Here is a 57,671-nt window from a genome sequence, read left to right on the forward strand (position 1 = left end):
GCCTGCTTCGCAGGGAAATTTTTCAAAATTGAAAACAAAATTTTTCATTTTTATTTTCTTTCTCGCCTGACACAAGCCGAAGGGATATAAATCTCTGTTTAATTTTGAATCAAATTTTGAAGAATTTGACTTTCCCTGTCGGCCGTCGAGCTAAACCTTCCCGCCGCAGGCGGCCCCAAATCGTAATTAACCAAATTAACCGAATAATACTATGAAGAAACTAGAAACTTGGAAGTTTGTATTGCAAACTGTTATCGCCATACTTACGGCGATCGCTACTAGCCTCGGCGTGGCAAGTTGTATGAATTGACCCCTCCCTTCAAGGGGAGGGGCAGGGGTGGGGTCTGTATCTCGATTGGCAGTTAGAACAACACTGACCCCACCCCCGACCCCTCCCCTACATGGGAGGGGAGAAAACAACACAACCCAACATTCCCTCCCCGACCCTCCCGAGGGAGGTATAGCCTGCTTCGCAGGGAAGGTATAGCTCGACGGCCGACAGGGAAAGTCAAATTTTTCAAAATTGAAAACAAAATTTTTCATTTTAATTTCTTTCTCGCCTAACACAAGCCGAAGGGATATAAATCTCTGTTTAATTTTGAATCAAATTTTGAAGAATTTCCCGCCGACAGGCGGCCTCAATCGTGGAAGTTTTAGCCTTCCCGCCGACAGGCGGCCCCATTCGTGGAAGTAGGCGACTCGAAGAATAGTGGCACTTTTCCATCCTTAAAGTGCCACTATTCGTAGCGAAAAGCGCCACTATTTCATGGCGAAACAACGCGAAAAAAAGTTGGGAACAAGGGCGAAAAAAGTTTGGAAAATATTTGCAAAATCGAAATAAATTTCGTACCTTTGTAACGTAAAACAATAGTCATTTAACCATTAAAAACACACAACATTTATGCGATTCAAAAAGTATCAAAACAAGGTAAAAAACTCAAGAATGTTTGGCAAGTGGTACGGACGTGCCGTTGTCAGCGAAGTAGTGACCACCGACCAGCTCGCCGACGAGATTCAGCGCAACGCCTCGGTCAAGAAATCTGACGTGAAAGCCGTGCTCTGCGAACTGAGCGAGGTGATGAACCAAAAGTTGATTCAGGGTGGTCGCGTGGTGCTCGACGGCATTGGTGCCTTCAAGATAGCCATCTCCACCACGGGAGCCGACACCGAAAAGGAGTTCACCGCCAACAACATCAAGAGCATCCGCATTGCCTTTCAGCCCGAGACCCGCGTGGTGGACAACCATCGCATCAAGTCCATGCTCAACGGTATCCGCATTCGCGAGCAGGACAAGTATGGCAGCGAGGCGGAGGAGGAGGAGAATGAGGACTAACCCCTCCCCGACCCTCCCGAGGGAGGGGGTTAAGTCTCCCCTCGGGGAGATTTAGAGGGGGTTTTAATTATTTAACACTATGAAGAAACTGGAAACTTGGAAGTTTGTATTGCAAACTGTTATCGCCATACTTACGGCGATTGCCACTAGCCTCGGCGTGGCAAGTTGTATGAACTAAAAAAAAGAAGGAGATAAGTTCTGAAACTTATCTCCTTTTGCTTTGTACACCCGCAGGGACGCAAACCTATACTGATTGATTGCTAATTGCATTGCAAAAGTAATCTATTTTTTGATACCACCAAACATTGAACCCTTTTTTTGCGCCTGATTTGAAAAATTTATACTAAAAAATGTTTTAGTTGTGTACGTATTACAAGAATAATTAATATTTTTGCAAAATGAAAAATGAATAAACTAACGTAACCAACATGAACAAGAAAACCATTATTACTCTCCTGATACCTTTTGTTGCAATATCGGGACAAGCACAGACATTCACTCCCGTGGTGGAAGACAGCATTGACTTCGTCGTCACAGGCACGACGACAAGCAATAATGACATTGTGTCCACTTTCTCATGTGTTCCGCGTGGGAAAAGTGTGGATTACCCCATCAAAAACGGACGGTTCACGGTTACTGGCCGCCTGCCACGCAATACTTTCTTCCAGATAGGTGACTATAAAGGAAATGACCTCCGATTCATAGCGGACGAGGTGCCCACCGAAATCAACCTTGTCACGGGTGAGGTAAAGGGTAGTGAGTTGCAACAACGCTTCATCCGCTGCCAGATGCGCGAGCGGGAAATAGACAAGGTGGTCATACCCTGGTGGGAGGGGTTCAGCGAGGAAGAGCAATCAAGGATAAGGGACATGAGAGCGGGCAAACTGCAGATGATGACTGCAAAGGACAGCGCAAATGTGGCCAAATTTAACACTCACATAACTGAACTTGAGACCACAAACCTTAAAAACATTCGCGAGAACCTTGGTAATATTATTCCTGCATATTATCTCTACACGGGTATGGGTAGTCTGACGGATGAACAAATGAATGAGTTCATGCGCGAGGACGCCCCATACGCCCATCATCCAGCTATGGAGCGTCCGTGGAAGCAATATTATTCAATAAAAAAACAACGTGCTATTACCGCAAAACGCTTTATCGACTTCGAGGCCGAGGCTCCCGATGGCACCAAGCATCGTCTTTCGGAATACGCAGGACATGGTCAGTATGTCTTGATTGACTTCTGGGCTTCATGGTGTGGTCCTTGCATCGGTTCCATGCCATTCATGAAGCAGGTCTATAATGACTATAAAGACCGTGGACTTCATATCGTAGGCGTTTCGTGCGACAAAGATCGCAACGCATGGCTAAAGGCCATCGACAAGCATCAACTGCCTTGGACGGCCCTGCTCAGTCCTGCCGGCAAAGGCGATGCTCTTGATCTTTATGGGGTATATGGTATACCTACCGTCATTCTCATTGCCCCCGACGGCACGATTATCGCCATCGACATGGAAAGCAAAGAACTAAAAACAAAGCTCGAAGAGATATTCAACGATAATAATTGAAATGTCGAATAAGTAGATAAAAGCTTCACCTTACACTCACATCATCACCGTGTTTTCGAAACAAACTGACTAGCGATGTGGCTCAATGGGGGTGTGCCATCGGTCACGCGCTCCAGAATCATCCAGTCGGTGCGATAGTCTATATGCTCTTCTACAGCGATGCGATCTTTAGAAAGCCATTTCACTTGGCGGGTCATGTTGCCGCACTTATAAGACTTCTTTCCGTTGTAATAGATTTTGTCAACAACTCCACCATTTTGGATTAGCATCGTCAGGTACTTGGGCGCAAAGACGAAAAAGCTGTTGAAATACTTACTCTTATCGTATTGTTCATGCAACTTGAGAAGTTCTCTCTTCACATCACGCAGTTCGTCCACATAGCCGATAAAGCGCCAGGTACCTGTCAGGGGATTGCTTGCATCCACATCTGAGGCGCCGGTAAGCGCATCGAAAAACGGCTTGCTCTTCTCTGTGTACTTCCCCGATTCGTACTTCTCTATGCACCAGTCGTTATTGGGGAAATGGATATGGTGGGTATAGGTGCTCCACCATTTCAGTTTGAACTGCTTGTCGTTGCTGTCGTAGATAAGTGGACTCTTATCAGCTTCCGATGTTGGCTGCTCTCCTGTATAGTTGAGCACTCGATGGTCGTTGTTGGAGATGCTGAAGAATGCAGCTCGCTCCGATACCATGAGTGTCACACTGTCGGTGCAGATTTTGTACTGCTCGAATGGAGCTTTCACCTCGCCCATCTTACCTGTAAGAGTTGTCATCTTATAGATGCCACGCGGATTCTCCGTCTGTGCGTTTGCTACTATTGGCAGAGAAAGAAATGCTGCTGCCATCAGCATTTTCAATGATTTGTTCATCGCTTAATATTTATGGTTAATAGAAATGGCATAGGATGCCCATAAACATGTTGATTAGTTTTTGTGCAAATATACGAAAATATTTGTAATCAGATACCATTCTACCCACAAAAAGAAAGGAATAATATTGTTTAAAAACCTGGTTTATTATTCAATTCCACAAGTATTGTGCATTAAAACCATACCTTTTAATTCGTAAAAGAAAAAAGGCATTAAATACGACTTTTACACTGTTTTTTCGTAAATTTGCAGTCGAAGAATCAAGACGAGATGACTGCAAAAGAGATTATACAGTATATGGAGTCGCTGCACGACGAGGAGCAGCGGCAGGTGCTGATGCGCTTTTTCAAGACTGCACCTGGCGAATATGGCTACGGCGATGAGTTTCTGGGCATCAAGGTGCCGAAGACACGCGAGGTGGTTAAGGCGGCTGCAAAAGACACACCGCTCAGCGAGATTCCGGAATTACTGATGTGCCGGTGGCACGAGGTAAGACTCTGTGGACTGTTGATTCTTGTCTGGCATTTCGAACGACTGACAACCAAACGGCTCATTAACGATGCCGAGGCTATCAGAAAACGTGAGGAGATACTGACACTCTATTTGAAGTATGCCGAACAGGCAAACAATTGGGACTTGGTTGATATGTCAGCACCTAAAATACTGGGGTCATGGGTTGCCTGCCCCGCGCCTTCAAAGGAAGAAGAAAAGAAGAAGAAGGAAGTGCTCGACGAACTGGCCACAAGCACCAATCTTTGGAAGCAGCGCATGAGCATTGTCTGCACTTGGAAGACCTCACAGATGGGCGATGCTTCGTGGTGTCTGCGCTATGCAGAGATACACCTGCACCATCCGCACGATCTGATGCACAAGGCCGTCGGCTGGATGCTTCGCGAGATGGGCAAGAGAGTGTCTATGGACTTGTTGCGCGACTTCCTGCGGCAGCACGTCCACGAGATGTCACGAACCACACTGCGCTACGCCATCGAGAAAATGGACGACAAAGAACGAACATATTGGATGCAATCCTAAACATATGATATTATAAATAGAACTCAAAGATATGATGAGAATAGTAGTACTTGACGGATTTGCGGCAAACCCAGGCGATTTATCGTGGGAACCACTAGAGAAGATGGGATCGCTAACGATCTATGACCGCACAAAACCTGAAGAAACGGTGCCCAGGGCTGCAGATGCCGAGGTTGTACTGACCAACAAAGTTGTACTTGGCCGCAAAGAGATAGAACAATTGCCAAAACTACGTTACATCGGTGTGCTGGCCACGGGCTATAACGTGGTTGACACACAGGCTGCCCACGAACGTGGCATCATCGTGACCAACGTTCCTGCCTACAGCACAGAGAGTGTTGCCCAGATGGTATTTGCCCATCTGCTGACTGTGACCAACCGCACGGAGCATTATGCCCTTCAGAACCGCCAAGGCCGCTGGAGCCAGAATCCAGATTTCTGCTATTGGGACACACCACTGATGGAACTCGCAGGCAAGACCTTCGGCATCGTGGGACTTGGCAACATAGGCAGCAGAGTGGCACAGATAGCTCTGGCCTTCGGCATGCAGGTGAAAGCGCTCACCAGCAAAGCAGCTGATGCGCTGCCCGCAGGCATCCAGAAAGCAGATCACAACGAACTGCTCTCTTCGTCCGACGTACTTTCGCTGCATTGTCCACTGACTGCCGACAATCGTCACTTCATCAATGCCAAGACCTTAGCCCTGATGAAGCCAACGGCTATCGTCATCAACACGGGTCGTGGTCCCCTGGTCAATGACGCCGATGTAGCCGAGGCTCTCGAAACAGGACGCCTTGCCGCCTATTGTGCCGACGTACTCACCGACGAGCCACCCCATGCAGACAATCCCCTACTCTGTCAGCCCCATGCCTATCTGACGCCCCACATTGCCTGGGCCACTTGCGAAGCTCGCCTTCGTCTGCTAAACATCGCCATTCAGAATGTACGTTCATTCGTTGATGGTCAGCCGCAAAATGTGGTGTAAGAAATAACAATTTCATAAATTAGCACACCAAAAACTTGTGAGTTCGTTATTTTTTTACTACTTTTGCAGTCGATTTATAAGTTAACCCCTCGTTGGCATCTCGGGCAGATGCCGATTGTGCTGACAAAACGACGGCTCTCGGGTTAGGGCTGGCATAGTGCAAAGGGATATGTATAACACATTAAACATAATTAGTAATTATGGCAGAAATGAATTTTGGTGGCGTTATCGAAACTGTTGTCACCAGCAAGGAGTTCTCTTTGGAGAAAGCACGTGAAGTATTGAAGGATGAAGTAATCGCCGTTATCGGCTATGGTGTGCAGGGCCCCGGACAGGCATGCAACCTGCGCGACAATGGATTCAACGTCATCGTGGGCCAGCGTCAGGGAAAGACCTACGACAAGGCTGTGGCCGATGGATGGGTGCCCGGTAAGACGCTGTTCTCTATTGAAGAGGCCGCTGAGAAAGGTACCATTCTGTGTATGCTTCTGAGCGATGCTGGACAGATTCAGCAGTGGCCCACCATCAAGCAATATCTGAAGCCCGGCAAGACGCTTTACTACAGCCACGGCTTCGCCATTAACTGGAGCGATCGCACAGGCGTTGTGCCCCCAAAGGATGTTGATGTTATCATGGTAGCACCAAAGGGTTCGGGTACATCGCTGCGCACTATGTTCTGCGAGGGTCGTGGACTGAACTGCTCATATGCCGTTTATCAGGATGCATCAGGCAAGGCTAAGGAGAAAACACTGGCTTTCGGTATCGGTATCGGTGCAGGCTATCTGTTTGAAACCACATTCCAGCGCGAGGCTACATCTGACCTCACTGGCGAGCGCGGTTCGCTGATGGGTGCTATCCAGGGATTACTGCTGGCACAATATGAGGTATTGCGCGAGAATGGTCATACTCCTTCTGAAGCCTTCAACGAGACCGTTGAGGAACTGACACAGAGCCTTGGCCCCTTGTTTGGCGAAAGAGGTATGGACTGGATGTACGCAAACTGTTCTACAACAGCCCAGCGCGGTGCTTTGGATTGGGCTCCACGCTTCCACGATGCTATAAAGCCCGTGATGGAGTGGTTGTACTACTCGGTGAAGACTGGCAATGAAGCCCAGATTACCATTGACGCTAACTCGAAGCCCGACTATCGTGCAGGACTGGAGAAGGAATTGGAAGCTATGCGCAATCAGGAGATGTGGCGTGCAGGCGAGACCGTACGCAAGCTGCGTCCTGAGAATCAGGAAGTATAAACGCATTCTAGCAATAAACACAAGAGAGAGGATACGTGCGTATCCTCTCTCTTTTATTTCATATCTAACCTAATGTCTGAATCGAATATCTCGCAATTCGTGGCTGCCCATGAAGCGGCTCTTATCCACCAACCCCGTGACGCCCATGATGCGACCACGACAGGAATACTGCCATAAGGTATAGTCGCGCCCATCATCCAGCACAGGTTCTTCATCGGCATACATTGCCACCATCAACTGGTAGTCGTCTATCTTACCCTGCAGATGCTTGTTGTAGAAATTACGATAGGTATAGACCAAAGGTTTCTGATGATAGGCCTCTTCCATCAACGACAACATCTTGAGCAATGAGTCGCAGAATTCTTCTGACGACAGGCGACCATCGGTCTCTACATCAAGCATCGGTATAAGGTCTTGCTCGCCAGGCAGACACTGGGCTTTAAAGTTCTCAAGCTGCGTCTGCAAATCAGCAGCAGGACGGAAGAAATGGTAGGAACCCACCTTCAGCCCATGGCGATGAGCCAGGTCGATATTGCGCTCATAGAGAGGGGCCACATTCTCAGAACCTTCAGAAGCCTTTAGATAGACATAAGCCATCTTGCTGTGCTCACCAATAGTGTTCCAGAACACTTCGCCCTGATAATGACTCAGGTCGATGCCATGAATATGACTGCAAGTATCCTCGCAACAAAGAAGTGGATTTTCGTGTATCGTTGGTGGCACGACTCGACGTACTACTCTGCGTTTCCTGACTACTCGGTGAGTTCGAGCTCTCTTGCGATGACGGCGTACGGTGGCATCGGTGGGTAAGACCACCAGCAACGCAAGTAACATCGTAAAAAGAATTGTAATTCGCTGCTTTACCTTAATCATGATACAAAAATACTGCTTTTTTTCTTGAAATCCATAAGATATGTGCGAAAAATAATGTATTTTTGCATATGAGAAGAGAAAAGCAAAAATGAGAAAACACTTTTTCCGATATTTCATCTGTTTAATCACTATCTGTGCATTCGTCGCCTGCAGTCAGGATGAGGACGATGGCGACCCGTTTAAACCTAATCGGGAGTATCAGCGCACCGTCTTAGTTTATATGTCGGGCGAAAACAGACTCAGCACATTTATCAATGACGAACTGAAAGAAATGTATGAGGGTTCAAAGAAGCTCAACGATGGTCAGGCTTTGGTGGTGTATGTGGACAATGCCAGCACCAGAGAAACGCCTTTCCTGGCAAGAATCGCAAATGGAAAGCTGACAGACCGTTACGACTTTGATGCCGACTCGCTATCGTCTGATCCACACGTAATGCTCAACGTATTGAACTACGTGTCGCACCGCTATCCTGCCAACGAATATGGACTTGTGCTATGGGGACACGGCAGTGGATGGCTGAAAGAAGATTCAATAGCTTACAGCAGACGGGCATACGGCATAGACAACGGTAACAACGCTTATACAGACGTGGGACAATGGATCAACATACCTACTCTGGCAGAAATACTGCGACAGTGGGGCCATCCGTTGTGTTTCATCCTTAACGACTGCTGCTATGCGCAATGCATAGAAAGTGCCTACGAACTGAGAGACGTGGCCGACTATATCATCGGATCGCCAGCAGAAATTCCTGGTATTGGGGCACCATATGACCAGCTAACACCAACATTGTTTGGCACCACCACTAATTTCTACGAGGATATTGTGGATAGCTACTTCAATCAAACCATCAGCATCAGAGTCAACAAGACTGAATCTTACCAGGCACGTGTAGCACTATCTGTGATTAAATCTTCCGAACTGCTATCGCTGACCAATGCTACCAAACAGATTATTGGCAACCTTAATATGCAAAACAGCTACAACCTGAACGGCCTACTTTATTACGGAAAGTATGAATATCTGCCAGAGATGAGGATGATTGACACATTCTATGACATCAACGACTTCTTCCTTCACAAGGCCGATACGGAAGATTATAAAATTTGGAAAGAAGCATTCGATCGTGCTGTGGTCTATCGCGTTTACGACAAATGGCAAACGATCTATCTACCTACCAGCGTCTTCGAAATGCTCTCTGAAGAGAGATATGGCGGTGTTAGCATGTATGTGCCACAACAACTCACAAACACCAACTTCTACAACGTCTGTGCAGAATATATCAAAAACTATGAATGGTACTATGCTGCAGGTTTAAGTTCTTTAGACCTTCAAAAAGAATAGGTCAGAACGTAATCTGCAGAACATTCAAAGTGTATCGCCACAATCTGGTTTAACTTCATATCTTCGAGAAGCATCACCGCGTCGCTCTTCTCGCGCAAGCGCATATCGAAATACTGTAAGTGTGCCGAAGAATGAAGTTTGTAGAGCGTCTCTTTGGCCGACCATAATAGCAACATATCCTCGATTGAGGTAACCGGCTCGTCATCGCGTATAAACTTCTTGGCTATACGCCCCACCCTGTCAGACTGATACTCTATATCTACTGCTACCTCCTGTCTGTCAGAGAGAATGAGTGCAGCAAAACCACGCGTATGGCTGACACTGATATGCCACCCCGGCAATGTGGGTTTGCCACTTGGCTCATGTCCTATGCAAAGTGTATCATCGCCCGTCATTGCATGCAATAGCCGATGTACAGCATCACGCTCCCTTTCGCGAGCACTGCCATCGAAAGGTTCATCCATGCGCCAGAGCCCCAGACGGGTATGATCAGACAGTTGACGAATTTCAATCAGCGACATTGTCTTTGCTTACAATCACCTTTATCTTAGATATGCGATGACCATCAAGTTCTACAATCTCGAACTTGAAGTTCTTATAGTCTATACGCTCGTGTTCGCTGGGAATATCGCCCTTCAACTCTAGCATTAAGCCTGCTAGCGTGTCGGCATCTCCTTCTACCTCTTCAAACACATCATCATCAAGCTCTAATATGCGATAGAAATCGGTAAGGAGCGTTTTTCCTTCAAACACATAGGTGTTGGCATTTATACGTGTATAGCTCTTCTCCTCTTCATCGTATTCATCGTTAATTTCACCCACAATCTCCTCGAGCACGTCTTCCAACGTGATAAGACCACTGGTGCCACCAAACTCATCGACGACAATAGCGATGTGCACCTTGTTCTCTTGGAAATCGCGAAGCAAATCGTCAATCTTCTTTGTTTCTGGAACGAAATAAGGCGGACGAATCAGCGACTGCCAACGAAACGTAGATGGCTTGCCAAGATGAGGCAACAAGTCCTTGATATACAAGATGCCACGTATGTTATCGACAGAATCCTGATAAACGGGAATACGCGAATAGTTGTTTTCAACTATACACTTTATAACTTCAGGGAACGTAGAGCGGAAATTTAAATCCACAATGTCTTGACGACTAGTCATTACCTCTTTGGCAGTCTCGTCGCCAAAACGCACAATGCCTTCAAGCATGTTCTTCTCCTCCTTCAAGTCTTCCTTATCTGTAAGTTCTAATGCTTGTTCCAGATCATCGACACTCAAAACTCGATTTTCTTTCTGCACCACTTTTTCGGCCAGCACACCTGCACGAATCAAGATACTGGACAGAGGATAGAAGACCTTACGAAGCACCATAATAGAGGGCGCAAACATACGACACACAGCAAGGGCATGCTGCGAACAATATACCTTTGGCATAATCTCGCCAAAGAGCAACAAAAGGAAAGTCAGTAAAACGGTGATAACCAAGAATTCAAGCCACACAGCATTTCCGAAATGTACAACAGACGAAAAGAAGAAGTTACAAAGCATAATGATTGTAACATTCACCAAATTGTTGGTTATCAAAATAGTGGCTAGTGTGCGCTCTGAATCTTCGCGAAGAAAAACAATTTTCTTATCTTGCTTATTCTTTTCCTCGTCTAACTCGCTAAGATCTGTAGGAGAGAGCGAGAAAAAAGCAATCTCAGATCCCGAAGCGAATCCAGAGAAAAGCAATAAGACACAAGCTAAAAAGGCTGAGATAAAGGCTCCGAATCCAATCGGATTCAGATGTACTTCGGTTAGTATTTCTTGGAGATAGTCCATTTCTAATGATTAAAAAGGCAAAGGTTCGTCTTCGGTTCCAGCATCGGATGTTGTCTGTCCTTGCCCTACACCATTATTCGATGCAGCAGAAGAAGCAACAGAAGAAGAGGAACCAGCTGCAGAAGTAGTAGCACCATAAGTAGAAGAAGCTTGTTTAGGCGTCAACATTTCCATATTGTCTGCCCATATCTCGGTATAGAACTGTCGCTTGCCCTGTTTGTCATCGTAAGAGGCATAGTGAATACGACCTTCGATATAGAGTTTGTCGCCCTTATGAACATAGTGCTCTACGACCTCGGCCAACTTACGCCAAAGAATCACATTATGCCACTCTGTGCGTTCAGGCACCTGGGTTCCATTCTGCAACGTATAGCCACGTTCGGTGGTTGCCAATGTCAAACGTGCCACAGCCTGTCCCTGATCTACGTAGCGTACCTCAGGATCGCGGCCCACATTGCCTATCAACATCACCTTGTTCATACCTTTATTATTTATTTAATAATTAAAGCTCCTAAGAATTTGAATTTCCAATGGTTATTGGTTTCAAGAATTAAAAGTTCTATGAAACAATTATGTATTAGGCTTCAGTGTTAAGAGGCTTTGCCTTACCTAAGAAGCGGAAATGGAAATTCTTTCCTTTTACAGAAGGGAACTGGCTGCGATTGTCAACTCGCTCACGCAGGTAATCGACAATACGATTATAGCAGTCGATGCCAGACATAGCCTTCACCTGTGCAACGAAGTGAGTGTCGCGATACTGGAACTTACCCGTGCCAGGCACCATCAAAACACGCTTAAAGTCAATTTCACCTTCATACCATCCCTCAAGTTCCTCGTTCAACTTCATAATGACGGGCGAAACCTGACGAGCTGCTACAGGAGGCTCTGGCGTACGCACCGCACGCTTCTCCTTAAAGTCAGCCATTGACGCTGCCTCAGTCTTTATAATAATGAAATAAACACGGGGACGAATTTTATAACGCTTAGGATACAAGACATCACTATCGACATAATCACGGATATCGGCTTCAAGAACAGGATTCATTCCTATTTCATCGATACTTTTCAAAAAGTCGATAGCTTCGTCGACACTATAGACAAGTGTCTCTTTATCAAAATATCTTAAGTATAAATTCATGATTTGAAGATGTTTTCCTGTAATATTAAGAGGAGCGGAAAACGGGACTCGGACCCGCGACCCCAACCTTGGCAAGGTTGTGCTCTACCAACTGAGCTATTTCCGCATAATTTCAAAGAAGGGTTTAAAATGGTGAAGAGGAGGAGACTCGAACTCCCACGTCGCAATTGACACTACCCCCTCAAAGTAGCGCGTCTACCAATTCCGCCACCTCTCCAACATGATTCACATTTGAATAAAAAGAGTGCCCAGAACAGGACTCGAACCTGCACGCCTTGCGGCACACGCACCTGAAACGTGCGCGTCTACCAATTCCGCCACCTGGGCATTTACGATTAAGGCCTTCCCTAATCTCTCTTTTTGTTCAATATGTTGAGCGGAAAACGGGACTCGGACCCGCGACCCCAACCTTGGCAAGGTTGTGCTCTACCAACTGAGCTATTTCCGCCTGTTTATCGCACTAAATTCAGTGTGTTAGCATATCTCTCTCGATTGCGGTTGCAAAGGTACTGCTTTTTTTTGAACTGCCAAAACTTTTCCGTATTTTTTTTAAAAAAAAGTGCTAATCCATGCGATTTTTATAGTCTTCGTACCCAAATTGGCGCAAAATCTCGAGATTTCCGTCCATTTTTAGCATTCCGATGGCTGGATGACTGATGCCGTTGAACATGCATGTTTTTACGGTTGTGTAGTGGATCATATCCTCAAAAATCACTTCTTCGCCCACTTTTAATTCATGATTAAAGCACCAATTTCCCATAAAGTCACCACTCAAACAACTATTTCCTCCAAGTCGATAGATGTAACCAGATGTTGTCGAAGAACAAAATTCTGATGTTTTTGATGCAGACAAATGCATAGAATCATCACAAACGACGCTTTCTTCTGGATTGAGATGTTCTGCTCCACGCACGTCAGGATAATATGGCATCTCTAAACAGTCGGGCATATGACAGGTAAAGCTGACATCAAGAATAGCAGTACGGATACCCTTATCCTCTACCACATCTACGACATGACTCACCAAGGGGCCGGTTTGCCAAGCAAAGGCACTGCCAGGTTCCAGGATGATTTTCAGCCAGGGATAGCGCTCGTGCAAACCCTTTATTATATTAATAAGGTGTGGAACATCATAATCTTTGCGAGTCATCAGATGGCCACCGCCCAAGTTGAGCCACTTCAACTGGGGGAACCACTTGCTGAATTTCTCCTCGATATGCACCAACGTACGCTCAAGCACATCTGCCCCACTCTCGCAATGGCAATGACAATGAAAACCTTCGATATCACTAGGTAGCTGCTCGGGCAATTTATCGGCAGTCACGCCGAAACGTGTGCCAGGTGCACAAGGATTATAAAGCAGTGTGCCTACCTCGCTATATTCGGGGTTGACACGCAAACCGATGCTGGCTTTTCCTGCCACGCGTTTGTGATAACGTTCGTATTGTGACAATGAATTGAACGTGAGATGCGAAGAGCATCGCACGATAGGTTCTATTTCATCATCGGTATATGCTGGCGAGAAAGTGTGTGCTTTAGCACCAAACTCTTCGTATGCCAACAGAGCTTCGCTGAGCGAGCTAGCTGTAGTGCTATTGATATACTCACGGAAGATGGGGAACGTTTTCCAAAGTGCAAAAGCCTTAAAAGCGAGGATAATCTCAACGTCTGCCTCTTTTGCTACATGGGCAATGAGCTGCAGGTTGCGTCTCAGCTTTGCCTCCTCAATAATATAAATAGGTGTTGCCATTAAAACAATCAATATATTCTGGGTCCAAAGATGGTTGTGCCTATGCGAACCATCGTACTGCCGTGGGCTACGGCAATGTGATAATCGTCACTCATGCCCCACGAGCGCTCACAGAAAGCGTCGTCATCGGCAAAATACTGTGCCTTTACCTCGTTGAAGAAGCTGGCTGCAGTATCAAATTCACGTGCTATCTGCTCTTCATCATCTACGTTTGAGGCCATCATCATCAGGCCGCAAATCTGAACATGACTCATCTGTCGCCACTCGCCGTCGGCCAATAACTGGCGACAGGCATCGAGTGTTAAGCCATATTTAGTGGCTTCTTCTGCAATATGAAGTTCCAACAGGACCTTCACCACCCTATCAGACTTGGCTGCCTGCTTCTCAATCTCGCGAAGCAACTTCAGAGAATCCACAGCTTCAATCATCGAGATATAAGGCGCAATATATTTCACCTTATTAGTCTGTAGATGCCCGATGAAATGCCACTCAATGTCTTGAGGCAGTTCTTTTACTTTCTGTGCCAGCTCCTGCTCGTGGCTTTCGCCAAACACACGCTGTCCTTCTTCGTAGGCAGCGGTGATAAAATCTGCAGGATGAAACTTACTGATAGCCACCAGTCGCACACTTTTCGGTAGCGACTGGCGGACTTCATTCAGTTTTTCTTTTACCGGATACATAGCAATGAAACTATTGTTCAAACTCGGGTTTATCGTCTTTCTTGGTCTTTCCAGTGTGCTCATAGACGTCCATCAACTGCGTCTCAGTGATGCTGGAAATGGTGTAATCAATCATTGTACCACCCATCACCTCGTCGAGGTTCTTCACTGCACCGTTGAAGGTACCAGCCTGCACCAGATAGTTGACGGTAGATTTCTTCTCTTTCTCTGATTTCTCATCGATGGTGATAAACTGCAGTTTTGCCTTATACCACTTGTCGGCCATCTCCTGATCACTGAAGAATATCTCGCCATAAGGTGCCTTTTTGATATCGGTTACGGTGAATTCACCACTGATATATGATGACATCTCTTCGATGATACGTTCTTCTGCCTCGCTAAAGCTCAGTGCATCTACCACATAAGCCTCAGTAACTTTCTTTTGCATGCCGTCTTCCATAGTTTTCTCGTAGCGTATTTTGCACTCAAACCATGTAGCGGTTCTACTTCTCATTGCCATTTGTTTTTCAATATATAAAGTTAATGTTTATTTTTGAATTCCCTTCTTCGAGAGGGATTTCTGCTTTTCTCTTGTCAGACGATTGATGATATCATTGGCCAGCTGACCTGTGCGCTCAGGGCTCAATCCTGCCTCATCGCCCAGTTTGGTCTGCTGTTGTATCAGTTCTTCCATCAATTGCTTGCTGCCAGCCACGAAGACTTTCTCCTCAGCACCCATACGTTCATTGCTATAAACCTTAGAGAGGATGCGGTCGGCCTGACGTTCAAACTGTTTTTTAAAGATATCCTCGGCCTTAGCCTGATATTCATCGAGTCGTTTCTTCTCATCTTTTGTAAAAAGTGTATCACCATCCACATTGGCCGAGTCAGGATCTCCGGCAAGCTCTGCCTCTGGATCGAAGTTCTCATCGCCAAACCAGTCTTCATCATTATCTTGCTGAAAGGTCTGCTCTACGAAATCTATTTTCTCCGTTTGTGGCGTCACATCGAAATACACAACAACGCATAGCAATGTCACAGCCAGGGCTGCCAGCGACACCAATAATGATTGACGCATACTATTGCGCTTCTTTAAGTCGGTCGACATAGCTTCGACTGTAGCGTAGCGTGCTTTAGGATCTTCACTCACAGCTTTCTTCACCACAGCCTTCATCCCCATTGGCATATCACCATTCTCATAGATTTTCTGTAGCAACATGCCTAGCGAATACACATCACTACGGGCATCGCCACGACCTGTCTGCATCACCTCGGGAGCTACGAAATTCTCTATTCCCTGATAGATAGCGGCCAAATCGGTTGGCTTGAAAAGCGAACCGTGGCACAGCAACATCGGACGCGAACTTCCTTTTGCCAACAGGATATTCTTTGGAGCAAAGCACCAATAGAAGACGCCATCCTGATGCAGTCGGTTGGCTGCATCCATCAACTGCTGGGTGAAATCATCCATGAAACCTTTTCGAGCAACCACAGACGGATCGTCTCTTAAAACATGCTCCAAAGTTTGATATGAACCCGCCTCAAGCCCCAGCTCACAGCTGCCAGACACCGTTGAGGTGAACTCGTAATGCATCTGTTGCGCCATGTTCAGCCTCGAGGTGTACTGCTGATCTTCTTGCAAAGAAGCACAGAAAGAGCTATTATCTGCCAAGTCCTGCCTGATAGCCACAATGTTTTTATACTTGCCGTCTATCTGCTGTTTGCGCAATGTGCCGACAGGCAGTAGTTCTTTTCCTACAACCGACTTTTCTGATGCATTAAGCATTTCTTCGAAGTTCATACCTTTAAGTTTTTTGATTGCGCAAAAGTACACATAAAATCCGAGATAAGCAAATTTTATCTAATAATTTCCGATACGGTTTTATTCGTTTCGCAAGTCTTTATGTTTAAAGATTTAATTCAAGCACTTTTACAATGCAATACTGGCGCTTTTACGATGCAATACTGGCACTTTTACAATGCAATAGCTATTGTTTTACACCAGCATTCTCGTCATCTACCACCAACGGAGCATTATTTTGCTTATTCATAGCGTTTTACCTACAAAAGGCCATTCGCTGGTAGCCCACAACACACCAAACGCATTCGAAAACGAACTATTTCGCAAAAACTTGCTCATCAAAACGCAAAAAAACACTTGACGAATGAAGTTTTTTGGACTATTTTAGTATCTTTGCACTCTGAAACAGAAAAAATTCGATAAAAAATGCCTGAGATATCAGTACGCGGACTTGAAATGCCAGAATCGCCAATCAGAAAATTGGCTCCTTTGGCAGCTGCCGCAAAGAAAAGAGGTACACACGTATACCACCTAAATATTGGTCAGCCTGACCTGCCCACACCTCAAGTGGGACTTGATGCCCTGAAGACCATCGACCGTGAGATCCTGGAATACTCACCTTCGCAGGGATATCAGAGCTATCGTGAAAAGCTGGTAAACTATTACGCCAAATACAACATCAACGTTACTGCCGACGACATCATCATCACAAGTGGCGGTAGCGAGGCGGTACTCTTTGCGTTCATGTCGTGTCTGAATCCTGGCGATGAAATCATTGTTCCAGAGCCTGCTTATGCCAACTATATGGCTTTTGCCATCTCTGCTGGCGCAAAGATACGCACCATCGCAACCACTATTGAAGAGGGCTTCTCGCTGCCAAAGGTAGAGAAGTTTGAGGAGTTGATCAACGAACGCACACGCGCCATCATGATTTGCAACCCCAACAACCCTACTGGCTACCTTTACACTCGTCGCGAAATGAACCAGATTCGTGACTTGGTGAAGAAATACGACCTGTACCTCTTCTCCGACGAAGTTTATCGCGAGTACATCTACACTGGTTCGCCCTATATCTCAGCTTGCCATTTGGAAGGTATCGAACAGAACGTCATACTGATTGACTCTGTGTCTAAGCGCTATTCAGAGTGCGGAATCCGCATAGGCGCCCTCATCACCAAGAACAAAGACGTCAGAGCTGCCGTCATGAAATTCTGTCAGGCGCGCCTCTCACCTCCCCTCATCGGACAGATTGTGGCAGAGGCATCGCTGGATGCCCCCGAAGATTACTATCGTGATGTGTACGATGAGTACGTAGAACGCCGTAAGTGCCTGATAGACGGACTGAACCGCATACCTGGAGTTTATTCTCCAATACCCATGGGAGCCTTCTACACCGTAGCCAAACTGCCCGTGGACGACAGCGAGAAGTTCTGCCGTTGGTGCCTGAGCGAGTTTGAATACGAAGGCGCCACCGTGATGATGGCCCCAGCAGCAGGTTTCTACACCACACCTGGTGCCGGCATCAACCAGGTACGTATAGCCTACGTACTGAAGAAGGAAGACTTGACGAAGGCATTGGTTGTGCTACAAAAGGCATTGGAAGCCTATCCTGGCAGAGTGAATGAGTAATCTTCCACTATTTCTAGCGCGTCATATCTACGACGAGAAGGGCGACAAGAAAAAAGTTAGCCGCCCTGCTATTCGTATTGCCACCATTGGTGTAGCCATCGGTTTGGCAGTCATGATTGTGACCGTTAGCGTAGTGTTGGGATTCAAGCATACCATACGCGACAAAGTGGCTGGCTTTGGAAGCCATATTCAAATACAAAACATCTTTGCCTACACACAGGCAGGCAACTTCCCCATTTGCCTTGGAGACACTTTGACAACTGCATTCAAACAAGTCAAGGAGGTGCGCCATATCCAGCGCTACACCCACACACAAGGCATCCTGAAAACGGACAATGACTTCATGGGAGTCGTACTGAAAGGACTTGGTGCTGAATACGATACGCAGTTTCTGAAAGAAAGTATGATAGAGGGAGAACTGCCCCAATTCTGCGATTCCGCCTCGAAATACCCATTGGTAATATCGAAGACGATGGCCGACAAACTACAGTTGAGAGTTGGCGACCGACTGTTTGCCTACTTCATCAACAACGACGACATTAAGGCTCGTCGCTTCACCATCAAGGGTATCTACCAGACAAACATGAAGCGCTTTGATGACATCTTCTGCCTGACAGACATCTATGTCACCAACAAGCTGAATGGTTGGCGCACGGACCAATGCTCTGGAGCAGAACTTTTGATTAACGACTTTACGCAGCTGGAGCAAATCTATCCTCAAATTGCAGAGATTGCCAACAAGACTCACGACAAGGACGAGCAGACACTGGCTGCCCAAACCATTATGCAGGCCTATCCACAGGTGTTCTCTTGGTTAGGATTACTTGACATCAACGTATGGATTATCCTAGCTCTCATGACTGCAGTTGCCGGCTTCACCATGATCAGCGGCCTACTGATAATCATATTGGAGCGTACGCAGATGATAGGCATCCTAAAAGCACTGGGTGCACGCAACAACACCATCCGCCACACCTTCTTATGGTTTGCGGCCTTTATCATCGGCAAAGGATTGTTTTGGGGCAACATCATTGGCCTAGGTATCGTAATACTGCAAATGAAGACGGGCCTCGTTTCACTCGATCCACAGACCTACTACGTCAACGAAGCACCCATGGAAATCAACGTGCCCATCATCATTGCGCTCAACCTGAGCACACTGATTATCAGCGTTCTCGTACTGATAGCTCCCAGCTATCTTGTTTCCAGAATTCACCCAGCTCGCTCGATGAGATACGAATAAGAATTAAACTCGTTATTTCCTATTATTTGGTCGATTTAACACCTAAAGGAAATAAAAATAGCATAAATATAAAAATCTGCACAAAAAATTTGGGATTGTGCATGAAATGATGTATCTTTGCACAAAATTTTGAAAATTGTGCAATGAACAACTGTTCAAGTTTTAACAAATACTTACAAGAGACTATCGTCAAATACTGGGATCAAGACGCCTTAACTGATTATCAAGGAGCCACCCTACAGTTTCACGACGTAGCTCGAAAGATAGAAAAATTGCATATTGCATTTGAGAGTTGCAATATACAAAAAGGTGATAAAATAGCCATTTGCGGTCGCAACTCTGCTCACTGGGCAGTAGCTTTTCTGGCCACGCTGACCTATGGCGCAGTAGCAGTCCCCATACTACATGAGTTCAACGCTGAGCAGATTCACAACATCGTGAACCATTCTGGTTCGCGCGTGCTTTTCGTAGGTGACTTCGTGGCAAAGGAAATCAATCCCGACGAGATGCCCAACTTGGAAGGCATCGTCAACCTGCCCGATTTCTCACTTATGCTCTCGCGCTCTGAGAAGCTGACCTACGCACGCGAACATCTGAACATGATGTTTGGTAGTAAGTATCCACGCGCTTTCCGACAGGAAGACGTGCATTATCACGAGGACCAACCCGAGGAACTGGCACTCATCAACTACACCAGCGGAACAACAGGATTCTCAAAGGGTGTCATGCTACCCTATCGCGCCATCATGGGCAACATGCTGTTCTGTATTAAGCACCTGGGAGACAAGATTAAGCCAGGAGACCCATTGCTCTCTATTCTGCCAATGGCTCACATGTATGGAATGGCAGTTGAGTTCATCTTCCCCTTCTGTAATGGTAGCCACACCTTCTTCCTCAATCGTCTGCCCTCACCATCGCTCATCGCGAAGGCATTCACAGACATACGTCCCACTCTGGTTGTCTCTGTGCCACTCATCATTGAGAAGATTATCCGCAAGAAGGTATTCCCCATCATACAGACCAACCGCATGAAGCTACTGATGGCAATGCCCATCGTATCGCAGAAGGTAAAACGTCGCATCTACGAACAAGTATATGCAGCCTTTGGCGGACGTGCCTACGAGGTGATTGTGGGCGGAGCAGCACTTTCAAAAGAAGTGGAAGAATTCCTCATGAGCATCAACTTCCCCATTACCGTAGGCTACGGAGCCACAGAGTGCGCTCCACTTATCAGCTACTGCGACTGGAAAGAATTTGCACCCAGCTCTTGTGGCAAACCTGTTGACGGAATGGAAGTGCGTATCGTGAGCGACGACCCCTTCAACACCCCTGGTGAGATTATTACACGCGGACAAAATGTCATGCTGGGATACTACAAGAATGAGGAGGCAACCAATCAGGCTCTCGACAAAGATGGATGGTATCACACAGGCGACCTGGGCACCTTGGGCGAAGAGGGACACATCTTCATTCGCGGACGCATCAAGAACATGTTGCTGGGAGCAAGCGGACAAAACATTTATCCAGAGGAGATTGAAGACAAGCTCTCTTCAATGCCAATGGTCAGCGAGTGTCTTGTCATCCAGAGAGACGAAAAACTCATTGCGCTCGTATATCCCGATCAGGATGAAATAGTAAACTTCAGTGAGGAAGAGCTGGAAGCTGTCATGGACCAAAACCGTGAGAACCTCAACGCACAGTTGCCTCCGTTCAGTCGCATCAGCAGCATCGAGTTGCGCAAGGAGGAATTCCAGAAGACACCTAAGAAGAGCATCAAACGCTATCTCTACCAAGAATAAAATACAATTATGGAACACATACCAAGTTTTAACGAACTGATTGAAAAAAGCATCCTGGACAACTGGGATCTTGATGCACTTACTGACTATAAGGGTCAGACGCTGCAATATCATGATGTAGCACGTAAGATTGAGAAGGTTCATATACTATTTGAGAACTCTGGCGTTAAGAAAGGCGACAAGATTGCACTCTGTGGCCGCAATAGCAGCCAATGGGCTGTAGCTTTCCTTGCCACACTAACGTATGGAGCAATCGCAGTACCTATTCTGCATGAATTCATGCCAGATCAGATACACAATATAGTGAATCATTCGGATGCAAAACTTTTGTTTGCCGGTGACCACGTTGCAGGAACGATTGATGCAGAACAGATGCCCGGATTGGAAGGTATTATTCGCAACACAGATTACTCACTCATCGTGTCGCGCTCAGAAAAACTGACTTATGCCCGCGAGAACCTGAATGCACTCTATGGACAGAAATATCCCAAGTATTTCCGCAAAGAGCACATTCACTATTACCACGAGGAGAATGGCGACGAGTTGGCTCTCATCAACTATACCAGCGGTACAACCGGTTTCTCTAAGGGTGTGATGATTCCCTATCGCGCCATTTGGTCAAACTACGATTTCGCAGGAAACGTGCTGGGCAACACCATCAAGAAGGGAGATAACGTTATCTCTATCCTGCCAATGGCCCACATGTATGGTATGGCTTTCGAATTCCTATTCGAATTTCTGCACGGCTGCCACGTGTTCTATCTGAATCGCACGCCATCACCTGCCATCATCGCACAAGCTTTTGCTGAGGTGAAGCCAAAGATTATTATTGCAGTACCTCTGGTCATCGAAAAGATTATCCGTAAGAAGGTATTCCCCAAGATACAGAACAACCGCATGCGCTTGCTGCTGCAGATGCCTATCATCTCAGCTAAGGTACGCGACATGATTTGCAAAGAAGTAGTGAATGCCTTTGGTGGTGAGATGTATGAGGTTATCATTGGAGGTGCTGCCTTCAATCAGGAAGTAGAGCAGTTCTTGAAGCGCATCAATTTCCCCTACACCGTTGGTTATGGAGCCACAGAGTGTGCTCCCATCATCTGCTACGAGGATTACCACGACTTCAAGCCGGGCTCATGCGGTAAGGCCGTACTCCACATGGAAGTAAAGATTGACTCTCCCGATCCAGAACATATTCCTGGTGAGATATTGGCTCGCGGACTTAACGTTATGCTGGGTTACTACAAGAATCCTGAAGCGACTGCAGAAACAATCGACAAGGACGGCTGGTATCATACTGGCGACCTGGGCACGATGGACTTTGAGGGTAATGTCTTTATCAACGGACGCTCAAAGAACATGTTGCTGGGTGCTAACGGACAGAACATCTACCCTGAGGAGATTGAGGACAAGCTGAACTCAATGACTATGGTGGTAGAGAGCATCGTCGTACAACGCGACACCAAGTTGGTAGCCCTCATCCATCCCGATCTGGAGGAAGCCAAAGCGATGAACTTCACGAAAGAGGACTTGATGGGAATTATGGAGCAAAACCGTCAGACACTGAACGAGCAGCTTCCTGCCTACGAGAAAATCGCAGAGGTAGAAATCAGAGAAGAGGAGTTTGAGAAAACACCTAAGAAGAGTATCAAGCGATACCTCTACAAATAAACGTGAGAGTTCTCTAATACAAGCAAAGAGCAATACAAACAAAAGAGAGCGGCCTTCCGATGAGAAGCCGCTCTTTTTGTTTATGCTTATTGGAATAAAAAACTTATCCGTTCAACAACGTAGCCGTTCGAACACGACTCAACGTCTCCGGAGTCATCTGCAGATAGCTAGCGATATAAACCAGAGGAGCACGCAACACCAGCTGTGGAGCAGTCTTCACCAACTTCTGATAACGATCTTGTGCGCTCTCAAAACGCAGCATATCCGCATGCTGCTGACTGATGATAAGCGATTCCTCCAATATCTTACGATATAGCATCTGTATGTTCACGCTCTTCATGGCAGCCATCTCCAGCTCGTGCATAGGAATAGCAAAGATAATGGTTGGTTCAAGAGCCTGAATAATCTGCAGAGAAGGAGCCTCTTTAAAAAGACTCTCAATACTCATACAAATAGTATTCTCTGTGGCCATATACTCGGTCAGTTCCTTATTGTTCTTGTAATAGAACTGGCGTACAAGGCCCTTTACTATCCAAAAGATATGACGACACACTTGTCCTTCGTCCAGAATCTTTTCTCCTTTTGAGAACTTCATCGGCACAAGGATACTCTCCAGGATGTCTAGTTCATCGTGGGTCATCGTACTGTAACGACGTGCTAACTCGCGAGCTACGTCTCTGGTGGTTAAACTTAGGTTCGTTGGCATTGTTTCTTTTACTCCTTTCTTTAATTATAGTTCTAGTAGATAGTCTTTAGTCAAGTTTCAATACTGCCAAGAATGCCTTCTGAGGCACCTCGACATTACCAATTTGCTTCATACGCTTCTTACCTCGTTTCTGCTTCTCCAGCAGTTTGCGCTTACGACTTACGTCACCGCCATAACACTTTGCAAGCACATCCTTACGAACCTGCTTGACCGTCTCGCGTGCAATAATCTTTGCACCGATAGCTGCTTGAATGGCAATATCAAACTGCTGGCGCGGTATCAACTCTTTCAGCTTCTCACACATGCGGCGACCGAAGGTCACGGCATTGTCCTGATGGGTCAACGTAGAGAGTGCATCCACAGGCTCACCGTTGAGCAGGATATCCAGCTTCACCAGCTTCGACGGACGGAACGAATCGATATGATAGTCGAACGAAGCATATCCCTTAGAGATACTTTTCAGCTTATCGTAGAAGTCAATCACGATTTCGCCCAAAGGCAACATGAAGTGCAGTTCCACACGATTACCACTGACATACTGTTGATCCAGCAGTTCGCCACGCTTATCCAGACAAAGCGTCATGATAGGTCCAATAAAGTCAGCTGCCGTGATAATAGAAGCGCGAATATAGGGTTCTTCGATATGATCTATCAGTGTCTGATCAGGCAATCCAGACGGGTTGTGAACCTCTTTCACCTCACCCTGCTTGGTGTAGCACATATACGACACGTTGGGCACAGTGGTGATGACATCCATATCGAACTCACGATCCAGTCGTTCCTGCACGATCTCCATATGGAGCAAGCCCAAGAAGCCGCAACGGAATCCGAAGCCCAGGGCTACTGAAGACTCTGGTTGGAAAGTCAGCGAAGCATCATTCAGTTGCAATTTCTCTAACGATGCACGCAAGTTCTCATAGTCGGCAGGATCAATGGGATAAACACCGGCAAACACCATAGGCTTCACCTCCTGGAATCCTTCGATAGCTTTCTCGCAGGGGCGCTCTACGTGGGTAATAGTATCACCCACCTTCACCTCTTTTGAGTTCTTGATACCACTAATGATATAGCCTACATCGCCAGTGCGCAACTCGTTACGAGGTATCATATCCATCTTCAATACGCCCACCTCGTCAGCATCGTATTCCATACCCGTATTAAAGAACTTAACCTTATCGCCCTTGCGGATAACGCCATTGGTTATCTTAAAGTAGGCAATAATACCGCGGAAAGAATTAAATACAGAGTCAAAAATCAACGCCTGCAAGGGTGCCTTCTCATCTCCAACGGGATGAGGAATACGATCAACCACAGCATTTAGAATCTCGTCAACACCCTCACCAGTCTTTCCGCTAGCACGAATAATATCTTCTGGGTCGCAACCTATCAGATCTACAATCTCGTCCTCAACCTCATCAGGCATAGCACTAGGCATATCGATTTTGTTGATAACTGGAATAATCTCCAGATTGTTATCGATAGCCATATAAAGGTTTGAGATGGTCTGTGCCTGCACACCCTGTGTAGCATCTACCACCAGCAGTGCGCCTTCGCAAGCTGCAATACTTCTTGACACCTCGTACGAGAAATCCACATGTCCTGGGGTGTCAATCAAGTTCAATATATATTTCTCTCCATCACGCTCATATTCCATTTGGATGGCATGACTCTTGATGGTGATACCACGTTCACGCTCCAGGTCCATGTCGTCGAGCATTTGTCCTTCAGTCACCTGAATAGTCTTTGTGCGTTCCAACAATCTGTCGGCCAAGGTTGATTTACCGTGGTCAATATGTGCGATGATACAGAAATTTCGGATATTCTTCATTATGATGTTCTTCTCTTTAAATTGCAAAAGTACAAAAAAAACATCAAACGAACCGCATTTTTGCTTTTTTTTCGTAATTTTGCACGCAAAATAATTCAAAATAGTTACAAATATGAAGCATCTTCTATTACTTGCTGTTTCTGCCCTTATCCTGATGTCTTGTCAGGAGTCGCTCGAAGAGCGTATTGCTCGCGAGAACAAAGAGTTCACCCAAACAAAATGTCCGATGCCGTTGAATACTGAAAGCACTATGTATCTAGACAGCATTGTTTTCGACATTCCCACACTGACCCAGAGTCAGTATTTCCGTATCAACGACTTTGCTATTCCCACTGACCAGCTACGTCAGGCACTGATCAGCGAGTTGAGACAAGAACCTAAATACAAAGCTCATCGCGAGAAGGGCTATAGCTTTCACTACATCTATCGTCATTTGAACAATCCTGACAGTGTGCTTTTCGAAACGACGATCGTCAAGGAAGACTATCAATAAGAAACACAGCTAGGAATAAAGAGATAAGAAACAAAAAAAATAGAAAAAAATTGAAATAAAAAAAATAGCGAAGCTCGTTGAAAAAGCTTCGCTATTTTTATGATCTTAACCAATTTACTTAAGCTTCCTCTTCGGGTTTCATATTGGTGTAAACGGTCTGAACATCATCGAAGTCCTCGAGCTTCTCTACCATCTTGTCGATAGTTTCGCGCTCCTCAGGTGTTACATCTTTCAGGTCGTTAGGAATACGAGTGAACTCAGCACCAGTCACCTCGAAGCCGTTCTCCTCCAGGTGCTTCTGCACAGCGCTGAAGCTTGAAGGATCGGCATAGATAGTGATGCTGTTCTCCTCCTCGTCCTCGTCGTACTCGTCCTCTACGCCATAGTCAATCAGGTCGAGAATCATCTCGTCCATATCCAGTCCGTCCTTCTTCTTGAAGGTGAACACAGACTTGTGGTCGAAGAGGAAGCTCAGTGAGCCCTGGGTACCCAGGTTACCATTGAACTTGTTGAACACCGAACGAACGTCGCCTACAGTACGAGTGGTGTTGTCGGTCAGAGTCTCCACGAAGATAGCGATTCCGTGAGGACCGTATCCCTCGTAGGTTACCTCCTTATAGTCGCTCTGGTCCTTACCCATAGCGTTCTTGATAGCACGCTCGATGTTATCCTTTGGCATGTTCTCGCGCTTAGCGTTGGCAATGATAGCACGCAGTGCGGGGTTGTTCTCAGGCTCTGGACCGCCAGCCTTTACAGCGATGGCAATCTGCTTACCAATCTTTGTGAATGTCTTGGCCATGTGGCCCCATCTTTTCAGCTTTGTAGCTTTACGATATTCAAATGCTCTTCCCATTGTTTATATTTTTTTGCCCCCTAAGTTAGGGGGTTGGGGGTCTGAACACATGTTCATTGCCCCATTGTTATTATTATTCTATTAATTATCTCGTTCAGACCCCTGTCGTCCCCTCGCTCGGCTATGCCGCTTTGCTTTGCAAAGTACTTAGGGGACAAGGGTTAACGAAGCTCTGCATTGAGCTGCTTCTTCAGCTGAGCAATCAGCTTCTGCATGATGGCGTCGATCTGCTTGTCGTTCATTGTCTTCTCTGTGTCTTGCAGAATGAAGTTGACAGCATACGACTTCTTGCCTTCAGGCAGATTCTTACCCTCGTAAACGTCGAAGAGCTCTACCTTCTTCAGCAGTTTCTTCTCAGTCTGACGTGCTATCTGCTCAATCTGTGCAAACTCAACGGCATTATCTACCAGCAGAGCCAGGTCACGACTTACAGCAGGATGCTTAGAAATCTCAGTGAATGTCACCTCATTCTTCTTCGTAGCCTTCATCAGCTGCGTCCAGTTGAGTTCTGCGAAGTAAACGGGCTGCTGCAGGTCGAACTGCTTCAGGAGCTTCTTAGACAGGATACCCATCTCGATGAGCTTCTTTCCACCACGATTCTCGATCACAATGCCAGCCGAGAAGTTTGGATTCTCGCTCTTTTTCTGCACCATCAATCCCTGCTTCATGCCTATGCGGCTCAGGATGTTCTGTACGTGTGCAGCCAGTTCGAAGTAAGAGCTATCCTCATTAGGATGAGCCCATGAGCCCTCTACACGCTTACCCGTCACCCAGATACCCATGAAGTTCTCTTCCTTATAGGCCTGCATGGGGGTGTCGTCATTCTTTTTCTCAGGGTCGAAGAAGTAGCAGTTGCCAAACTCGAAGAAACGCAGGTTGGCGTTCTTACGCTTCACGTTGTGCTCTACGCTTTCCAAACCGCCATACAACAGTGTCTGACGCATCACGCCGAGATCGCTTGACAGCGGGTTCATGATCTTCACCACCGTCTCGTCCTCGCCATAGTAAGCTGTCTTGGTCAGCGAGTTGTTCAGTATCTCGTTGAAGCCAGCACCCACCAGCTGCTCAGAGACCACATTCTGCAGTTTGTGCTTGCGGTCTTCCTCGGCCTTGATCACCAAGCTTGACTTCAGCTGTGTGGGGATCTCCACATTATTATATCCATAGATGCGCAGGATATCCTCTACCACATCGCAGGGGCGCTGCACGTCCACACGATAAGCAGGTACTTCCAGTTTCAGGCCTTCAGCATTCTCCTCCAGCACCTTCATCTCCAGTGTGTCACAGATACTCTTGATGGTCTCTACGGGGATGTCCTTACCCACCAGATTGTGCACATAGCTATACTGCAGGTCAACCACAGCATTCTCTATCTTCTCTGGGTAAACATCACAGATTTCCATAGAAACCTTACCGCCTGCCAGCTCCTTGCAGAGCAGGGCAGCCTGCTTCAGGGCATAGATGACGCCATTGGGGTCGATGCCACGCTCAAAGCGGAACGACGCATCAGTGCTCAGACCATGACGACGAGCCGACTTACGAATCCAGGTGGGATGGAAATAGGCACTCTCCAGCACCACGTTACGAGTGGTCTCGTAGGTTCCACTACCCTTTCCGCCAAACACGCCTGCGATGCACATAGGCTCCTCAGCGTTGCAGATAGCCAGGTCTCGGTCAGAGAGCTTGTGCTCCTCGCCATCGAGTGTGACGAAGGGCGTACCCTCGGGCATCGTCTTCACCACGATCTTGTGGCCCTTCACCATATCGGCATCGAAGGTGTGCAGAGGCTGTCCGTAGGCCATCATCACATAGTTGGTGATGTCCACAATATTATTTATTGGGCGAAGACCGATAGTGGTCAGCTTGTTCTTCAGCCAGTCGGGCGACTCTTTCACCTCGCAGCCAGTCACGCTGACACAAGCATAGCGCTTGCAAGCGTCTGTATTAGCAATCTCCACCTCAATGGGCAGGTCGTTATTATCCACTGAGAAGTCTTCTACGCCAGGGCGATGCAGTGCTGTCTCGTAGCCGTTCTGCTTCAACCATGCATAGAGATCGCGTGCCACACCCCAGTGCGACAGTGCATCAGCACGATTGGCAGTGATATCTACCTCGATGAGCCAGTCGCTCTCCAGGTTGTAGTACTCGGCAGCTGGTGTACCTACCACGGCATCCTCGGGCAGCACAATGATGCCATCGTGACTGCTGCCGATTCCGATCTCGTCTTCGGCGCAGATCATACCGTTAGACTCAACGCCACGCAGTTTTGATTTCTTGATAACAAATTCCTGATCGCCATCGTAGAGCACGCAGCCCAGATCGGCCACGATAACCTTCTGACCAGCAGCCACATTAGGAGCGCCACATACAATCTGTGAGGGTTCGCCCTTGCCCAGGTCAACAGTCGTTACATGAAGGTGATCAGAATTGGGATGCAATTCGCAAGTGAGCACCTTGCCCACATAGAGTCCTTTCAATCCACCACGTATGGATTGTACTTCTTCGAGAGCGTCAACTTCGAGTCCCGTAGAGGTCAGTGCATCGCATACCTGCTGCGGCGAAAGGTCGAAATCAACGTATTCTTTCAGCCATTTATAAGAAATATTCATTCCTAAAACAATTGTTTAAATTCGAATTCGGCTGCAAAGGTACGAATAAACGAGCAAAGAACAAAATAAAAGGCTCGCTTTTTATTTTTTCTTTCGAGTGCAAGTACCTTAGACGCAGTCAAAGGTACTAAAAAAAATGAAAGACCCATCATATTCACGACGAATCTTTCATTCTATTTTGCGTTAAAAAGCTATCGCTTTATCTCGATATCCCCTCGCACATTATCACGAATCTTGTTCAGGTAGGCCTTCATGCCGACAGCATCTTTCTGGTCGATAATCTCCAGCAGTTCTTTCAGTTCTGTGCGTATCTGCGCCACCTGGTCGTGGGTATAGGGGTTGAACAGGATTTCCTGCAGCAGGTAGTCGTCTTCGTTCAGCACGCCCTTGGCTATGCGCATGTGGCGCTTGAAGGTGGTGCCTGGTGCATCCTGATGTTTCATCACGGCTGCAAAGACGAAGGTAGATACGAAAGGAATACTCAGCGAGTAGGCCACCGTCTTGTCGTGCTCCTCAAAGGTGTACTCATAGATATTGAGTCCCAACTTGTTATACAGGTCCTTGAAGAAGCAGCGCCCCATGCAGTCGCCTTCCTGGATGATGATGGCGTTCTCCTCAGAGAGCTGCTGCAGATTGGCAAACGTGGGTCCAAACATCGGGTGTGTAGAGACGTAGCGCATGCCAGTCTGTTCGTAAAAGTCTTTCAAATCGGTTTTCACGCTGGCGATATCGCTGATGATGCACTCTTTGGGCAGATAGGGTATCACCTCTTTGAACACTGGAATGGTGTATTTCAGCGTGACGGCATTGATCAGCAGTTCTGGCTCGAAAGCCTTTATTTCCTCGTAGGTTGTAAACCGTTGGCAGTTGTAGGTGAAGCGCATGCGCTTGGCATCGCGTTCGAATACAGCCACCTCGTGGTCGAAGCTCAGCAGGTCGATAAAGAAACTTCCCATCTTACCTGCTCCCATGACTAATATTTTCATAAAAAAGAAATAGAATTTAAGAATTGAAAAATTGAAGTTTTTCAAGCCGCATGGACTTCAATCCTTCAATCTTTCAATCTTTCAATTTTATTTATTAATAATTTCTATCTGTTGTCTTACGCTCTCCTCGTGGATACCCTCAAAGACCTTGGCCACAAAGTCGGAACCCATGCCTAGCAGGGAACCCTGAGCACCACGCTTGGCCAAGATCTCGTTGTAGCGCGAGGTCTGCAGCACGGTCATGTTGTGCTCTTTCTTATACTGACCTATCTCGCGGCACACGCGCATACGCTTGGCCAGCAAATCCATCAACTGGTTATCGAGCTCGTCAATCTGTTTGCGCAACTGCTGGATGCCTTCTGTGGTGGTGTGCTCATCGCGAATCACCAACAGCGAGAGGATGTAGTCAAGCACATCGGGTGTCACCTGCTGAGCGGCGTCGCTCCATGCCTTGTCGGGGTCGCAGTGGCTCTCTACGATGAGTCCGTCGAAGCCCAGGTCCATAGCCTGCTGACATAGCGGTGCGATGAGTTCGCGACGTCCGCCGATATGCGATGGGTCGCAGATGATTGGCAGCTCGGGTATGCGGCGATGCAGCTCGATGGGTATCTGCCACATAGGCATGTTGCGATAGATCTTCTTGTCGTACGACGAGAAACCGCGATGGATAGCTCCCAGTCGCTTCACGCCAGCTTGATTAAGACGTTCCAGAGCTCCGATCCAAAGCTCCAAGTCGGGGTTCACGGGATTCTTAACAAACACGGGTACATCGACGCCCTGAAGCGAGTCGGCCAGTGCCTGCATGGCAAAGGGGTTGGCCGATGTGCGGGCACCAATCCATAGAATGTCGATACCATATTTCAAAGCCAGCTCCACATGCTCGGGCGTAGCCACCTCGGTAGATACCAACATCTTGGTTTCCTCTTTAACCTGCTTCAGCCATTTCAGCGCAGGTTCGCCATGACCCTCGAAGCCACCAGGCTTGGTGCGTGGCTTCCACACGCCAGCGCGGAAGTTGTGGCAGCCTTTCATAGCCAACTGTTTAGCTGTGGTCATTACTTGCTCCTCGGTCTCGGCAGAGCAAGGGCCTGCAATCACGAAGGGACGTTCGTTGTCACTAGGCAAATTCAATGGTGATAATTCTAGTTCCATATTCTTTAAAATTTAAGAATTGAAGAATTGAAGAATTGAAGTTTTTTTTAGAATTGAAGTTTTTTTTAGAATTGAAGTTTTTTTTAGAATTGAAAAGTTTAAGAATTGAAATCCTTCAATTTTTCAATCTTTCAATCTTTCAATCTTTCTTCATCTTTCAATCTTTCTTCATCTTTCAATTCTCCTCCATAACGTTATCTTTTGTTTTCTTTATTGTATTTACTAATGTTCCTATTATAATACGCAAATCCTTCATCATCGATTCATGTTCATTCTCTGTTAGGTATGAAGCTTTGTATAATAACTGCTTTGACATTACATATTCCTGCTTGTCATCACACAGATTCTTGTACAAGTTTACTATTCTCAGTGCAAAATCCATGCTCAAGTTTGCAATCACAATTTCTTTCATCACATGAAAAACTTCAATTTTTCAATCCTTCAATTTTTCAATTCAATTTTTCAATCCTTCAATTTTTCAATTCAATTTTTCAATCCTTCAATTTTTCAATTCTTTGAAGCGCTTGTTTAATCTTCTCTTCTTTGGCACACAGCGAGATGCGGATGTAGCAATTGCCGTTAGAGCCAAAGATGAAGCCTGGGGTGATGAAGACGCGGGCCTCGTGGAGCACACGCTCGGTCAGGTCTTCTACGTTCTGCACGTCATCGGGTATGCGTCCCCAGAGGAACATACCCACCTGATTCTTGTCGTACGTGCATCCCAGTGCTTCCATGATCTTCTCGGCCCACTGGCGACGGCGACGATAGGTCTCGATGTTGTATTCGCGATGCCAGGCCTCGTCATTGTCCAGAGCCTGGGCAGCTGCCAACTGGATGCCGCGGAAGGTGCCGCTATCTACGTTGCTTTTGATCTTCAATATCCACTGGATAAACTGTGGGTTAGACACGCACATACCCACACGCCATCCTGGCATGTTATGACTTTTCGACATAGAGTTGAACTCTATGCAGCAGTCTTTGGCGCCTGGCACCTGCATCAGCGAGAGGCGCTCTTCGCTGAGGATGAAGCTATAGGGATTGTCGTTCACCACCACGATATTGTGGGCTTTGGCAAACTGCACCAATCGTTCGTAGGTGGCTCGCTGGGCGCGTCCGCCCGTCGGCATATTGGGATAGTTGGTCCACATCAGTTTCACCTTCGACAGATCCATTTTCTCCAGCTCGTCGAAATCGGGCTGCCATCCGCAATCCTCGCGCAGGTTGTAGTTCACAATCTTGGCTCCAAGTATCTTCGACAGCGAGGTATAGGTGGGATAGCCTGGGTTTGGCACCAGCACCTCGTCGCCTGGGTTCACGAAAGCCAGTGTGACGTGCAGGATGCCTTCCTTCGAACCGATCAGTGGCAGCACCTCGGTCTTTCCGTCTATATCCACGCCGTACCAGCGCTTATAGAAGCGGGCCATAGCCTCGCGCAGCTCGGGCGTGCCCATAGTGGGTTGATAGCCGTGGGCCGAGGGTTCGTTGGCCACCTCACAAAGTTTGTCAATGGTCTGTTTCGAAGGTGGCATATCAGGGCTTCCGATAGCCAAGGAGATGATATCCTTGCCTTCTGCGTTTAGTTGGGCCACCTCTTTCAGTTTACGACTGAAGTAGTACTCCTGTACTAAGTTCAGCCTGTCGGCTGGTAAAATTGAAGAATTGAAAGATTGAAGAGTTGAAGTTCTCTTCTCCTTTCCAATTTCTTCACTACCTGTATTTACTTTTGTTTCCATATACTATTTCAATTCTTCAATTTTTCAATCCTTCAATCCTTCAATCCTTCAATTTTTCAATCCTTCAATCCTTCAAATCGCCTTATATTCCCCTAAGATTTTCAGGTCGCGCGTCAGGGGGATGATGGCATCCACGGCCTGACGATAGCGCGTGAGGTCGCTATAGGTCACATCGACATAGAACAGATACTCCCACTCCTTGCCGATGATGGGCAGCGACTGTATCTTCGTGAGGTTGATCTTGTAGAACGACAAGATGGCGAGCACAGCCGAGAGCGAACCCTCTTCGTGGGGCAACGAGAAGACGATGCTGGCCTTGTTGCTCTCTACGAGTGGGCGCAGCATGTCGGCCTTCTGAGGCATGGAGCACACCAGGAAACGGGTGAAGTTATGCTTATTGTCCTCGATGCCGTTCTCCAGCACCTTCAGCCCGTAGAGCTTGGCAGCCTCTGCATGACAGATGGCGGCCCATCCGCGATGGTGGCCTTCGGCTATCATCTTGGCAGAGCCTGCGGTGTCGTCGCCCTCCACGATGCGCAGCTGCGGGTGGTGCTCCAGGTAGTGGCGCGTCTGCATCAGTGCCACGGGGTGCGAGTGCACCTCGGTGATGGTGTCCCAGTCATCCTCGGGCAGACAGCAGATGCAGTGGGTGATGTGCAACTTGTGCTCGCCCACCACGGTGGTGCCACTGTCGCGCAGCAACTCGTAGTTGTGCAGCAGCGAACCGGCTATGGTGTTCTCGATGGCTGCCATACCAATGACGGTGGGATCCTGGCGCACGCTCTCGAACACTTGCTCGAAGGTGTTGCAACAGATCAACTGCAGTTGTTCGCCCTCGAAATACTGATGGGCGGCGATGTCGTGAAACGACCCTGTGATGCCTTGTATCGCTATTCTTTTCATGTTCTAAAAAGGAAGCCCCACTTTCACTCTTCGTGAAGCGGGGCCTTATTTAATTTTTTAATTCTTCAATTCTTTAATTTTACATACGACTACCCGCTTCACAATTGCTTGTAAAGTAATAATAAAAATAGAAGTATGCATTAAATTTCGTCATTTTTGTTACTAATTGTAATTATCGGGTGCAAAAGTATAACAAATTCGTCAAACAGCCAAACTTTTTCCGAGTTTTTTTACAATCCAAATGGATTTATGGCTGAATAGACGCGTTTCATGTGCTGTTCTACGCCCTCAGCCGAGTAATCACCACTGACGTCGGCTAGTTCATTGGGGTTCAGCTCCAGCAGTTTCTGCATGTCTTCCTCGGCACCCTGCTTGTCGCCTGCCTCATAGCGCAATCGGCCGCGCTCGTGGTAGGCCTCCAGGTGGAAGGGGTTCATGTCTATCAGGCGGGTGTAGAGCTGCAGTGCCTCGTCGGCCTGTCCCTCGGTCTGTGCCAGGCGTGCGGCAGCCAGCACCACGTCTTCGTGGTCGGCGTGGCGAGCCATCAGCCAGTCCACGTCCTCCTTGGCACCCTTCACCTCGCCCATCTTGGTCAGCACCTGGGCGCGCAGCAGGCGGGCATCGGCAAAGTCGGGGTCTAGCACCACGGCTTTGGTCAGGCGAGCTATGGCGCCAATGATGTCGCCACGACCAGCGCAGGCCTGTGCATATAAATAATGTACGCGAGGATGGGTCTCGTCCACCTGCAGCGCCTGCTGACAGAGGGTGTCCATCTCGTCGTAGTCTTCCTGCATATAGGCCACATGGGCGGCCTGCAGCAGCACCTCTACATTGTCGGGGGTCTGCTGGTAGAGGGCCTTCAGCTCGGTGATGGCTTCAGCCAATTGCCCCTGGCGGATGAGTGCCTGCGACAGGTAGTCGCGCACCTCCAGGTCGTCTTGTATCTTCAGCGCCTCGCGATAGCACTTCACGGCATAGTCAAACTGCCCTATGCGCATAGCCTTCACACCGTCGTATTTCAGCAGATCAAACTGCTTGGCATCGGCGTTTTTCTTATCTTCCTCGGGGGTTTCGTCGACCCCACCCAACAATGTTTTCCAGAATCCCATGATCAAAAGCTTAAAAATTTGGTTGCAAAGTTACGAAAAAAGAATTAAAATGTGTACCTTTGTCCCGATGATTTAAATCATAATTTTTATGTTAGCAACAAAAACATTACTGCTCTTAGGACTGGGCGCACCAGAGCTGCTGTTCATCGCCCTCGTTGTACTGCTGCTCTTTGGCGGCTCTAAGATTCCCGAACTGATGCGCGGCCTGGGCAAAGGCGTGAAAAGCTTCAAAGAGGGCATGAACGAAGTGGGCGACGTGAAAGCCGACATCGAAGACGAAGCCAAGAAGGATGAAAAATAACGAGGCAGCCACCTTCTGGCAGCATCTCGACATTCTGCGCTGGGTCATCCTGCGCTCGCTAGCCGTGGTAGTAGCAGTGGGCACGGTGGCCTTCTGCCTAAAGGACTGGCTCTTTGCGTTGGTGCTGGCGCCGAGCAACAGCCAGTTTGTCACATTTCGCTGGCTACACACCGAGCCGTTTGCGCTCCACCTAATCAACACGGGGCTCACCGAACAGTTCATGACACACATGCGTATGGCCTTGTATGCCGGCTTGCTATGTGCTGCGCCCTACGTGCTTTTCGAGCTTTTCCGTTTCATATCACCAGGGCTCTACCGCCACGAGCGCCGTGCTGCGCTGTGGATCACGCTCTCTGGCTATTTAATGTTCATGTTGGGCACACTCGTGTGCTACATGCTCATATTCCCTCTCACTGTGCGTTTCCTCGGCACCTACCAGGTCAGCCCTAATGTCAGCAACATGCTCACACTTCAGAGCTATGCCGACACGCTCGTATCCATGAGTCTGGTCATGGGTGCCGTCTTTGAGTTGCCCGTGGTCTGTGCCATCCTTGGTCGTCTGGGGGTCATTTCCCCCACCCTGATGACCCACTATCGTCGCCATGCTATCGTCGCCATCCTCGTAGTGGCAGCCATCATCACCCCCACCACCGATGTCTTCACCCTTCTTCTTGTATCCCTTCCCATCGCCCTGCTCTACGAAATCAGTATCTTCATTGTCAAAATTTCCAAGAAAAGCAACCCCCTCTAAATCTCCCCAAGGGGGAGACTTTCTTACTTCTAACCCCCTCCCCTTGGGAGGGATGGGGAGGGGTCGTTTTTTCCTCCCCTCCCATGTAGGGGAGGGGTCGGGGGTGGGGTCAGTATTGTTCTAACTGCAAATGGAGATACAGACCCCACCCCTGCCCCTCCCCTTGAAGGGAGGGGAGTGCCTACGTAGTCAACCAACCCCCCTCTAAATCTCCCCAAGGGGGAGACTTTCTTACTTCCAACCCCCTCCCCTTGGGAGGGATGGGGAGGGGTTCCTAATTCATACAACTAGCCACGCCGAGGCTAGTGGCGATCGCCGTAAGGATGGCGATAACAGTTTGCAATACAAACTTCCAAGTTTCCAGTTTCTTCATAGTATTATTCGGTTAATTTGGTTAATTACGATTTGGGGCCGCCTGCGGCGGGAAGGTTTAGCTCGACGGCCGACAGGGAAAGTCAAATTCTTCAAAATTTGATTCAAAATTAAACAGAGATTTATATCCCTTCGGCTTGTGTCAGGCGAGAAAGAAAATAAAAATGAAAAATTTTGTTTTCAATTTTGAAAAATTTCCCTGCGAAGCAGGCCAAACCTCTCTGCGGGAGGGGTTTGAGGGGTTAGTCCTCATTCTCCCCCTGCTCCTTTTCATTTTCACTCGCGTCAGGCTCAATCTCGAAGCGAGCGTTCTTCTTGAACGTAGAACTAGCGTACTCCGAGAACTTCTTCTTGTCGCCGTTGAACTTCACCTGCAGATTCCTGATGTTCTGCACTCCGAACTCCTCCGCCGATTCAGCACCCGTGGTACTCATCTTCAGCGAGAACGTGCCCAGACCGTCGAGCTTGATCTTGTAGCCCTCGTGCAGCAGCTCCTCGAAGCAGAGCACGAAGCGCTCGATGACACCCTTCACCACATCGGAGGTGTAGATGGTACCATGCTTGGAGATGTGGCGGCACAGGTCGTCGGTAGAGAGCGTATCGTTGTAGTTCACGCGTCCGTACCACTTACCGAACATCTTCGAGTTCTTCACCTGGTTCACATACTTTTTGATTCTAAGTTTTGCCATAATTTTTCGTGTGTTTTTAATGGTTAGAAAGTTAATGATTCATTTGCCCTCAGAAAAGCGCTCATTTGCCCCTAGAAAACTCATGATTTGCTATTTCTTAATGACAATACAAAGGTACGAAAAATATATGAGATACGCAAATGTTTTGGCAATTATTTTCAGGTATTTATACTTCTGCTCGAAGTCTACGTTCTTAGGAAAAGAGTCCGATCGGCTTTGCCGCTTTCATAGCGTAGCGGAGAAAGAACCTCTCCAGTGAAAGTAGTCAACTGTACTCAGACGAGGCAGTCAACCAAATCCGTACGGGTAGGCAAATGTTAAAGAACAAGGCCTAAAGAGTCAACCTTATTCAGGAAAAGACACCGTATCACCGTATCACCGTAACATTTGTGTTTTTAAGTATGTCGAGCAAAAGTTCGCAAGATATATATATAATTACTTTATATATTATATATATTATAATATATATAATATATAAAAAATAATACCCTTGTTACGCCTACCATTGATTTTACCAAATGTTACGGTGATACGGTGATACGGCGTCATGGCACGTTTGTGGCATTGCGTGTACTTCCCTAGAAAATGATAGCTCTCGTGTTGCAGCGTTGCAGCGTTGCAGTTATAAAAACAACTACTGTATATATCAAAATTTAACTCTATATTTATATATAAATATAGAAGTATTTTTCGAGTATATACACTCCCTTTCGAGAACTGCAACACTGCAACAGTGCAGCGCTTTTGTTGTACTTCCCTAGAAAAAGTTGCCCTCCCCATATTTTTTTTTCGATTTCTTGCCAAAGTATTCGTAAACCGCAAAACCAGTGTTGTACCTTTGCAGCGTGAATCTAAAACGGGCCATCTAAGCCGGCAAGAGGGCCCGAATTAGGAGCTAAAAGTGATACTGTTAACTGGCGAAAGAAGCCAAACAGGAAACTTCAGCAGCCAGTAGTCCTCTTTACCGCATACAAACCTACAAAAAGAAAGGGCTTTGTTTGGCGTTCTCAACTTTATTTCATATCTTTGCACCATATAAAAAGACCCTCGTTTCTATGCTAAAGAAAACAAGAAAAATACTAGGAATCACCTGCCTCGCAGGACTCACACTGCTGTTTCTCGACTTCACCGGCACACTGCACCTCTATCTAGGATGGATGGCCAAAATGCAGGCACTGGAAGCCGCACTGGCACTCAACGTCGTGGTGGTAGCGCTGCTGGCTGTAGCCACACTGATATTTGGTCGCATCTACTGCTCAGTGATTTGTCCGCTGGGCGTGATGCAAGACGTGTTCGGATGGTTGGGCAAGAAATCGAAGAAGAACCGCTATACCTACTCTAAAGCCATCAGTTGGTTGCGCTACACGATGCTAGTTGTCTTTGCGGGCGCCCTATTTGCAGGCGTTGGCACGCTGGTGCAGCTGTTGGCCCCCTACTCGGCCTTTGGTCGCATAGCCACCACGCTGCTGCAGCCCCTATGGATGATGGGCAACAACGTCCTGGCAGTCGTGGCCGAGCACTACGAGAGCTACACCTTCTATAGTGTGGACGTATGGATGCGATCGCTGCCTGTGTTCATCATCGCCCTGCTGACGCTGGCTGTATTGGCAGTGCTGGCTTGGAGAAACGGCCGTACCTACTGTAACACCGTCTGCCCTGTGGGCACCGCGCTGTCGCTGCTGTCGCGCTTCTCGCTGCTGAAAGTGCGCTTCGACAAGAGCAAATGCCGCAACTGCTCACTGTGCACCAAGAACTGCAAGGCTGCCTGCATCGACTTTAAAGCCCACGAGGTAGACTACTCACGCTGCGTGGTATGTGGCGACTGCATAGATAGCTGCAAATTTGGCGCACTGAAATACACTACCGGTTTTAACAAGACGGAGAAAAAGAAGGAGGATAAAGAAGCTAATGGTCTCTCGCGTCGCTCGTTCCTGCTCACCTCTGCAATGATGGCTACTGCCGCAATGGCTGAGGAGACAGAAGCGCTGGTAGATGGCGGACTAGCCGACATCGTAGAAAAGAAGGCTCCCACACGCACCACCCCACTGGTGCCCCCTGGCGCTCTGTCGTTGAAAAATATGGCGCAGCGCTGCACTGGCTGTCAGTTGTGTGTATCGGAATGTCCCAACGGCATACTGCGCCCCTCTACTGACATGATGCACCTCATGCAACCCGTGATGTCGTTCGAACGCGGTTTCTGTCGCCCAGAGTGCACGCGCTGCTCGGACGTATGTCCCGCAGGCGCCATCAAGCCTCTAGACGCCATCGAGAAGTCGAGCATACAGATAGGCCATGCCGTGGTGGCTGCCGACTACTGCATCTCGGCACTGGGCGAGGCCGAATGCGGCAACTGCGAGCGCCACTGTCCTGCCGGCGCCATCGAGATGGTGCCAGTGGACCCCAACAACGAGGAGTCGAACTATGTACCTGCCGTCAACGAGGAGATATGCATCGGCTGCGGAGCCTGCGAGCACCTGTGTCCCGTACGCCCACTATCGGCCATCCACGTGGAGGGACACGAAGTACACAAGATGATCTAACTAATCATAACAAGGAAAAGAGATGGACAGAAGAGATTTTCTAAAATATATGGGGATGGGGGCTGCTGTCACGCTGGCCGCCTGCACAGGAAAGAAAAGAATTGAGCAGACCGACAACGTCGGTGAACCACCAACGGGACAAATGACCTATCGCACCAACCCCACCACAGGCGACAAGGTGTCGATACTGGGCTATGGCATGATGCGATTACCCCAGAAGCCCGACTCGGAGGAGTTTGACCAAGAGATGATCAACCAGCAGGTGGACTATGCACTGGCACACGGTCTGAACTACTTCGACACATCACCCGTGTACTGTCAGGGACAGTCGGAACGCTGCACAGGCATCGCCCTGAAGCGCCATCCACGCAAGAGCTTCTTCGTGGCCACCAAATTGTCGAACTTCGACCCTAAGCTGTGGTCGCACAAGGCTTCTGTCGAGATGTACCACAACTCTATGAAAGAGTTGCAGGTAGATTACATCGACTACTACTTGCTGCACAGCGTGGGCGGTGGCGGCATGCAAAACTTCAGCCAGCGCTATCTGGACAACGGCATGCTGGACTTCCTGATGGAGGAACGACGCGCCGGACGCATACGCAACCTTGGTTTTTCGTACCACGGTGATGTCGAGGTGTTCGACTACCTGCTTGCCAACCACGATAAATATCATTGGGACTTCGTGCAGATACAGCTGAACTACCTGGATTGGACCTACGCCAACGAGATGAACGACCGCAACACTGATGCTTCGTATCTCTACGGCGAACTGCAGAAGCGCGGCATCCCCGCCGTCATCATGGAACCACTGTTGGGTGGACGACTTGTGAAACTGCCCAGCTACGTGGTGAGCCAACTGAAAGAGCGCGAGCCACAGAAGTCGCTGGCATCATGGGCCTTCCGCTATGCAGGAACCCCCAAGGGTGTGTTGACGGTGTTGAGCGGTATGACCTATATGGAACACCTGAAAGACAACCTGCTGACCTACTGTCCGCTGCAGCCACTGAACGAGGAGGAGCAGCACTTCCTTGACACTGAGATTGCTCAACAGATGATGGAGATGGACACCATCCCCTGCAACGACTGCAAATACTGCATGCCCTGCCCCTATGGCATCGACATCCCTGCCAACTTCCTGCACTACAACAAGTGGATCATCGACAAGAAGATGCCCAACGACGCTGGCGACCCAGAATATCGCAAGAACCGCCGCAATTATCTGATAAGTCTTGACCGCGCCGTGCCCCACGACCGACAGCCCGACCACTGTATCATGTGCAACCACTGCATAGACGTGAAGCACTGTCCGCAGAACATACGCATACCCGTGGAACTACACAAAATCAGTCAACGATTGGAAGAACTGCGACGCGACAACTCGTAAGCTCGTCGTTTATCAAGAAAATGGAAAAAATGAGGTTAGCCCCTCATTTTTTTCATTAAAAAGCATTTCCATTTCAGATATTATTTGTAACTTTGCAAACGAATCAAGTTGAACGTTTTGGGAAACTTTTCGAAAATGATAAATAAAAAAGTTGTCCAAAACGGAAAACTTCGAGACACAAGATAACATATCAAACAACCTATAATACAAACTTCAATAAAAAAGGAAAAGGAATGGAAATCAAGAACTTTACCATCACAAAGCGAGACGGTTCGAAAGACCAATTCTCACTAGACAAGATTATGAATGCCATCGTCAAAGCATTCGAAAGCGTAGATCAACCTGCTGACCTGAGCACCATCTCAAAGATCATCAGCCATCTGGATATGCACGATGACATCAAGGTAGAAGACATCCAGAACCAGGTTGAAGAAGCCCTGATGCGCGAAGGCTTCTACAAAGTGGCAAAATCGTTTATCCTCTATCGCCAAGAGCACACCGAGGACCGCGAGACACTGGAGAAGATGCTGTTCCTTTCCGAATACATGGAGTCTGTCAATGCCGCTACCGGTTCGAAATACGACGCCAACGCCAACGTGGAGCACAAAAACATTGCCACACTGATAGGCGAGCTGCCCAAGTCGAACTTCATTCGTCTGAACCGCCGTCTGCTCACCGACCGCATCAAGAAGATGTATGGCAAGGAGCTGGCCGACGAATACATAGACAAGCTGACACACCATTTTATATATAAGAACGACGAGACATCGCTGGCCAACTACTGCGCCTCGATCACGATGTACCCCTGGCTCATCGGCGGCACGATGTCTATCGGCGGCAACTCTACCGCACCCACCAACATGAAGTCGTTTGCTGGCGGTTTTGTCAACATGGTGTTCATGGTCAGCTCAATGCTGAGCGGCGCCTGCGCCACACCCGAGTTCCTGATGTACATGAACTACTTCCTGGGCAAGGAGTACGGACTGGACTACTATAAGCGCGCCGACGAGCAGGGCGACCTAAGCTTGAAGAAGCGCACCATCGACAAGATCATCACCGACTACTTCGAGCAGATCGTATATACGCTGAACCAGCCCACTGGCGCACGTAACTATCAGGCCGTGTTCTGGAACATCGCCTACTATGACAAGTACTATTTCCAGAGCATCTTTGGCGAGTTCTACTTCCCCGATGGTTCTAAGCCCGACTGGGACGGACTCTCATGGTTGCAGAAGCGCTTCATGAAGTGGTTTAACAAAGAGCGCACCAAGACCCTGCTCACCTTCCCCGTAGAGACAATGGCACTGCTGGTGGACGAGAACGGCGAATGCAAAGACAAGGAATGGGGCGAGTTTACGGCCGAAATGTACAGCGAGGGACACTCGTTCTTCACCTATATGAGCGACAATGCCGATTCGCTGAGTTCATGCTGCCGCCTGCGCAACGAAATCACAGACAACGGTTTCTCGTACACACTGGGAGCCGGTGGTGTGTCAACGGGTTCGAAGTCGGTGCTTACCATCAACCTGAACCGCTGCATCCAGTATGCCGTGAACCACAACATCGACTATCTGGAGTATCTGGGCGGCGTCATCGACCTGTGTCACAAGGTGCAGACGGCCTACAACGAGAATCTGAAAGAGCTGCAGGAGCACGGCATGCTGCCACTGTTCGATGCTGGATATATCAACATCGCGCGCCAGTATCTCACCATCGGTATCAACGGATTGGTAGAGGCCGCCGAGTTCATGGGACTGAAAATTACGCCCAACGACGAGTATAAGAAGTTCGTGCAGGGCATTCTGGGCCTCATCGAGCAATACAACAAGAAGTATCGCACCAAGGACCTGATGTTCAACTGCGAGATGATTCCTGCAGAGAACGTAGGCGTGAAGCACGCCAAGTGGGATCGCGAGGATGGCTACTTCGTACCTCGCGACTGCTACAACAGCTACTTCTACGTGGTGGAGGACGACTCGCTCTCTATCATCGACAAGTTCAAGTTGCACGGCGCTCCCTACATCGAGCACCTCACTGGCGGTTCGGCTCTGCACATGAACCTCGACGAGCATCTGTCTAAGGATCAGTATCTGCAGTTGCTGAAAGTAGCCGCACAGGAAGGTTGCAACTACTTCACATTCAACATTCCCAACACTGTGTGCAACGACTGTGGACACATCGACAAGCGCTATCTGCACGAATGTCCTAAGTGCCACTCGAAGAACGTTGACTACATGACTCGCATCATCGGATACCTGAAGCGCGTCAGCAACTTCTCGCAAGCCAGACAGGAGGAGGCCTCACGCCGCTTCTATGCACACGCAGAGAAATAACCCTAAACCCCAATATGCTGAAATATGTAAATACAGGCATCGTCTTTCAGGAAATACCCGACGAGGTGACACTGGCCATCAACATATCCAACTGCCCTTGTCACTGTCCTGGCTGCCACAGCCAGTATCTGTGGGAAGACATTGGCCTGCCTCTCAATACCGAAGCCATCGACGACTTCGTGTCGAAATACGGCAACGATATCACCTGCATCGCCTTCATGGGAGGCGATGCAGATCCTGTATCAGTGAACATGCTGGCACAGTATATCCATGAGACGCACCCCACCTATAAGGTGGCGTGGTATAGCGGACGCATACGCATACCGGCTGCCATCCATAAAGACGATTTCGACTTTATCAAGATAGGCCCCTTCATCCGTCATCTGGGCCCACTCAACAAACCTACCACCAACCAGCGCCTCTATCGCAAGGATGCCGACGGCAACTTTGAGGACATCACCGAACGATTCTGGAAGAAATGAAACAGTATAAAGACATCTTCATCGATTTCGACGACACGCTCTACGACACACACGGCAATGCCGTACTGGCACTGGCAGAGACCTTCTCACACTTCCAGCTGGGGCGCTATTTCGACGATGCGCAAATCTTCTACGACGAATACTGGCGCACCAATATCGACCTGTGGAGCCGCTATGCCAAGGGCGAGATCATACGCGACTATCTCATCGTGGAGCGCTTCCGCCGTCCCCTCACCGTCAGCCCTGAGCTGAAGGCACAGTGCGAAGCAGACGGCGACGCCTTTCGCCAGTTCTGCCTGCAAGTCAGCGATGTATTTCTGGACTTCTGCGCCACCAAGCCTGGCGTGGTAGAGGGAGCTCATGAGCTGATGCGCTATCTCAAAGGAAAGGGCTACCGACTGCACATGTGCAGCAACGGCTTTCACGAGGTGCAGTACAAGAAGCTGAAGGCTTGCGGACTGCAAGACTACTTCAACACCATCGTGCTGAGCGAGGATGCCGGTGCCAACAAGCCCGCGCCACAGTTCTTCGACTATGCCATGAAGCAGACTGGCGCCTCGCCTCAAGACACCATCATGATAGGCGACAACTACAGCACGGACATACTGGGAGCAAAGCAGGCCGGACTGGACACCATCTTCCTGAACCGATGGCCCGACTATCCTGCCGAGGGTCCTGTCACTCACGAGGTGAAAACGCTGGCCGAGATTATGAACATATTGTAACACGACATACATATATACTACAAAAAAACTTATCATTAATACCATCTATGAAAGAAGAACAAATATTGATACGCATCACCGGTCAGGACCGACCAGGACTGACAGCTGCGGTGATGGGCATTTTAGCGAAATACGACGCACAGATTCTGGACATCGGACAGGCCGACATTCACGCCACGCTGTCACTGGGCATCCTGATTCGACTGAACGAAGAGAGTTCGGGCCCCGTGATGAAAGAGCTGTTGTTCAAGGCCACCGAACTGGGAGTGAACATAGGTTTCTCGCCCGTCACTGACGAGGAATACGAAGACTGGGTGGGACATCAGGGCAAAAACCGCTACATCCTGATGGTGATGGGCCGACAGCTGGAAGCCAAACAGATTGAAGCTGCCACACGCGTCATCACCGACCAAGGACTGAACATCGACTCTATCATCCGTCTGACAGGCCGCAAGAGCATCAAGAACCCTGGCAAACACGTGCGCGCCTGCATTGAGTTCTCGCTGCGTGGCGAACCTCGCAACCGTCAGGAGATGCAGTCGAAGTTCATGAAGCTATCAGCAGATATGGAAATAGACTTCTCGTTCCAGAAAGACGATATGTTCCGCCGCATGCGCCGTCTCATCTGCTTCGATATGGACTCTACACTCATCCAGACTGAATGCATCGACGAACTGGCAGAGCGTGCTGGCGTCGGCGACCAGGTGAAAGCCATCACAGAGAGCGCTATGCGTGGCGAGATAGACTTCAAAGAGAGCTTCAAGCGCCGTGTATCACTGCTGAAAGGACTGGACGTCAGCGTGATGCAGGACATCGCTGAACACCTGCCCATCACTGAAGGTGCCGACCGACTGATGACCATCCTGAAGCGCTGTGGCTACAAGATTGCCATCCTGAGTGGTGGATTCACCTATTTCGGTGAATATCTGCAGCGCAAATATGGCATCGACTACGTCTATGCCAACGAACTGGAAGTGGACGACAACGGCAAACTGACTGGCAACTACGTGGGCGAAATCGTAGATGGACAGCGCAAAGCAGAACTGCTGAAACTCATCGCTCAGGTGGAAAAGGTCAACCTGGCACAAACCATTGCCGTAGGCGACGGTGCCAACGACCTGCCTATGATATCGGAAGCAGGCTTAGGCATAGCCTTCCACGCTAAACCACGTGTAGTGGCCAATGCCAAACAGAGCATCAACACCATCGGACTTGATGGCGTGCTCTACTTCCTGGGTTTCAAAGACTCTTATCTGGGCGACCAAGGTAAAATGTAGAAAATAATTGTTATCTGCAAATAAAAAGAAAGAAAATCGGCAAAATATTTGGCAGTTTGAAAGAAAACTATTACTTTTGCCAACGAATTTAAAAACAATACAATAAGAAAATGACAAGAATAGCAAACTATTGGTGGTGGCATAGCTCAAGATTCAACAGATCGTGAGAAGATAGCCGCGTACCTATTAGATTGCTAAAGGAAATATAGAGGGGCCTGTCGTTCTTACGACGGGCCCCTTAAAATTTACCACAGATTTCAACACAAAGCAATAATATATATGAGTAATTATCAAGTCAACGAAAAAGGATTTTACGGCGAGTTTGGCGGTGCCTATGTGCCCGAGATTCTCTACAAGTGCGTGCACGATCTGCAGGAAGCCTATCTGCCCATCATCGAGAGCGAGGAGTTCAAAAAGGAATACCACGCCCTGCTGAAGGACTACGTGGGACGCCCTTCACCACTCTACTACGCTCAGCGCATGAGCGAGCGATATGGTTGTCAGCTGTATCTGAAGCGTGAAGACCTGAACCACACCGGCGCACACAAGATCAATAACACCATTGGTCAGATCCTGCTGGCAAAGAAGATGGGCAAGACGCGCATCATCGCTGAAACAGGTGCCGGACAGCATGGTGTGGCTACTGCTACGGTCTGCGCACTGATGAACATGAAGTGCGAGGTGTTTATGGGTGCCACCGATGTGGAACGCCAGCACACCAACGTTGAACGCATGAAGATGCTGGGAGCCGAGGTTCATCCTGTTCGCACAGGCAACATGACCCTCTCTGATGCATGCAGCGAGGCCATTCGCGACTGGTGCTGTCATCCGCAGGACACGTTCTACATCGTGGGTTCTACTATGGGTCCCCATCCTTATCCCGACTTGGTAGCGCGCATGCAGAGCGTTATCTCTGAAGAGATCAAATGGCAGTTGGAAGAGAAGATAGGCCGCAACTATCCCGACTACCTCATCGCCTGCATAGGCGGCGGCAGTAATGCTGCCGGCACCATCTACCACTACATGGACGATGAGCGCGTAAACATTGTGCTGGCAGAAGCTGGCGGACACGGATGGCAAACCAACCACACCGCTGCCACCATCCACAAAGGCACCACTGGCATTCTGCACGGCGCCAAGATGCTGGTGATGCAAGACGAGAACGGACAGATAGAGGAAGCCTTCACCATCTCGGCAGGACTCGACTACCCTGGCGTTGGTCCTATGCACTGCAATATGGCCAAACAGGGACGCACCAAAGTGCTCTCTATCAACGACGACGAAGCTATCTATGGCGGATACGAACTGACCCGCATGGAGGGTATCATCCCTGCCATTGAGAGTGCGCACGCCATTGCGGCACTGTCGAAACTTTCGTTCAAGCCCACCGACGTGGTGGTACTCACCGTCAGCGGTCGTGGCGACAAAGACGTAGAGACTTATCTGAAGAACAAACAAATGGCAAAGGAATATGGCAACTTTTAACTATTCAACAACCACCAAGACCATTCTGGCCGACCTTTACACACCCGTTGGAGTTTACATGCGACTGCGCGACCTCTATCCCCAGAGTGCACTGATGGAGAGTTCCGACTATCACGATGCAGCCAACTCTCGTTCGTTTATCGGCATCAACCCAATTGCCAGCGTTGCCATTGGTCATGCCGTAGCCACTATCTCATTTCCTGACGGCAGCACCTTGCAGCGCGATATAGACAAGAGCTATCAGTCGGCAGAAGCTATCCATGAACTGATAGACAATATCAAGGTGAATGGTGAAGATGCCAACCTCTGTGGGCTCTTTGGATATACCAGTTTCAATGCCGTGAGATACTTTGAGGATATTCAGGTGAAAGACGAGACACAGGCCAAGAACGATGCCCCCGACTTGCTATACATACTCTATAAGACGGTCATCGTGTTCGACCATCATAACAACACCTTGAAGGTGGTGACCCTGGGAGAGGAAGCCGACATAGACAACGTCTTGAAGGCTATGAACAAAGCCAATGTGAAGGCCTACGATTTCCACCCCGTGGGTGACGTATGCTCTACCCTTACTGACGAGGAGCACAAGGCAAACATCCGCCGCGGCATTCAACACTGTTTGCGTGGCGACGTTTTCCAGATAGTACTCTCACGCCGTTTTATACAGAAATACGAGGGCGACGATTTCAAGCTTTATCGTGCCTTGCGTAGCATCAACCCCTCACCCTACTTGTTCTATTTTGACTTTGGTGGCTTCCGCATCTTTGGCTCAAGCCCCGAGACTCACTGTCGTATAGAAGGTACGAAGGCTTATATCGACCCCATTGCCGGCACCACCAAGCGCACTGGCGATGCAGAGGCTGACCGCAAAGGAGCTGAGTATCTGCGCAACGACCCCAAGGAAAATGCCGAGCACGTGATGTTGGTAGATTTGGCTCGCAATGATCTGTCGAGAAACTGCCACAATGTGAAGGTGGACTTCTACAAGGATCTGCAGTACTACTCTCACGTCATTCATCTGGTATCGCGCGTCAGTGGCGAACTGGACCAGCATGCTGACCCCATTAAGGCCTTCATCGATACCTTTCCTGCTGGCACCCTGTCTGGTGCGCCCAAGGTGCGCGCTATGCAACTGATCTCAGAATATGAGCCACATAACCGTGGCGCCTATGGCGGATGCATCGGCATCATAGGCTTAGACGGTTCGCTGAACCAAGCCATCACCATTCGCACCTTCGTAAGCCGCAACGGCGAACTGTGGTTCCAGGCAGGTGGCGGCATCGTGGCCAAAAGCGATGAGGAATACGAACTACAAGAAGTGAACAACAAACTGGGTGCTTTACGAAGAGCCATTATTAAAGCTGCAGAATTATGAAAATCGTTATCATAGATAATTACGACTCGTTTACCTATAACCTGAGTCACCTGATTAAAGAACTGGGTGCAGAAGTTACTGTGCTGCGCAACGACCAGTTTGAACTCGCAGACCTGGAGCAATACAGCAAGATTGTGCTCTCGCCAGGACCTGGCATTCCTTCAGAGGCAGGCCTATTGCTCGACGTCATTCGCACCTATGCCGACAAGAAGCCCATACTGGGTGTTTGCTTGGGTCACCAAGCCATAGGCGAAGTCTTTGGCGCCAAGTTGGAGAATCTCTCGGATGTCTTTCATGGTGTGGCGACACCCTGCCATATCATAGCTGAAGACCCCATCTTCAGTGGCATCGAGCGCGACATCACCATCGGCCGCTACCACTCATGGGTAGTATCAAAGACCGACCTTCCCAGTTGTCTTGAAGTGACTGCCGTCAGCGATGAAGGACAGATCATGGCCCTGCGCCACAAGACACTCAACATCCGCGGCATTCAGTTTCACCCGGAGAGCGTGCTGACACCCGACGGAAAGAAAATGATACAGAACTTCTTATTCTTATAACATACAAACACAAAAAAGATGGAACAGACAATGAAAAGCTACCTCTTCAGGTTGCTGAACCACGAGGAACTGACTCGTGAGGAAATGAAATCGATTCTGATTGGTATCACACAGAGCGAATACCCCAACGAACAAATCACAGCGCTGCTGACCTGTCTGCAGATGCGTGGCGTCACCGTAGATGAACTGCTGGGATTTCGCGATGGCATTCTGGAGACAGGTGTTCCTGCCATTCTTGAAGCCGATCGCTATATCGACGTCGTAGGAACGGGTGGCGATCGCAAGAATACGTTCAATATCTCTACTACTGCTTGTTTCGTCATTGCAGGTGCTGGCTATAAGGTAGCTAAGCATGGCAACTATGCAGCTACTTCTGTATCGGGTGCCAGCAATGTGATTCAGCATCACGGCATCAAGTTCACGGATGATATCGACAAGCTGAACCGTTCGCTGAACGAGGCTGGCATTGTTTATCTTCATGCACAGCTCTTTGCCAAAGCCATGAAGTTTGTTGGTCCTATCCGCAAGGCCCTGCAGTTCCCCACCATCTTCAACTTGCTGGGCCCCATCGTCAACCCCTCACAACCCAAGTGCCAGCTGCTGGGTGTGGCCAATCTGGACCAGATGCGCCTCTACAACAGCGTCTATCAGAAACTGGGCATCGACTATGGTATCGTCAACTCTATCGACGGCTACGACGAGATTTCACTGACAGGCGACTTTAAGGTGACCACCAAAGAATACGAACGTATCTTTAAACCACAGGATTTGGGCTTCGACATTGCAAAACCCGAAGAATTGGTAGGTGGTGCCACCGAGGAAGAAGCTGCTGCCATCTTCGACTCTGTTCTTGAAAATCGTGCACTGCCAGCTCAGAAGAATATCGTACTGGCTAACGCTGCCTTTGGTATCCAGGTATTGGAACAAGGCAAGAAGAGCATTGAGGAGTGCATTGAGATAGCCCGCGAGAGTATCGATAGTGGCAACGCACTGAAGACCTTCAAGAAGTTTGTTGAGTTGAATAGCTAAACTATTCTCAAGACAACAGTTGATATCGCGACAACACAATAACGAAGAAATAACATGATGCAAGATATTCTAAAAGAAATCGTTGCCCATAAACATCTGGAGCTGGAACGCCTTTGCGCAAAGAAACCCTCTTTGCGCGAGGCGCTGCTGCAGAGCGAGACGGGCATCATTGCCGAGTTCAAACGCAAATCGCCTTCGAAAGGATGGATAAAGCAAGACGGACGTGCTGACATCATACCGCTGAGCTATCAACAGAATGGCGCTACTGCCATCTCAATACTCACCGATGAGCACTACTTCGGTGGAGCAGACGAGTTCATTCGTCAGGCGCGGCAGAGTGGCGTCACCTTGCCTATCCTTTACAAGAACTTCGTCATCGACGAGGCTCAGCTCTATGCTGCAGCCCTCTGTGGCGCCTCGGCAGTACTCTTGATTGCTGCATGTCTTTCAAAACAGGAGTGCAAACGCCTGATGGAAAAGGCCCATGCGCTGGGTTTGGAGGTATTGCTCGAGATGCATTCGGAAGCAGAACTGGAATATGCCGAGTTGGAACCAGATGTATGTGGCATCAACAATCGCAACCTCGGCTCGTTTGTTACAGACGTAGAGAACTCTTTCAGACTGGCAGAACTACTGCCAAGAGAGGCGGTGAAAGTAAGCGAAAGCGGCATTTCAGACCCCAACACCGTGAAACTTCTTCGTTCTGCAGGTTTCCGTGGCTTCCTCATTGGCGAGAACTTCATGAAAACAGCCGATCCTGGCGTAGCACTCAACGCATTTATTTCTAAGTTATAATAAAAAGGTCTGTGATTTCTAAGTTATGATAAAAGTCTGTGGAATGCGAGAGGCGGACAATATCCGCGAGGCTGAAGCGCTGGACATCGACCTGATGGGTTTTATCTTTTGGCCCAAATCCAAGAGATATGTCAGCCGGATACCTGATTATCTGCCAACAAAGGTGAAGCGTGTAGGTGTATTTGTTGACGAAGACATTGAAGTAGTGAGAGAAAAGGCCCGCGAATACCAGCTCGACTACATCCAGCTTCATGGCTCCGAATCTGCAGAATATGCCAGCCAACTGGCAGAATGGCCACTCATCAAAGCCTTCAACATTGCCACTGCCGATGATTTTACCCAAACAGAAGCTTACGTGGGTGTGGTCAGCTATTTCCTTTTCGACACAAAGGGAAAGTCGGTAGGCGGAAATGGCGAGAAGTTCGACTGGGATGTGCTTGCAGCCTACAACGGCCAGACCCCTTTTCTGCTGAGTGGCGGAATAGGTCCTGACGACGCAGAGAAGCTAAGACACTTCTATCATCCTCAATGCATCGGCATAGACCTCAACTCCCGCTTCGAAATAACCCCTGGACTAAAAGATATCAAACAACTCAAACAATTCATTCAAGCTCTATGAACAAGATTAACTATCTCTTCGAAAATAGTAAGGACAAGAAACTTCTTTCGCTCTACTTCTGTGCAGGTTGTCCTACACTCGAAGGCACTGCCGATGTCATTCTGGCCATGCAGCAGCGCGGCATCTCGATGATTGAGGTAGGCATTCCCTTCAGCGATCCTCTGGCCGATGGCCCCGTTATTCAGAGTGCTGCCACCAAGGCGCTGAAAAACGGTATGAACCTGAAGTTGCTTTTCAGCCAACTGAAGAGCATCAAGGATCAAGTAGAGATACCATTGGTATTGATGGGCTACCTCAACCCCATTCTGCACTACGGCATCGAAGCGTTCTGCCAGTCGTGTGTGGACGCTGGTGTCAGCGGAGCTATCATTCCCGATCTTCCCTTCGACGACTACATGAACACCGTGAAGCCAATAGCCGACAAATACGACCTGCGCATCATCATGCTGATCACACCAGAAACCAGCGAGGAGCGCATCCGCTTCATAGACGACCATACCGATGGCTTTATCTATATGGTTTCATCGGCAGCTATCACTGGCACACAGAAGAGTTTCGACGAACAGAAGCAGGCATACTTCCGTCGCATCAATGCTATGAACCTGCGCAATCCACGCATGATAGGTTTTGGCATCAGCAATAAACAGACGCTCGAAGCTGCCCAAGACAATGCTGCAGGTGCCATCATTGGTTCTAAGTTTGTCTCCCTGCTCAACGAAAGCGAGGGAGACGCCAATGCAGCCCTTGACCAGCTGTTCAGTGCCTTAGAGAAATAACTCTCCCCAAAACAACCATCACGCCATGAGTTCTGCTTAGCTCATGGCGTTTTTTATCCGTAAAGCAGATAAATCTATAAAAAGAACGGGAGACTGATTGACTGTGTTGTTTTTTTGTTTAACTTTGCACACATAGTTACATCATTCATACAATCCTGATAATGAAAAGACTACTGCTAATCGGCTTCCTACTTTTCTTTCTTTCCTCGTTGACAACCGACGCTCAGGAATGGAACGAAGCATTATACCAACAAATAGAACAAAGTATACAGCTTCCACGAACTAACGATGACGAGTACATCATCACCCAGTTTGGTGCAGCGCCTCAAGCTACAGCAGCACACAACCAGAAGGCTATACAGAAGGCCATAGACCGCTGCTCGAAGAAAGGTGGCGGACGTGTCGTTGTACCTGCTAGCAAGAAATATCTCACTGGTGCCATCCAACTGAAAAGCGGGGTCAACCTGGAAGTTCAGGAGGGTGCCGTACTTGAGTTCGCCTTCCAGCCCGAACTCTACCCCATCGTAGAAACCTCGTGGGAGGGTGTGGAATGCTTCAATCTCTCACCATGCATCTACGCCTTTAAGCAAACTGATATCGCCATCACTGGCAAAGGTACCATCGATGGTGGTGGTTCGAAAGAAACATGGTGGTCCTGGTCAGGCGCAGCTCGATTCGGTTGGAAGGAAGGTATGACAACCCAGAAGTGCGAAGCCCGCCCACGACTACTGAGTAATGGTGAAGATGGCATACCGATGTACAACGAGAAAGGACGACGCAATATAGAACGTATCTTTAAGCAGAAAGACGGCCTACGCCCTCAACTGATAAACTTCAACAAGTGCGAGCGCATCCTGCTGGAGGATGTCACACTGCTGCGCTCACCATTCTGGGTGCTACATCCCCTCCACTCTACAGACGTCACCGTCAGACGTGTAAAGATGATCAACGATGGTCCCAACGGCGATGGATGCGATCCTGAGTGCTGCAATCGCGTGCTGATAGAAGACTGTTTCTTCGACACAGGCGATGACTGTATTGCCATCAAGAGTGGACGCAATCGTGACGGACGAGAACGCAACATGCCGTCAAAGAATATCATCATTCGCAACTGCGTGATGAAGAATGGTCACGGCGGTGTGGTGATAGGCTCGGAGATTTCTGGCGGTTGCCAGAACGTGTTTGTACACGACTGCGACATGGACGCACCAGAATTGGAACGTGTGCTGAGAATCAAGACTAACTCGTGTCGTGGAGGTGTGATAGAAAACATCAACATGCGCAACGTCAGGGTTGGTGTGTGTAAAGAGGCTATTCTCAAGATCAACACAGACTACGAACCAAAGGAGATCTGCTGTCGCGGCTATTATCCCACAGTGCGAAATGTCTTGATGGAAAATGTGACTAGTCGTACTTCAAAATATGGTGTGATGATGATAGGCTACGAGGCCGACTCACTTTCGCGCGCTATTCAGCATATTAAGGTTAAGAACTGCAGATTTGACGGTGTTTACGGCAAACCAATATCCCAACAGGGACTGGCAGAAGATGTCAACTATGAAGATCTGGTGATTAATGGTTCTTTGGTACTACAAAAGTTGCCCTACAAACATTTCTCAGAATGGCTCACCTATTCTGAAATGCAACGTGTGCCAGAGTCGTATCTACTGGATTTTTCGACAAAGCCAAAGTGGAGCTATGTGATGGGAATCGAGTTGGAGGCTATGCTCGACACCTATCTTCAATATGGGGGCGACGATATCCTGAAATACTGCAAGATGTACACAGACAAGATGATAGATGCAGAAGGCAATATCACTGGCTACCAGATGCAGGATTACAATCTCGACAACGTACGCACTGGACACTTCGTAACCCGCATGTATCAGAAATGGCCAAAAACCAAAAACTTTCTGGCGATGAAAACAATGATGAAGCAACTGCAAGACCAGCCTCGCACCATAGCCGACAATGTGTTTTGGCATAAGGCTATCTATGCTTACCAAGTGTGGCTCGACGGTATCTTCATGGGATTACCATTCCGCACAATGACAGCTCCCATTACCACACCAGCCAACGAGAGAAAGAAGGGTGCCGTCGATAAGATATATGATGACGCGGTGAACCAATTAAAGACAACCTATCAGCTCACATTAGATCCTGCTACTGGATTAAATCGGCATGCCTACGATGAAACACGCCATACGTTCTGGGCAGACAAGCAGACTGGACTTTCGCAGCACTGCTGGGGGCGCGCTCAGGGATGGTTCTCAATGGCACTTATCGAGGTGCTCGATGCGCTGCCAGAGGACTATTCACGCCGTCAGGAAGTCATCGAACTGCTGCAAAGCGACCTTGACGCCATCTTGAAATGGCAAGACAAAAGCAGCCATCTGTGGTATCAGGTAATGGATGCTCCTGGTCGCGAGGGTAACTACCTGGAAAGCACTTGCTCAGCCATGTTTGCCTACACCCTGCTGAAGGCCTACCGCAAGGGCTACGTGGGCACCAAGTATCGCGATGCTGGTATCCGTGCCTACCACGGCATTATCAAAAACTTCGTACGCATCAATACCGACAAGACTATTTCACTGACCCACTGCTGCAGCGTGGCTGGGCTCGGCCCGGCAGCAACTCCTGAGGTGGAAGCTGCCATCAGGAAGATCAACCCTAAGGGAAGTGTGAAAGAAAATCGCCGTCGCGATGGCAGCTACGACTACTATCTGTCGGAGCCCCAGCGCGACGACGATGCGAAGGGTATTGGCCCGTTTATATGGGCCTCACTGGAAATGGAGATGCTGGGTTACAACACCTCAGATTATTCATCCATCTGGAACAAGGGATCCTCTGGCATCACCATGACGGGTGCCGACTGATAGGCCTGCATCACCTTCTTGGGTACAAACTCATTGGGCACCACCAGACGGAACATATACTCGCGGAACCAGCGATCGGTCATAATCAGGCAGCCCTTTTGTCCCCAAGTAGCACCCCAGGAGTTTTCCACCTTCCACTTCTTGGCATTGCCTTTCTTGTCCAGATCTACGGCAGTCAGCGTCATAGCGTGGGTAGAACCGCTATCGAACGTAGAGATGCGCTCGGCCTTGTTCATAGCAAACGAAGTGCCAAAGAGTGATCCGTAGTCATAGTTCTCGGTATCGGCATAGCCACGTTTGCGATCCAGCATTTTGCCTACGTCATACGAACTATACAACTTACGTCCTGCCTTCAGGGCGCTGATAGCCATCTGCTCGATATCGTCCATGGGCAGATTCACATACTTCCAGTTATGTCCATCGTAGGTATGACGGTCGAAATCCACCTCATAGGTCTTGTAATACTCACGACGAGGGTCGTTCATCACCATGATAAAACTGCCATTCAGTGGCTGTCCTACCACCTCCTGATAGAATGACAATGGCGTATATTCCTTCTCATCTCCCACGGTCTCACCCTTTTCATTGCGGAAAGCATAGGTGAACACCTGTGGTGGCTCGCCTATGGTGTACTGCAACATGCGGTAGATCTGTGCCAGCATGCGTGTCTTGGCCTTATCCAGCGAAACGCCTTTCTTGCCTTTCTGAGCCATATCACGCAACTGCAATCCATACTCGCGCAGTTTTGAAGATACCAGCTGACGCGCCTTTGAGGTATTATCACTAGAGAACGACTCGGGCATGGCCTCCTTGGGCACCAAACCATATTTCTCTGCCAAATCGGCTACGCCACAGAATGTGCCGCCATCGCCTATTGGACTATGGAAGAAAAACTGAACTCGCTGATCATCAATGGGTTTCTCGGCAGTATCGATGACGCCCTGCAGCATCAGGTTGGCCTTCTCCAACTGATCCCAGAAGAACAAGTAAGCCTGCGAAAACTCTACCGTCAGCGAGTCTGTGCGAAGGTTGAAATCATTGCGCAGCACGTTCATGCCGCTAAACATCCAGCAGCGGCCCGACTGCTGTTGGTCAGTGATTGACTGCGATTTTGTCTCCACGCTGAAATGCGTATTCAACGCCTTGGCATTCTGATGGTTCTGCGCCAAGTTGTCGATAGCATTAGCAGCAATGGCATTCACCAATGCCCGCTCTGTACCGCTAAGATTGGTTTCCTTCTGAATTTCCTTTAGCATCTTGTCTGAGATGCCACCGTCTTTCGTCTGTGCATGAGCAGAAAGTGCCATACACAAAGTCATCATTAATAGTTCCTTTTTCATATCTTCTGCATGATTTTAGCTGCAAAATTAGCTAAAAACTTCCATATTCGTGACATAATGCATATTTTTGCAAGATTATTTAAGAAACTCGTCCACTGTAGATCTTTTCATAAAGCAGCCACCACAATCCCATTATGAATGACAAAAGCATTAGTCTTGCATAGCAAAAGTAGCCCTTTCAATGTGCAATAGTTATTGTTTAACGAGCTAAAAGTGGCACTTTTGCCCTCTAATTCGGTAAGTTTTGGTCTGCATCTAGACTCTAGATTAGTAATTTCTAGAGTCTGGACGCACCAATTCCAGAGTCTAGAATCACCTCATCTAGAGTCTGGAAACGATCAATCTAAAGTCTAGAAACAAATCAAAAGCGAAACTATTGGTAGATAGAAGCCTTTCTTTGAAGCTATAAAACGCCTTGAATAAGCCATCAATTCAGCCTAAATAAAAACAGAAAAGTGCCACTCTAAACTGGTTAAAGTGGCACTTTTCTATGCTTATTCAGTAACTATTTCTTAGCTGACTTCTTGCTGGTAATATGCAGTGTCTTTGAAGTCTTTGGTGCTGCGTTGCTGGCTTTATAATACTTCTTGGCCTCGGGCAACCACTTCTGAATGTCTTTGATGCGCTTCTCATCAGACGGATGATCGCTAAACAAGCCACCAGCCCCCGATGACTGAGCTGCCATACGCTGCCAGAAAGAAACTGCCGTCTGTGGGTCGTAGCCTGCCATAGCAGCAAAGACCAAACCCATGTGGTCGGCCTCACTCTCCTGCTTGCGCGAGAATCCCGATGTCCACAGCGAAGATCCC

At 48.4% G+C, this 57,671-nt stretch carries 52 protein-coding genes and 4 tRNA genes (1 of these 56 running past the window's edge); 29 read left to right on the forward strand and 27 right to left on the reverse strand.

Annotated features, from left to right (window positions below; translation table 11 throughout):
- The first annotated feature begins 211 nt into the window (after positions 1–211).
- From T496_RS14835 to T496_RS14345, 4 genes are all read left to right on the forward strand, one after another.
- The gene (locus T496_RS14835; RefSeq protein WP_155808313.1) at positions 212–310 is read left to right on the forward strand and encodes a smalltalk protein; all 99 of its coding nucleotides are present in this window, start codon (positions 212–214) and stop codon (positions 308–310) included.
- A gap of 591 nt (positions 311–901) precedes the next feature.
- Positions 902–1,333 (forward strand): HU family DNA-binding protein, encoded by a 432-nt coding sequence (locus tag T496_RS0102800; RefSeq protein WP_027449402.1) that lies wholly within the window; start codon positions 902–904, stop codon positions 1,331–1,333.
- A gap of 79 nt (positions 1,334–1,412) precedes the next feature.
- Positions 1,413–1,511, forward strand: a complete 99-nt coding sequence (locus T496_RS14840; RefSeq protein WP_155808313.1) for a smalltalk protein — start codon at positions 1,413–1,415, stop codon at positions 1,509–1,511.
- A 250-nt stretch (positions 1,512–1,761) separates the two neighbouring features.
- On the forward strand, positions 1,762–2,904 hold the full coding sequence (locus T496_RS14345; RefSeq protein ID WP_052342045.1) for a peroxiredoxin family protein: 1,143 nt from the start codon (positions 1,762–1,764) through the stop codon (positions 2,902–2,904).
- Between the two features lie 44 nt (positions 2,905–2,948).
- Here the strand turns inward: T496_RS14345 and T496_RS0102810 are convergent, their stop codons facing one another.
- A complete protein-coding gene (locus T496_RS0102810; protein ID WP_027449403.1) occupies positions 2,949–3,773 on the reverse strand; it encodes a hypothetical protein in 825 nt (274 codons plus the stop codon).
- Positions 3,774–4,043: 270 nt separating this feature from the next.
- On the opposite strand from T496_RS0102810, the gene T496_RS0102815 reads away from it, so the two are divergent.
- The 3 genes from T496_RS0102815 (at position 4,044) to ilvC (ending at position 7,040) form a co-directional block, all read left to right on the forward strand.
- Positions 4,044–4,805, forward strand: a complete 762-nt coding sequence (locus tag T496_RS0102815; protein ID WP_027449404.1) for a DNA alkylation repair protein — start codon at positions 4,044–4,046, stop codon at positions 4,803–4,805.
- Between the two features lie 34 nt (positions 4,806–4,839).
- Entirely contained in the window at positions 4,840–5,790 is a 951-nt protein-coding gene (locus tag T496_RS0102820) for a D-2-hydroxyacid dehydrogenase (protein ID WP_027449405.1), read from the forward strand.
- A 200-nt stretch (positions 5,791–5,990) separates the two neighbouring features.
- Positions 5,991–7,040, forward strand: coding sequence for a ketol-acid reductoisomerase (gene ilvC, locus T496_RS0102825; RefSeq protein ID WP_027449406.1), 1,050 nt, complete (start codon positions 5,991–5,993; stop codon positions 7,038–7,040).
- 69 nt (positions 7,041–7,109) lie between these two features.
- Here ilvC and T496_RS0102830 read toward each other — a convergent pair whose 3' ends face one another.
- On the reverse strand, positions 7,110–7,913 hold the full coding sequence (locus T496_RS0102830) for a glycoside hydrolase family 25 protein (RefSeq protein ID WP_231477989.1): 804 nt from the start codon (positions 7,911–7,913) through the stop codon (positions 7,110–7,112).
- 88 nt (positions 7,914–8,001) lie between these two features.
- On the opposite strand from T496_RS0102830, the gene T496_RS14350 reads away from it, so the two are divergent.
- A complete protein-coding gene (locus tag T496_RS14350; RefSeq protein ID WP_052342046.1) occupies positions 8,002–9,258 on the forward strand; it encodes a clostripain-related cysteine peptidase in 1,257 nt (418 codons plus the stop codon).
- Here the strand turns inward: T496_RS14350 and T496_RS0102840 are convergent.
- From T496_RS0102840 to T496_RS0102895, 12 genes are all read right to left on the reverse strand, one after another.
- Positions 9,246–9,722, reverse strand: coding sequence for a 4'-phosphopantetheinyl transferase family protein (locus T496_RS0102840; protein WP_155808622.1), 477 nt, complete (start codon positions 9,720–9,722; stop codon positions 9,246–9,248). The genes T496_RS14350 and T496_RS0102840 overlap by 13 nt on opposite strands.
- 43 nt (positions 9,723–9,765) lie before the next feature.
- Positions 9,766–11,088: a gliding motility-associated protein GldE gene (gldE, locus tag T496_RS0102845; protein ID WP_081778504.1), complete on the reverse strand. Its 1,323-nt coding sequence runs from the start codon at positions 11,086–11,088 to the stop codon at positions 9,766–9,768.
- Between the two features lie 9 nt (positions 11,089–11,097).
- A complete protein-coding gene (locus tag T496_RS0102850) occupies positions 11,098–11,568 on the reverse strand; it encodes a single-stranded DNA-binding protein (protein WP_044110541.1) in 471 nt (156 codons plus the stop codon).
- Positions 11,569–11,665: 97 nt separating this feature from the next.
- Positions 11,666–12,226: a hypothetical protein gene (locus tag T496_RS0102855; protein ID WP_027449411.1), complete on the reverse strand. Its 561-nt coding sequence runs from the start codon at positions 12,224–12,226 to the stop codon at positions 11,666–11,668.
- 33 nt (positions 12,227–12,259) lie between these two features.
- A tRNA-Gly gene (locus tag T496_RS0102860) sits at positions 12,260–12,332 on the reverse strand.
- A gap of 24 nt (positions 12,333–12,356) precedes the next feature.
- Positions 12,357–12,443, reverse strand: a tRNA-Leu gene (locus tag T496_RS0102865).
- A gap of 28 nt (positions 12,444–12,471) precedes the next feature.
- Positions 12,472–12,553 (reverse strand) — tRNA-Leu (locus T496_RS0102870).
- A gap of 48 nt (positions 12,554–12,601) precedes the next feature.
- A tRNA-Gly gene (locus tag T496_RS0102875) sits at positions 12,602–12,674 on the reverse strand.
- Between the two features lie 114 nt (positions 12,675–12,788).
- Entirely contained in the window at positions 12,789–13,976 is a 1,188-nt protein-coding gene (gene nspC / locus T496_RS0102880) for a carboxynorspermidine decarboxylase (protein ID WP_027449412.1), read from the reverse strand.
- Between the two features lie 8 nt (positions 13,977–13,984).
- Positions 13,985–14,656, reverse strand: a complete 672-nt coding sequence (locus tag T496_RS0102885; RefSeq protein ID WP_044110543.1) for a YggS family pyridoxal phosphate-dependent enzyme — start codon at positions 14,654–14,656, stop codon at positions 13,985–13,987.
- A gap of 10 nt (positions 14,657–14,666) precedes the next feature.
- On the reverse strand, positions 14,667–15,149 hold the full coding sequence (locus T496_RS0102890) for a DUF4494 domain-containing protein (protein ID WP_027449414.1): 483 nt from the start codon (positions 15,147–15,149) through the stop codon (positions 14,667–14,669).
- Positions 15,150–15,182: 33 nt separating this feature from the next.
- Complete coding sequence (locus T496_RS0102895; protein WP_027449415.1) at positions 15,183–16,436, reverse strand: protein kinase domain-containing protein; 1,254 nt, start codon at positions 16,434–16,436, stop codon at positions 15,183–15,185.
- Positions 16,437–16,862: 426 nt separating this feature from the next.
- Between T496_RS0102895 and T496_RS0102900 the strand changes: the two genes are divergently transcribed.
- From T496_RS0102900 to T496_RS0102915, 4 genes are all read left to right on the forward strand, one after another.
- Positions 16,863–18,065, forward strand: coding sequence for a pyridoxal phosphate-dependent aminotransferase (locus tag T496_RS0102900; protein WP_027449416.1), 1,203 nt, complete (start codon positions 16,863–16,865; stop codon positions 18,063–18,065).
- A complete protein-coding gene (locus T496_RS0102905) occupies positions 18,058–19,308 on the forward strand; it encodes an ABC transporter permease (protein ID WP_027449417.1) in 1,251 nt (416 codons plus the stop codon). The genes T496_RS0102900 and T496_RS0102905 overlap by 8 nt, the downstream gene beginning before the upstream one ends.
- A gap of 143 nt (positions 19,309–19,451) precedes the next feature.
- Positions 19,452–21,107, forward strand: coding sequence for an AMP-binding protein (locus T496_RS0102910; RefSeq protein WP_027449418.1), 1,656 nt, complete (start codon positions 19,452–19,454; stop codon positions 21,105–21,107).
- A 9-nt stretch (positions 21,108–21,116) separates the two neighbouring features.
- Positions 21,117–22,778 carry an AMP-binding protein gene (locus T496_RS0102915; RefSeq protein WP_027449419.1) on the forward strand — a complete coding sequence of 554 codons (1,662 nt, stop codon included), beginning with the start codon at positions 21,117–21,119 and terminating at the stop codon, positions 22,776–22,778.
- Positions 22,779–22,881: 103 nt separating this feature from the next.
- Here the strand turns inward: T496_RS0102915 and T496_RS0102920 are convergent, their stop codons facing one another.
- On the reverse strand, positions 22,882–23,484 hold the full coding sequence (locus T496_RS0102920; protein ID WP_027449420.1) for a Crp/Fnr family transcriptional regulator: 603 nt from the start codon (positions 23,482–23,484) through the stop codon (positions 22,882–22,884).
- A 46-nt stretch (positions 23,485–23,530) separates the two neighbouring features.
- A complete protein-coding gene (lepA, locus tag T496_RS0102925) occupies positions 23,531–25,312 on the reverse strand; it encodes a translation elongation factor 4 (RefSeq protein ID WP_027449421.1) in 1,782 nt (593 codons plus the stop codon).
- 112 nt (positions 25,313–25,424) lie between these two features.
- On the opposite strand from lepA, the gene T496_RS0102930 reads away from it, so the two are divergent.
- Positions 25,425–25,805, forward strand: coding sequence for a hypothetical protein (locus tag T496_RS0102930; RefSeq protein WP_027449422.1), 381 nt, complete (start codon positions 25,425–25,427; stop codon positions 25,803–25,805).
- Between the two features lie 118 nt (positions 25,806–25,923).
- Here T496_RS0102930 and T496_RS0102935 read toward each other — a convergent pair whose 3' ends face one another.
- From T496_RS0102935 to T496_RS0102970, 7 genes are all read right to left on the reverse strand, one after another.
- Positions 25,924–26,658, reverse strand: a complete 735-nt coding sequence (locus T496_RS0102935; RefSeq protein ID WP_027449423.1) for a YebC/PmpR family DNA-binding transcriptional regulator — start codon at positions 26,656–26,658, stop codon at positions 25,924–25,926.
- Positions 26,659–26,819: 161 nt separating this feature from the next.
- Positions 26,820–29,267: a phenylalanine--tRNA ligase subunit beta gene (gene pheT / locus T496_RS0102940; protein WP_027449424.1), complete on the reverse strand. Its 2,448-nt coding sequence runs from the start codon at positions 29,265–29,267 to the stop codon at positions 26,820–26,822.
- Between the two features lie 191 nt (positions 29,268–29,458).
- Entirely contained in the window at positions 29,459–30,253 is a 795-nt protein-coding gene (locus tag T496_RS0102945; protein ID WP_027449425.1) for a prephenate dehydrogenase, read from the reverse strand.
- Positions 30,254–30,340: 87 nt separating this feature from the next.
- Positions 30,341–31,405 (reverse strand): bifunctional 3-deoxy-7-phosphoheptulonate synthase/chorismate mutase type II, encoded by a 1,065-nt coding sequence (locus T496_RS0102950; protein WP_027449426.1) that lies wholly within the window; start codon positions 31,403–31,405, stop codon positions 30,341–30,343.
- A 491-nt stretch (positions 31,406–31,896) separates the two neighbouring features.
- Positions 31,897–33,057, reverse strand: a complete 1,161-nt coding sequence (locus tag T496_RS0102960) for a pyridoxal phosphate-dependent aminotransferase (protein ID WP_027449427.1) — start codon at positions 33,055–33,057, stop codon at positions 31,897–31,899.
- 153 nt (positions 33,058–33,210) lie between these two features.
- Positions 33,211–34,041 (reverse strand): prephenate dehydratase, encoded by an 831-nt coding sequence (locus tag T496_RS0102965; protein ID WP_027449428.1) that lies wholly within the window; start codon positions 34,039–34,041, stop codon positions 33,211–33,213.
- A 230-nt stretch (positions 34,042–34,271) separates the two neighbouring features.
- Positions 34,272–35,150 carry a tetratricopeptide repeat protein gene (locus tag T496_RS0102970; protein ID WP_027449429.1) on the reverse strand — a complete coding sequence of 293 codons (879 nt, stop codon included), beginning with the start codon at positions 35,148–35,150 and terminating at the stop codon, positions 34,272–34,274.
- Positions 35,151–35,238: 88 nt separating this feature from the next.
- On the opposite strand from T496_RS0102970, the gene T496_RS0102975 reads away from it, so the two are divergent.
- Together T496_RS0102975 and tatC are read left to right on the forward strand one after the other, a co-directional pair.
- Positions 35,239–35,451 (forward strand): Sec-independent protein translocase subunit TatA/TatB, encoded by a 213-nt coding sequence (locus tag T496_RS0102975; RefSeq protein WP_027449430.1) that lies wholly within the window; start codon positions 35,239–35,241, stop codon positions 35,449–35,451.
- On the forward strand, positions 35,441–36,202 hold the full coding sequence (gene tatC / locus T496_RS0102980) for a twin-arginine translocase subunit TatC (RefSeq protein ID WP_027449431.1): 762 nt from the start codon (positions 35,441–35,443) through the stop codon (positions 36,200–36,202). The genes T496_RS0102975 and tatC overlap by 11 nt, the downstream gene beginning before the upstream one ends.
- A 274-nt stretch (positions 36,203–36,476) precedes the next feature.
- Here tatC and T496_RS14845 read toward each other — a convergent pair whose 3' ends face one another.
- Both T496_RS14845 and T496_RS13305 read right to left on the reverse strand, forming a co-directional pair.
- A complete protein-coding gene (locus tag T496_RS14845; protein WP_155808313.1) occupies positions 36,477–36,575 on the reverse strand; it encodes a smalltalk protein in 99 nt (32 codons plus the stop codon).
- A 241-nt stretch (positions 36,576–36,816) separates the two neighbouring features.
- Positions 36,817–37,263 carry an HU family DNA-binding protein gene (locus T496_RS13305; RefSeq protein ID WP_052342047.1) on the reverse strand — a complete coding sequence of 149 codons (447 nt, stop codon included), beginning with the start codon at positions 37,261–37,263 and terminating at the stop codon, positions 36,817–36,819.
- A 1,055-nt stretch (positions 37,264–38,318) separates the two neighbouring features.
- Here T496_RS13305 and T496_RS0103000 point away from each other — a divergent pair.
- The 14 genes from T496_RS0103000 (at position 38,319) to T496_RS13310 (ending at position 55,522) form a co-directional block, all read left to right on the forward strand.
- On the forward strand, positions 38,319–39,803 hold the full coding sequence (locus tag T496_RS0103000; protein WP_027449433.1) for a 4Fe-4S binding protein: 1,485 nt from the start codon (positions 38,319–38,321) through the stop codon (positions 39,801–39,803).
- A gap of 22 nt (positions 39,804–39,825) precedes the next feature.
- Positions 39,826–41,187, forward strand: coding sequence for an aldo/keto reductase (locus tag T496_RS0103005; protein WP_027449434.1), 1,362 nt, complete (start codon positions 39,826–39,828; stop codon positions 41,185–41,187).
- A gap of 233 nt (positions 41,188–41,420) precedes the next feature.
- Positions 41,421–43,520: an anaerobic ribonucleoside-triphosphate reductase gene (gene nrdD / locus T496_RS0103010; RefSeq protein WP_027449435.1), complete on the forward strand. Its 2,100-nt coding sequence runs from the start codon at positions 41,421–41,423 to the stop codon at positions 43,518–43,520.
- A gap of 14 nt (positions 43,521–43,534) precedes the next feature.
- Complete coding sequence (gene nrdG, locus T496_RS0103015) at positions 43,535–44,002, forward strand: anaerobic ribonucleoside-triphosphate reductase activating protein (protein ID WP_027449436.1); 468 nt, start codon at positions 43,535–43,537, stop codon at positions 44,000–44,002.
- Positions 43,999–44,727 carry a YjjG family noncanonical pyrimidine nucleotidase gene (locus T496_RS0103020; protein WP_027449437.1) on the forward strand — a complete coding sequence of 243 codons (729 nt, stop codon included), beginning with the start codon at positions 43,999–44,001 and terminating at the stop codon, positions 44,725–44,727. Before nrdG ends, T496_RS0103020 begins: the two co-directional genes overlap by 4 nt.
- Before the next feature lie 47 nt (positions 44,728–44,774).
- Positions 44,775–46,004 carry a phosphoserine phosphatase SerB gene (gene serB, locus T496_RS0103025; protein ID WP_027449438.1) on the forward strand — a complete coding sequence of 410 codons (1,230 nt, stop codon included), beginning with the start codon at positions 44,775–44,777 and terminating at the stop codon, positions 46,002–46,004.
- Positions 46,005–46,283: 279 nt separating this feature from the next.
- Positions 46,284–47,489 (forward strand): tryptophan synthase subunit beta, encoded by a 1,206-nt coding sequence (gene trpB / locus T496_RS0103030; RefSeq protein ID WP_027449439.1) that lies wholly within the window; start codon positions 46,284–46,286, stop codon positions 47,487–47,489.
- The gene (locus T496_RS0103035) at positions 47,476–48,867 is read left to right on the forward strand and encodes an anthranilate synthase component I family protein (protein WP_027449440.1); all 1,392 of its coding nucleotides are present in this window, start codon (positions 47,476–47,478) and stop codon (positions 48,865–48,867) included. Before trpB ends, T496_RS0103035 begins: the two co-directional genes overlap by 14 nt.
- Positions 48,864–49,427, forward strand: coding sequence for an anthranilate synthase component II (locus tag T496_RS0103040; RefSeq protein ID WP_027449441.1), 564 nt, complete (start codon positions 48,864–48,866; stop codon positions 49,425–49,427). Before T496_RS0103035 ends, T496_RS0103040 begins: the two co-directional genes overlap by 4 nt.
- Before the next feature lie 30 nt (positions 49,428–49,457).
- A complete protein-coding gene (trpD, locus tag T496_RS0103045) occupies positions 49,458–50,456 on the forward strand; it encodes an anthranilate phosphoribosyltransferase (RefSeq protein WP_027449442.1) in 999 nt (332 codons plus the stop codon).
- A 57-nt stretch (positions 50,457–50,513) separates the two neighbouring features.
- Positions 50,514–51,251, forward strand: a complete 738-nt coding sequence (gene trpC, locus T496_RS0103050) for an indole-3-glycerol phosphate synthase TrpC (protein WP_027449443.1) — start codon at positions 50,514–50,516, stop codon at positions 51,249–51,251.
- Between the two features lie 25 nt (positions 51,252–51,276).
- Positions 51,277–51,870, forward strand: a complete 594-nt coding sequence (locus T496_RS0103055) for a phosphoribosylanthranilate isomerase (protein WP_081778497.1) — start codon at positions 51,277–51,279, stop codon at positions 51,868–51,870.
- Positions 51,867–52,646: a tryptophan synthase subunit alpha gene (gene trpA, locus T496_RS0103060; protein WP_027449445.1), complete on the forward strand. Its 780-nt coding sequence runs from the start codon at positions 51,867–51,869 to the stop codon at positions 52,644–52,646. Before T496_RS0103055 ends, trpA begins: the two co-directional genes overlap by 4 nt.
- A gap of 161 nt (positions 52,647–52,807) precedes the next feature.
- The gene (locus T496_RS13310; RefSeq protein WP_044110547.1) at positions 52,808–55,522 is read left to right on the forward strand and encodes a glycoside hydrolase family 88 protein; all 2,715 of its coding nucleotides are present in this window, start codon (positions 52,808–52,810) and stop codon (positions 55,520–55,522) included.
- Here T496_RS13310 and T496_RS0103070 read toward each other — a convergent pair.
- Entirely contained in the window at positions 55,465–56,862 is a 1,398-nt protein-coding gene (locus tag T496_RS0103070) for a C1 family peptidase (RefSeq protein WP_027449446.1), read from the reverse strand. The genes T496_RS13310 and T496_RS0103070 overlap by 58 nt on opposite strands.
- A 505-nt stretch (positions 56,863–57,367) precedes the next feature.
- On the reverse strand, positions 57,368–57,671 hold the final stretch of the coding sequence (locus T496_RS0103075) for a M48 family metallopeptidase (protein ID WP_027449447.1). It continues 566 nt past the right edge of the window; the window shows 304 of its 870 coding nt (coding positions 567–870); its start codon lies off the right edge, out of view; its stop codon occupies positions 57,368–57,370.

This window comes from Xylanibacter brevis P6B11 (assembly GCF_000621825.1).
Classification (GTDB): Bacteria; Bacteroidota; Bacteroidia; order Bacteroidales; family Bacteroidaceae; genus Prevotella; species Prevotella brevis.

Coding starts and splice junctions, on each gene's coding strand:
- T496_RS14835 (WP_155808313.1), top strand. CDS start 212: ATGAAGAAACTAGAAACTTGGAAGTTTGTATTGCAAACTGTTATCGCC.
- T496_RS0102800 (WP_027449402.1), top strand. CDS start 902: ATGCGATTCAAAAAGTATCAAAACAAGGTAAAAAACTCAAGAATGTTT.
- T496_RS14840 (WP_155808313.1), top strand. CDS start 1,413: ATGAAGAAACTGGAAACTTGGAAGTTTGTATTGCAAACTGTTATCGCC.
- T496_RS14345 (WP_052342045.1), top strand. CDS start 1,762: ATGAACAAGAAAACCATTATTACTCTCCTGATACCTTTTGTTGCAATA.
- T496_RS0102810 (WP_027449403.1), bottom strand. CDS start 3,773: ATGAACAAATCATTGAAAATGCTGATGGCAGCAGCATTTCTTTCTCTG.
- T496_RS0102815 (WP_027449404.1), top strand. CDS start 4,044: ATGACTGCAAAAGAGATTATACAGTATATGGAGTCGCTGCACGACGAG.
- T496_RS0102820 (WP_027449405.1), top strand. CDS start 4,840: ATGAGAATAGTAGTACTTGACGGATTTGCGGCAAACCCAGGCGATTTA.
- ilvC (WP_027449406.1), top strand. CDS start 5,991: ATGGCAGAAATGAATTTTGGTGGCGTTATCGAAACTGTTGTCACCAGC.
- T496_RS0102830 (WP_231477989.1), bottom strand. CDS start 7,913: ATGATTAAGGTAAAGCAGCGAATTACAATTCTTTTTACGATGTTACTT.
- T496_RS14350 (WP_052342046.1), top strand. CDS start 8,002: ATGAGAAAACACTTTTTCCGATATTTCATCTGTTTAATCACTATCTGT.
- T496_RS0102840 (WP_155808622.1), bottom strand. CDS start 9,722: ATGGATGAACCTTTCGATGGCAGTGCTCGCGAAAGGGAGCGTGATGCT.
- gldE (WP_081778504.1), bottom strand. CDS start 11,088: ATGGACTATCTCCAAGAAATACTAACCGAAGTACATCTGAATCCGATT.
- T496_RS0102850 (WP_044110541.1), bottom strand. CDS start 11,568: ATGAACAAGGTGATGTTGATAGGCAATGTGGGCCGCGATCCTGAGGTA.
- T496_RS0102855 (WP_027449411.1), bottom strand. CDS start 12,226: ATGAATTTATACTTAAGATATTTTGATAAAGAGACACTTGTCTATAGT.
- nspC (WP_027449412.1), bottom strand. CDS start 13,976: ATGGCAACACCTATTTATATTATTGAGGAGGCAAAGCTGAGACGCAAC.
- T496_RS0102885 (WP_044110543.1), bottom strand. CDS start 14,656: ATGTATCCGGTAAAAGAAAAACTGAATGAAGTCCGCCAGTCGCTACCG.
- T496_RS0102890 (WP_027449414.1), bottom strand. CDS start 15,149: ATGAGAAGTAGAACCGCTACATGGTTTGAGTGCAAAATACGCTACGAG.
- T496_RS0102895 (WP_027449415.1), bottom strand. CDS start 16,436: ATGAACTTCGAAGAAATGCTTAATGCATCAGAAAAGTCGGTTGTAGGA.
- T496_RS0102900 (WP_027449416.1), top strand. CDS start 16,863: ATGCCTGAGATATCAGTACGCGGACTTGAAATGCCAGAATCGCCAATC.
- T496_RS0102905 (WP_027449417.1), top strand. CDS start 18,058: ATGAGTAATCTTCCACTATTTCTAGCGCGTCATATCTACGACGAGAAG.
- T496_RS0102910 (WP_027449418.1), top strand. CDS start 19,452: ATGAACAACTGTTCAAGTTTTAACAAATACTTACAAGAGACTATCGTC.
- T496_RS0102915 (WP_027449419.1), top strand. CDS start 21,117: ATGGAACACATACCAAGTTTTAACGAACTGATTGAAAAAAGCATCCTG.
- T496_RS0102920 (WP_027449420.1), bottom strand. CDS start 23,484: ATGCCAACGAACCTAAGTTTAACCACCAGAGACGTAGCTCGCGAGTTA.
- lepA (WP_027449421.1), bottom strand. CDS start 25,312: ATGAAGAATATCCGAAATTTCTGTATCATCGCACATATTGACCACGGT.
- T496_RS0102930 (WP_027449422.1), top strand. CDS start 25,425: ATGAAGCATCTTCTATTACTTGCTGTTTCTGCCCTTATCCTGATGTCT.
- T496_RS0102935 (WP_027449423.1), bottom strand. CDS start 26,658: ATGGGAAGAGCATTTGAATATCGTAAAGCTACAAAGCTGAAAAGATGG.
- pheT (WP_027449424.1), bottom strand. CDS start 29,267: ATGAATATTTCTTATAAATGGCTGAAAGAATACGTTGATTTCGACCTT.
- T496_RS0102945 (WP_027449425.1), bottom strand. CDS start 30,253: ATGAAAATATTAGTCATGGGAGCAGGTAAGATGGGAAGTTTCTTTATC.
- T496_RS0102950 (WP_027449426.1), bottom strand. CDS start 31,405: ATGGAACTAGAATTATCACCATTGAATTTGCCTAGTGACAACGAACGT.
- T496_RS0102965 (WP_027449428.1), bottom strand. CDS start 34,041: ATGAAAAGAATAGCGATACAAGGCATCACAGGGTCGTTTCACGACATC.
- T496_RS0102970 (WP_027449429.1), bottom strand. CDS start 35,150: ATGGGATTCTGGAAAACATTGTTGGGTGGGGTCGACGAAACCCCCGAG.
- T496_RS0102975 (WP_027449430.1), top strand. CDS start 35,239: ATGTTAGCAACAAAAACATTACTGCTCTTAGGACTGGGCGCACCAGAG.
- tatC (WP_027449431.1), top strand. CDS start 35,441: ATGAAAAATAACGAGGCAGCCACCTTCTGGCAGCATCTCGACATTCTG.
- T496_RS14845 (WP_155808313.1), bottom strand. CDS start 36,575: ATGAAGAAACTGGAAACTTGGAAGTTTGTATTGCAAACTGTTATCGCC.
- T496_RS13305 (WP_052342047.1), bottom strand. CDS start 37,263: ATGGCAAAACTTAGAATCAAAAAGTATGTGAACCAGGTGAAGAACTCG.
- T496_RS0103000 (WP_027449433.1), top strand. CDS start 38,319: ATGCTAAAGAAAACAAGAAAAATACTAGGAATCACCTGCCTCGCAGGA.
- T496_RS0103005 (WP_027449434.1), top strand. CDS start 39,826: ATGGACAGAAGAGATTTTCTAAAATATATGGGGATGGGGGCTGCTGTC.
- nrdD (WP_027449435.1), top strand. CDS start 41,421: ATGGAAATCAAGAACTTTACCATCACAAAGCGAGACGGTTCGAAAGAC.
- nrdG (WP_027449436.1), top strand. CDS start 43,535: ATGCTGAAATATGTAAATACAGGCATCGTCTTTCAGGAAATACCCGAC.
- T496_RS0103020 (WP_027449437.1), top strand. CDS start 43,999: ATGAAACAGTATAAAGACATCTTCATCGATTTCGACGACACGCTCTAC.
- serB (WP_027449438.1), top strand. CDS start 44,775: ATGAAAGAAGAACAAATATTGATACGCATCACCGGTCAGGACCGACCA.
- trpB (WP_027449439.1), top strand. CDS start 46,284: ATGAGTAATTATCAAGTCAACGAAAAAGGATTTTACGGCGAGTTTGGC.
- T496_RS0103035 (WP_027449440.1), top strand. CDS start 47,476: ATGGCAACTTTTAACTATTCAACAACCACCAAGACCATTCTGGCCGAC.
- T496_RS0103040 (WP_027449441.1), top strand. CDS start 48,864: ATGAAAATCGTTATCATAGATAATTACGACTCGTTTACCTATAACCTG.
- trpD (WP_027449442.1), top strand. CDS start 49,458: ATGAAAAGCTACCTCTTCAGGTTGCTGAACCACGAGGAACTGACTCGT.
- trpC (WP_027449443.1), top strand. CDS start 50,514: ATGCAAGATATTCTAAAAGAAATCGTTGCCCATAAACATCTGGAGCTG.
- T496_RS0103055 (WP_081778497.1), top strand. CDS start 51,277: ATGATAAAAGTCTGTGGAATGCGAGAGGCGGACAATATCCGCGAGGCT.
- trpA (WP_027449445.1), top strand. CDS start 51,867: ATGAACAAGATTAACTATCTCTTCGAAAATAGTAAGGACAAGAAACTT.
- T496_RS13310 (WP_044110547.1), top strand. CDS start 52,808: ATGAAAAGACTACTGCTAATCGGCTTCCTACTTTTCTTTCTTTCCTCG.
- T496_RS0103070 (WP_027449446.1), bottom strand. CDS start 56,862: ATGAAAAAGGAACTATTAATGATGACTTTGTGTATGGCACTTTCTGCT.